Below are 56046 nucleotides of genomic sequence, written 5' to 3' on the forward strand. Positions count from 1 at the left end.
GACCTTGCGCGCGGTCTTCTGGCTGGGCGTGAGCACCAGCATCGGCACGCCGGGGCGTTCGCGCGCCACGCGGCGGGCGGTGGAGCCCGAACCGGTGAACACGATGATGCCCGAGATCGGCAGGGTTTCCGCGATCGAGGCACAGGCCTGGGCCAGCGCATCGGCCGTGGTGGGATCGGGCAGGGTTTCGATGAAGTGGACGCGCGCGGCATAGCCGGGATCGCTTTCCACCTGCACCGCGATGCGGTTCATGATGCTCACCGCTTCTTCCGGCCAGGCGCCGGCGGCGGTTTCGGCCGACAGCATCACGGCGTCGGCGCCATCATAGACAGCGTTGGCCACGTCCGACACTTCGGCGCGGGTGGGCGTGGGCGTCTCGATCATCGATTCGAGCATCTGCGTGGCCACGACCACCGGCTTGCCCTGGCGGCGCGCGCTTTCGACGATGCGCTTCTGCAGCGGCGGCACTTCCTCGGGGTTGAGCTCCACGCCCAGGTCACCGCGGGCGACCATGATGCCGTCGGAGAGTTCGATGATCTCTTCCAGCCGCGAAATCGCCGCCGGCTTTTCGATCTTGGCCATCAGCGCGCCATAGCCGCCCATCAGGCGGCGGGCCTCGGCCACGTCCTCGGGACGCTGCACGAACGAGAGCGCGATCCAGTCCGCACCTTGTTCCACGGCAAAGGCCAGGTCGCGGCGGTCCTTCTCGGTAAGGGCGGGAACCGGCACCACGGCATCGGGCACGTTGACGCCCTTGCGGTCGGAAATCACGCCGCCCACTTCGGCCGAGCAGAGGATTTCGCTGTCGCTGGCGCGAATCACCCGCAGGCGCAGCTTGCCATCGTCGATCAGCAGGCGCTGGCCCTTTTGCAGGATGCCGAACAGTTCGGGATGGGGCAGGCAGACGCGGGTTTCATCGCCCGGTTCGGGGTTGCGATCGAGCGTGAAGTGGCCAGAATGGCGGATGACCGCACGGCCTTCCTTGAACGTGCCAACGCGCAGCTTGGGGCCCTGGAGATCGGCCAGCACCGTGATCGGGCGCTTCACCTTGGCTTCGAGCGCGCGGATATTGGCGATGGTTTCGGCATGGATGGCGTGCTCGCCATGGCTCATGTTGACGCGAAAGGCATCGGCGCCGGCACGAAACAGCTTTTCCAGCATTTCGGGCGAGCGGCTGGCCGGCCCCACCGTGGCGAGGATCTTGACCTTGCGTTCGCGCTTGTCAGGCTTGGCCATGGTGCAACAACTCCTCTTCCTATCAAACCTACGCAGGCTTTCAATCGCGCTGCCCTATGGCCTATGCTGTGGCAAAACCCAAGGGACGATAACCATGGATACGAATTCCCCCGCCGCGCAAAAGCCCCGTTCTGGTGCCGATCCGCTGGATAGCCTTGACGATGCGGTGGCTGCCGCCGCGTTCCGTCGCCTGGTGCGCCACTTGCGCCACCGCCACGACGCGCAGAACATCGAGCTCATGGGCCTTGCCGGCTTTTGCCGCAATTGCCTGGCAGACTGGATCGTCGACGCCGGCGCCCCGCTCGACAAGGCCGCGGCGCGCGAGGCGATCCACGGCCTGCCGGCCGATGAATGGAAAAGCCGCTACCAGACGCCCGCCACGCCCGAGCAACTGGCGCGGATGGAAGAAAGCATGAAACGCAACGCGCCTTCCCCCGCGTGATGATGCTGGCGAGAGCCGGTTCGGATCAATCTTTCCACAGGCACGGCTTTGCCAGGTTGGCCGCAGGCGGCTATTTGCCCGCGGCTGAAGGCCGCACCGGCCGCCCATAACCAGATTCGGAGCTTATCCCATGGCCGACGCCGCCGATGATCGCCTGCGCCTCTTGATCGAGCGCATCGAACGCCTGGAAGAAGAAAAGAAGGGCATCGGCGACGACATCAAGGATGTCTACAGCGAAGCCAAGTCCGCCGGCTATGACGCCAAGATCATGCGCCAGATCGTGCGCCTGCGGAAGATGAAGCCAGACGATCGCCGCGAGATGGAAGCGATCCTCGACGTGTACAAGAACGCGCTGGGCATCGACTGAGGCTTTCCGCCGCTCCCGCCGCATGACGGCGCCGGCCTGCCCGATGGGCGGGCCAAGGCGCCGTCAGCGCAGCAGAAAAGCGGCCGTCACTGCCACCAGATTGCCCAGGGCATGGGTCATCATCGCCGCGGGCAGGCTGATCCGCACGCGCACGAAGCCAAAGACCAGCCCCGCCCACAGTTGCGGCAGCACCATCGGCAGCAGCGCCGGCGTGATGCGCGGATAGTTGCCCAGGTGGAACAGCGCGAAAACCACTGCGTGAACCACGAACAGCGCGGGAAACGCCGCCGTAAACCAGCGCGGCGTTTCCCGCTTGCGCCAAGCGAGCCACAGCCCCCCTGCCCCGATCAAGGCCAGCGCCACGATCGCCCAGCCCAGCGGATGCGGCGCGCCATCGCGCATCGTCCACAGGCTGCCCCCGGCGATCACCAGGCCCGCCAGCAGCGCCAGGGCGCGCGGCCGGCCCGATAGCCAGCCGCGAAACACGCATTCCTCGGCCACCGGGGCCAGCAGCGTGACCATCGGCAGCAATAGCGCGGGCGGCATCTTGCCAAAGGCATCGGCCGTCGGCAGCCCTAGGCTGCGCTGCCACAGCCCGAGCAGCGGCAGCAGCACGACCAGCCCGGCGAGGTAGAGACCGGTCGCGCCCCGCCACAAGGCCCAGCTTTGCGCGGAAGCCAGCCCCATGGGGCGCGACCATCGCGGATGACGCAGGAATTCGAACAACGCCTGGGTGGCGGACAGGGAAAGGCGGACCATGGCACGTGGCTTACCGCAGCAGCGGTTAACACCATGTTTGCTGCGTGCCCCAAGGGCTGATGCCCCGTGCGCCAGGGGCCGGTTTGGCCGGGCAGTGCCAGCCCGCCTCTGCCGGATTGCCGTTTTGCCGCGCTTGGTCTAGGGGCCGTGGCAAACCCGCATTCCCACCATCAGCCGCAAGAAGCAGATCCATGGCAGGCCATTCCAAATTCAAGAACATCATGCATCGCAAGGGCGCGCAGGACAAGAAGCGCTCGGCAATGTTCTCCAAGCTCAGCCGCGAAATCACCGTCGCTGCCAAGATGGGCATGCCCGACCCGGACATGAACCCGCGCCTGCGCGCCGCGATCAACGCCGCCAAGGCGCAATCGATGCCTAAGGACAACATCCAGCGCGCGGTCGATAAGGCCAGCAAGGGCGATGGCGAGAACTATGAAGAAGTGCGCTACGAAGGCTATGGCCCGGGCGGCGTGGCGATCATCGTCGAAGCGCTGACCGACAACCGCAACCGCACCGCCACCAACGTGCGCACCGCCTTTGCCAAGAATGGCGGCAACCTGGGCGCTTCGGGCGCGGTGAGCCACGGCTTCGAGCGCCTGGGCCTGATCGAATATCCCGCCAGCGTGGGTGACGAGGAAAAGGTGCTGGAAGCGGCGATCGAAGCCGGCGCCGACGACGTGGAATCGGATGAAGACACGCACCAGATCTGGACCGCGATCGACAACCTCCACCCCGTTTCGCGCGAGCTGGAAAAGGCGCTCGGCGAAGCCGAAGCGGTGAAGCTGGCGTGGAAGCCCAATCTCAAGACCACGGTTTCGGCCGATGACGCCGCCACGCTGCTCAAGCTGATCGACGTGCTGGACGACGACGATGACGTGCAGACCGTGTGGGGCAACTATGAAATCCCCGACGACGTGATGGAAAAGCTGGGCTGATCGGGAAGCCTCTCCCTCGCAAGCGGGAGGCGCATCCTAAACTCCCCTCCCGCTTGCGGGAGGGGTTGGGGGAGGGCATGTTAGGTCCGCTCCGATTTCCGAGCAACAGCGGGACCCCGGATCAAGTCCGGGGTGACGAGAAAAGAAGCCCTCTCTTGACCATCGCTTCATGATCATTCTGGGCATCGATCCCGGCCTCACCTGCACCGGATGGGGCGTGGTGGCCAAGGCGGGAAGCCGGTTGAGCCATGTTGCCAACGGCCAGATCCGCACCGATGCCAAGGCCACCATGGCCCAGCGCCTGGTGGAACTTGATGCGGCGCTCACCGACGTGATCCTCACCCACCGTCCCGACGAAGGCGCGGTGGAGGAAGTCTTCGTCAACGTGAACCCGCAGTCCACGCTCAAGCTGGGCCAGGCGCGCGGCGTGGCCATGCTGAGCCTGGCGCGTTCGGGCATGCATGTGGCCGAATATCCCACCAAGGTGATCAAGAAGGCGCTGGTCGGCACCGGCGGCGCCGAAAAGCAGCAGATCCAGCACATGCTGAAAATCCTGCTGCCCGGCGTCAAGCTGGCGGGGGAAGACGCATCCGACGCGCTGGCCGTGGCAATCACCCACGCCAACATGCTGGGCAGCCACCGCTGAACCTTCCGGCTGGCGGGAACACGTGCCCGCCCGCCGCGTAGCAAGTTCATGAACATTGCCGCCACAGACGACGCCTGGATGGCCCGCGCCATTGCTCTTGCCATCCGCGAAAAGGGTGACGACCCGGCCAACACGCCGATCGCCGCTCTCGTGGTGCGCGCGGGCAAGCTGGTGGGCGCGGGCGTGAACCGCACGACGGAACATTGCGACGCCACGGCCCATGCCGAAGTGGAAGCGCTGCGCGCCGCCGGGCAGGAAGTGGGCGACATGAAAGTGGATGGCGCCACGCTTTATACCACGCTCCAGCCCTGCGGCATGTGCACGATGGCGGCCATCTGGGCGGGCATCAGCCGGATCGTCTATGGCGCGGGGCGCAGCCAGGTCCACGCCATGTATTTCGAAGACCGCCACCTATCGACGTTCGACTACATCCGCGATGCGTTCAAGGATGACCTGACGCTGGACGGGGGCGTGGCGGCCGAGGCTTGCGCCCGGCTCTATTACGGACCGCACGACGACGTGCCCGAGGATCAACAGGCCAATACCTGAACCCCGGTTGCGCGGCAAAAGGTTCCCTGCCATAGGGAACAAACCATGATCGCCAAATTGACCGGCATTCTCGACGACACCGGCCCGGATTGGGCCATCATCGACGTCAATGGCGTCGGGTACCTGGTACATTGCTCGGCCAAGACGCTCAGCCACCTGGGCGTGCGCGGCGATGGAATCGTGCTCCACACCGAAATGCAGGTGAGCGAAACCGACCAGCGCCTGATCGGCTTTGCCAGCGCGGGCGAGCGCGCGTGGTTCCGCCTGCTCACCGCGGTGCAGGGCGTGGGCTCGAAAGTGGCGCTGGCGATCCTTTCGGCGCTGTCGGTGGACGAATTGCAGCGCGCCTGTGCCGGGGGCGATGCCGCGATGGTGGCGCGCGCCAATGGCGTGGGGCCCAAGCTGGCCAGCCGCATCGTCAACGAATTGAAGGACAAGGCCGGGGGCCTGGCCGGTCTATCGGGCGGGCTGGGCGTGGCGGCAGAGGCCGATGTGCCCGTGCCCGCCGGTTCGGCCAGCGCCGACGCGATTTCCGCCTTGCAGAACCTGGGCTTCAAGCCCGCCGTGGCATCGAGCGCGGTGGCCTTTGCGATTCTGGACCTGGGCGAGGACGCAAGGCTGAACGACCTGGTGCGCGTGGCGCTCAAGCGGGCGACGGGGTGATGCCGGCCCTGCCCCGCCCCTTGCCCTCCCCGCTGTCAACGGCCCTCGCATGACCGACAACCCCCTGCTTTCCGCCCAGGCCCAGGCCGAAGACCTTGATGCTGCGCTGCGGCCCAAGACCCTGGCCGAATTCGTTGGCCAGGAAGCCGCGCGCGAGAATCTCAAGATCTTCATCGAAAGCGCCAAGCAGCGGCGCGAGGCGATGGACCATGTGCTGTTCTTCGGCCCGCCGGGCCTGGGCAAGACCACGCTGGCGCAAATCATCGCCCGCGAACTGGGGGTGAATTTCCGCGCCACGTCGGGCCCGGTGATTGCCAAGTCGGGCGATCTGGCCGCGCTGCTGACGAATCTGGAATCGGGCGATGTGCTGTTCATCGACGAAATCCACCGCCTCAATCCCGTGGTGGAGGAAGTGCTCTATCCCGCGATGGAAGACCGCGCGCTCGACCTGATCATCGGCGAAGGGCCCTCGGCCCGCTCCGTGCGGATCGACCTGCCGCCTTTCACCCTGATCGGCGCCACCACCCGCCAGGGCCTGTTGCAGACGCCGCTGCGCGATCGCTTCGGCATTCCGGTGCGCCTGCAGTTCTATACCGTGGCCGAACTGGAGCGGGTGGTGACACGCGGCGCCACGCTGATGGGCGTGGGCATCGATGCCCAGGGCGCGCGCGAGATTGCCCAGCGCGCGCGCGGCACCCCGCGCGTGGCCGGCCGCCTGCTGCGCCGGGTGCGCGATTTTGCGCAAGTGATGGGCGATGGCACGATCACCCGCACCCTGGCCGACGAGGCGCTGACCCGGCTGGAAGTCGATTCGCTGGGGCTCGACCTGCAGGATCGCCGCTACCTGATGATGATCGCCGATATCTACAAGGGCGGCCCGGTAGGCGTGGAAACGCTCGCTGCCGGCCTTTCGGAGCCGCGCGACACCATCGAGGAAGTGATCGAACCCTACCTAATCCAATTGGGCCTGGTGGCGCGCACCGCGCGCGGCCGCTGCCTGAACGACCGGGCCTGGCAGCATCTGGGAATCACCCCCCCGAGCGCGCAGATGCCAGCGCCGCTGCCAGGTGCCTTGCCCGGCCTGTTCGACGCCGACGGCGGCAAATAGCCCGGCAAGGCTGTCGGAATCGGCAACACTAGCGCGGCCAAAAGTTCCAGTTTGGGACAGAGTTAACGCCGAGACCCGAAATGCGACGAAATATGGCCACGATCCATGTCGATTTCAGGTTAACGCGATGGACGCTGCGGCTATGATCTGCGTTGTTCATGGGAGGGAAAGCCTGGCAGCACCCTGTTAAGCCGTTTCTGCTAGGCCGCCCTGGGGTTCAAGCGAAAGCAACAATCATGTCGGTTCGGATGGCATTGGCAAAACTGGCGGCCTGCGCAGCAGGTGGCGCGGTGCTGGGCGGCGGGGCGGTACACGTTTCCGAGGCGCCCTCTTCCGGTGAGATCCATCACGTCAAGCCGATCAAGATCAAGCAGGCCAAGCCGCGCCGCGTGGTGCACCGCGCCGCGCCCCGCGTGGTCCATCGCCAGCGCAAGATCGTGACCACCGCCACGACCAAGTCGTGCATTCCCGCCCAGCAATATGCCATGGCCCCGGTGCCCTACATGGCCCCCTTGCCGCCGCAGGCGCAAGGCGGCGGTGGCGGCGGCGTGCCGGTGGTGATCGGCGGCGGGCCGGTGGGCGGCTTTGGCGGCGGCTTCTTTGGCGGATTCTTCGGCGGCAGCGGCGGGGGCGGCGGCAGCGTGGTGGTTTCTTCCACCAGCACCGGTTCCTCCTCCACCTCGGGCGGCAGCACGTCCACCTCGGGCGGTTCGACCTCCACGTCTGGCGGGTCCACCTCGACTTCCAGCGGCAGCGTTTCCACCTCGAGCGGCAACGTCTCCACGTCGAGCGGTAGCGTCTCGACCTCGTCGGGCAACGTGAGCACGTCCTCGGGCAGCGTCAGCACCTCGTCCGGCAACGTTTCCACCAGTTCGTCGACATCCTCGGGCAACGTCTCCACCTCGTCCGGCAATGTCTCGACCAGTTCGTCCACGTCGACTTCCTCGGGGAACGTGTCGACCAGCTCGTCCACGTCCACCAGCAGCAGCACCTCGTCTTCGACGTCGAGCTCGACCAGTTCGTCCACCTCCTCCAGCACGTCGAGCAGCACGTCCTCCTCGTCGAGCGGGACGACATCGACCAGCAGCGGCACCACCAATGGCGGCACCGACGTGCCCGAGCCTTCGATGGTCCTGCTGTTTGGCACCGCCGCAGCGGCACTGGTGGCACGCCAGCGCTGGGGCCGGAGCCGCCGCAGGCCGGCTTGAGCATCCACGGTCAAGCCCGGTCCTGACGGGCTCCACGGAAGGGGCGGTCTTCGGGGGGAGGCCGCCCCTTTTCGTGGGCTGCTTCGGCACAGACGCCCCTCCGTCAGCCGCTGCGCGCCGCGCAGCGATGGGGTGGTAGGGGCCGATCCCCCTTCCCCGCACAAGAAAAAGGGCGGCTCCGGAGGGAGCCGCCCTTCTTGCGTTTGGCGATAAAGCCGCTGGCGGATCAGGCCGCCAGCTTGCGCAGCACGTAGTGCAGAATGCCGCCGTTGTTGAAGTATTCCAGCTCGTTGGCGGTATCGATGCGGCACAGCGCATCGAACGTGAACGTGCTGCCATCGGCGCGCGTGACCTTCACGGTCACGGTCTGGCGCGGCTGGAGATTGGCGACGCCTTCGATGGTGAACGCATCGTCGCCGGTCAGGCCCAGGGTCTGGCGGGTCTGGCCTTCCAGGAACTGGAGCGGCAGCACGCCCATGCCGACCAGGTTCGAACGGTGGATACGCTCGAAGCTTTCGACGATCACGGCGCGCACGCCGAGCAGGTTGGTGCCCTTGGCCGCCCAATCGCGCGAGGAGCCGGTGCCGTATTCCTTGCCGGCGATGACCACCATCGGCGTGCCATCGGCCTTGTACTTCTGCGCCACGTCATAGACCGCGCCCACTTCGTCGCCATAGCGCGAGAAGCCGCCTTCGGTGCCGGGGACCATTTCGTTCTTGATGCGGATATTGGCAAAAGTGCCGCGCATCATCACTTCGTGGTGGCCACGGCGCGCGCCGTAGGAGTTGAAGTCTGCCTTGGCGACCTGGTGTTCCTGCAGCCACTTGCCCGCCGGGCTGTCGGCCTTGATCGAGCCGGCCGGCGAGATGTGGTCGGTGGTGATCGAATCGCCCAGGATCAGCAGCGGCTTGGCGCCGACGATGTCGGACACCGGGGCCGGCGTCATGCTCATGCCTTCGAAGTACGGCGGATTGGCGACATAGGTCGATCCGGCGCGCCACGAATAGGTTTCCGAACCCGTGACGTTGATCGCCTGCCAGTGCTGGTCGCCCTTGTAGACGTCAGCATAGCGGGCCTGGAACATCTGGCGGTTCATCGCGCCGGCCATGACCGAAGCGACTTCGGCGTTGGTCGGCCAGATGTCCTTGAGATAGACCGCCGCGCCGTCCTTGCTCGTGCCGATCGGGGTGGTGGTGAAATCCTCGATCACCGTGCCCTTGAGCGCATAGGCGACAACCAGCGGCGGCGAAGCCAGGAAGTTGGCGCGCACGTCGGGGCTGACGCGGCCTTCGAAGTTGCGGTTGCCCGAGATCACCGAGGCGGCGACGATGCCATTCTCGTTGATCGCCTTGCTGATCGGCTCGGCCAGCGGGCCGGAGTTGCCGATGCAGGTGGTGCAGCCGTAACCCACCAGGTTGAACCCGATGTTGTCGAGGTGCGATTGCAGGCCGGCCTTGATCAGGTAATCGGTGACGACCTGCGAGCCGGGTGCCAGCGAGGTCTTGACCCAGGGCTTGGGCTTGAGGCCCAGTTCGTCGGCCTTCTTGGCGACGAGGCCGGCGGCGATCAGCACGCCGGGGTTCGACGTGTTGGTGCAGCTGGTGATGGCGGCGATCACCACGTCACCGTCGCCGATGTCATGGTCCTTGCCGTCGACGGCCACGCGCGACTGGGTCTTCTTGTAAAGGTCGCCGAGGTCCTTGTTGAACACGTCGTCCACGTCGGGAAGGTTGACCTTGTCCTGCGGGCGCTTGGGGCCGGCGAGCGAAGGCACGACGGTCGACAGGTCGAGTTCGAGGGTCGAGGTGAACACCGGCTCGACCGAGGGGTCGATCCAGAAGCCCTGCTCCTTGGCATAGGCTTCGACCAGGGCGATCTGGTCTTCCTCGCGCCCGGTCAGGCGCATGTAGTCCAGCGTCTTTTCGTCGATGCCGAAGAAGCCGCAGGTGGCGCCATATTCCGGCGCCATGTTGGCCAGCGTGGCGCGGTCGGCCAGGGTCAGGCCGGCAAGGCCGGGGCCGAAGTATTCCACGAAGCGGCCGACCACGCCATGCTTGCGCAGCATGTTGGTGGCGGTCAGCACGAGATCGGTGGCGGTCACGCCTTCCTGCAGCTGGCCGGTGAACTTGAAGCCCACCACTTCGGGGATGAGCATCGAGACCGGCTGGCCGAGCATGGCCGCTTCGGCTTCGATGCCGCCCACGCCCCAGCCCAGCACGCCCAGGCCGTTGACCATGGTGGTGTGGCTGTCAGTGCCGACGCAAGTGTCAGGGTAAGCCACCAGGTTGCCGTCCTGGTCTTCCGCGGTCCACACCGTCTGGGCGATGTGTTCCAGGTTCACCTGGTGGCAGATGCCGGTGCCCGGCGGCACGGCGTGGAAGTTCGACAGCGACTTGGAACCCCACTTGAGGAAGTCGTAGCGTTCGCCGTTGCGATAATATTCGATCTCGACGTTCTGTTCGAACGCCTTGGGGTGGCCGAATTCATCGACCATGACCGAGTGGTCGATCACCAGGTGCACGGGCACCAGCGGGTTGATCTTGCTGGTATCGCCGCCAAGCTTGGCAATGGCGTCGCGCATCGCGGCCAGATCGACCACGCAGGGCACGCCGGTGAAATCCTGGAGCAGCACGCGCGCGGGGCGGTACTGGATTTCGGCGCTGCTCGACGGGTTCTTCTGCCAATCGACCAGGGCCTTGACGTCGTCGGTCGAGACCGTGAAGCCGCCGTCTTCGAAACGGAGAAGGTTTTCCAGCAGCACCTTCATCGAGAAGGGCAACCGCGAGACATCGCCGAACTTTTCGGCGGCCTTCTTGAGGGAGTAATAGGCGACGTTCTTGCCGCCTACGGTAAGCGTGCTGCGCGTGCCGAGCGAGTCCTGTCCGACCTGGGTCATGGCTAAGCGAAATCCTCCTGCCGTTGGCGAGGGACCGCAGGGGCAAAGAACCGGTGCCTTTGCCGGGGGCCACGCCCATGTCCGGGGGCACCGATGGCCGAGCGGGCCTCTCGTGAACGGCGCCGCGATGCGCTGTATGGGCCGCCTCGTCAAGGGCGGGAAATCGCTAAATTTGCGCGATTTCGCTTATTGCGACGCAATAGCAGAAGTATTGTCTCACGCTGGGTGCAGTTGGTCGATTTGGGGTGGGTGTGGGTAAAGCGCGCCGCGAATCGGACGCCCGCGCTCGGATCGGGCGCGTTCCTGGAACTTGTTGAAGCGATACTTGAGCGCGGTCCAAGGCCGTGTAAACGCGGGCCAAGCCAAAAGATGATAACAAGCGCATTTTCGCCGTAGCCCTGTCACCGTAACGCCAAGTGCACTGTCACTGACACCCAACTTGCGGTGGGGAGTTGCAGTCCGGCGCCTTCCGCTACAGAATCACCGGCATGTTCAATTACTATCTGATCTCACCAAGTGAGCGGCCACAATCCGCCTCTGTCGCACGCCACCTCTGGGGTAACGACTGCGACTTCGATTCAGATGGAAATGATGATGATGCCCCCGTCGGTGGTTGGACGGAACTGACCGTTGCACTCCGCCCGCAATGTGAAGAGCGCGTCGATGTCGATCCGATCGACGACAACGAGCCGCTTGTGCTCGTAAGAATGGGCCGATCTTGCGAAGAAAGCCGCGCTGTTTCTCCAGCTACATTCCGGCGGAGAACTCAGCGAACAGGCGCCTCGCTAACCCGGCTTATTCATGAGCCCGCTGCACTGGGGCGTGCCGGGTTTGATGTGTCGGTGGCCGCGTGATCCGGGCGCGCGGTTTCGGCGGCGTTTTTCGCCGCAGCAAAACCGATGGCTTTTCGAGGTTGATGGGCGATGGCTCGGGCTTTGTGCGGCACAGCCGCGCTGGCTATGTCGGCGCTGGCCGGAGACTGGTGGCGATGGCTTTGAACACGCCGGCGTCGGGGCATGCTGACGCGAAGGCGACACGGATGCGCGAGGCGGTCTCGATGACGCGGGCGGCGACCTTGAGCAGCCGCAGGCGCAGCGTTGCGAACTCGGCAGTGGCCAGAGAGGTGGCCTTGGGGATGGCCTGCTGGACGCGCCACATCAGCCAGTAGGCGGCGGTATGCAGGATGAGGCGCATCTGGTTGGCATTGGCCGAGCGGCACGAGGTGCGATCGCTGGCCAACTGGGTCTTGTGGCGCTTGATCAGGTTTTCGGCTTGGCCGCGCGCGCAATAGAGCGTGTCGTAAATGTGCTCGGGCGAGCCTTCTGTCAGCGAGGTGACGACATAGCGGATGTCCATGCCCAGCGTGCTGGCCTCAATCCGGGCGACGACGCGGCGTTGGCTCTTCCAGCTTTTGGCGCCGTAGCGGGTCTCGACATAGTTGCGCAGGACCGGATGTTGGGCCTGGGCCCGCTTGACCGCGCAGGCATCGGCGACGGCAACGATGGCCGGATCGGCCCGCAGCGCGGCGTTGGTCGGCAAGCCGAACACGTAATCGACCCCGGCCGCCTCGCAGAACGCCATGATCTCGGGACGGGCGTAGTGCCCATCGCCGCGGATGGTGATGTGGGTATCGGGCCAGTGCTGGCGGATATGACGCACCAGGCGCCGGATGTGGCCGGCACCTTCGGCACCCGACGGCGTCTTGCCAGTGCGCAGCAGCATCGCCACCGGCCGCCCGCTCGCGGTATCGTACACATGGATCGGCAGGAAGCAGCGCTCACCGTGATGTCCGTTCCAGAACGAGAGCTGCTGATAGCCGTGCACGACATCACACGTGTCATCGATATCCAGCGTCACCGCCGCCGGTGGGGCCGGATAGCTGGCACAGTAAACGCCGATCATCGCGACCATCATCCGGGCCAGTTCACGCGTGGTCGGTGCATTCTCCCAGCGGCTCATCGTCGGTTGGCTGGCCAGCCCCGCGCCCGATCCCGGCAACTTGCCCAGCGCCAGGCGGAAGCCCGGATCGTCGCGCAGGGCATCGAGATCATCGGCGTCCTCATAGCCACACGTGATCGCGAACACACGGGCACGCAGAATGTCATCGAGGCGATGGATCACCCGCGTCGGGTCACGCGGATCGGCGATGCACGCAGCAAGCTGCCGGCAGATCCCCATCGCGCGCTCGGCCTGCGCCAGCAGCAGAACGCCGCCGTCAGAGGTCAGCCGGCCACCGTCGAACGCGGTTGTGACCTTCTTGCCGCCAACCGCTGGAAACGAAAATCCCGGTGCGCTATCATCGCTCCCGGCGGGTGTGGTCCGTGGCATAAATTGCCTCGCTGAAGGACTGGTCTAGACACCCATTTTCCTACTGCAAAGCAATCGCTTACGCCACTCCCGCCAACCCTCTCACCCGCCGCGGTGAATAAGACAGGCTAAAACTATATCGCCCCATAACTTTATGGGTTCACAGCCTAATGAAGTTTACGGGCACCTCTTACACGACCCGACGAAGGACGTGGACCTCATGGGCGAGATGAAGCGAGGGTTATTGGCGGCCTAACCGGTGGAAAGCAGCTTAGGCGAGCGGACGCATGCCAACGATCGCATAAGCACAGCATTGCCTGAACTGACTTCACTCCGTAGTGTTCGAATTACGGTGACAGGTGCGTAAACCCCTAAATCATCTCAGGTGGCGGATCGTCGCGCCGCGTCGCCAGCGCGCAGCCGGCGACGATCAGGGTGACACCCGCGATCGTGCCGCGTGTGACCGGCTCGGCGAAGGCCAGCCAGCCAACGATGGCGGCCCAGATGAAGGCGGTGTATTCCAGCGGGACCAGGACTTGCGCCTGGGCGCGGGCGTAGGCCCAGGCGAGCAGCATCATCGCCAGCGCGGCCAGCACGGCGCCGGCGAGGACCAGGCCCCACTCGCCCGGCGTGGGCCAGGGTGCCCAGACCACGGCCAGGGGCGCGAGCAGCAGGGCGATGACGATGCTTTGGTAGAATGCCACTTCCACCGGCGTGGCCAGTTGCGCCTGGCGTCGTTGCAACACCAGGGTGACGGCATACAGCACCGAGGAAGTGAGGATTTCCACCAGCCCGCGCCAGGCATCGGGGCCGGGGGCGGCGCCGAGCTGGTCGGCCGCGATCACGGCCACGCCGACCAGTGCGAGCAGCGAGCCGGTCACTGCGCGGCGACTGAGCTTTTCGCCCAGCGTCACTGCCGCCAGGTAAAGCGCGATGAGCGGCGCCACGAACGACAGGGCCATGCCTTGCGCCAGTGGCATTCGCACGACGCCATCGAAGAAAAGGATGGCCATGCCGGCCGACACCACCCCGCGCAGCACGTGCACTTTCAGGCTGGCGGCGGGCGGCAGGCGTCCGCCACGCAGCACCATCGTTTCGCGCAGCCACAAGGGCGCCATGACAAGCGCGCCGGCGGTGCTGCGCCAGAAGATCGCCGCAAAGGCGCCCAGCGCGAGCGAGGCGGCTTTCATCACCCCGTCCATCATGCTGAAACTGGCAAGGCCTGCCAGGGCGACAAGGATGGGCAGCAGCGGGCGCGGGGCAGGCACGTCTGAACCAGGCATGGCTGGGCCATAGCGCCGCCCTGCCGCACTGGCCATTGCAGATCGGGGCAAAATGCCGGAAACGATGCGGCGCCCCTTTCGTTTTCAATGAAAAGCGCCTTTGCCCATGTGCGGATTCAGCTTGGCGAAAGCCTCGCTGCTTGATTGGCAGGTAGGCATGGGGCAGTAGATGAACCGTGCACCACGTGCGTGCAACCGAATGGCAACAGGGAATTTCGAACCGATGACCCCCCGCAAGACCTGGCCGCAGCGCGGTTTCCGTGCGCGCCTTTCCGGCGCGACGACGCTGGCCATGGCTTCCATCGTTTCTGGCCTTGTTGCCGGATCAACGCTTGCCACCCCGGCCCTGGCCCGCACGCAGGACAGCAAGGGACCGGTGGACCTGACCGCCCAGGCCCAGCCCGCCACGCCGCAGACACCGCAGGCGCGCGCCAACTCCGGCCGGCCGGCAACGCCCGCCCAGGTGCCCCCTGCCCCCGCCACCAGCCCCGCCGTGCCCCCCGCACCGGGCGCTGCTGTCGCCGTGCCAACTCCGCCCCCGGCACTGCCCGAAGTGGAAGCGCCGCCGCCCGTGGCGGTGTGGACGCTGCAGGATGCCAAGGACCTGCTTTCGGCCATTCGCGGCATCGGCACCGAAGGGCTGTTCGCCCGCGATTACCAGCCCGCCGCCCTGGCCGCCGCGATTGCCAAGGGCGAAGGCGACGATCTGAACCAGCTCGCGAGCCGGCTGTTCGTGTGGCTGGCCGAAGACTTGCGCGACGGGCGCACGCCGATGACCGCGCGCGAGCAGTGGTTCGCGGTGGACCCGGACCAGGACCTGCACCCCAATTCCGCGCTGCTGGCCCAGGCCACCGAAAGCCACGACGTGAAAGGCACGCTGCGCGGCCTCTTGCCCACGCACCCCGATTACGCGCTGCTGCGCCAGTTGCTGCAGACCACCAAGGACCCGGCCAAGCTTGCCCTGGTGCGCGCCAACATGGACCGCTGGCGCTGGCTGGCGCGCGACCTTGGCCTGCAATACCTGATGATCAACGTGCCCGAGCAGATGCTGCGGCTGACGGTGAACAACCAGATCATCACCACCTATCGTGCCATCGTGGGCAAGCCGGGCAAGACCGCCACGCCGCAGCTGGCCGAAATGGTTGAGAACGTGGTGTTCAACCCCACGTGGACGGTGCCGCAGTCGATCGTGAAGGGCGAAGGCCTGGGCGCGGACCTGCTGGCTCACCCGGCCAAGGCCAAGCGCATGAACTATGCCGTCAAGCAGTTGTCCGACGGCACGATCCAGGTGGTGCAGCAGCCGGGCGAGAACAATTCGCTGGGCCGCGTGAAGCTCGACATGCCCAACGAGTTCGCCATCTATATCCACGACACGCCCAACCGGAACCTGTTCGCGCAGGAAAACCGCGCGCTGTCGCACGGTTGCATCCGCGCCGAACGCGCCACCGAACTGGCGATGACCATGGCCATCCTGGGCGCCGACCTGCCCAAGGAAACGGCGGTGGAATACAACCTTTCCGGCAAGTACACCAAGGTGCCGATGACCAAGCCGTTTCCGGTCTACATCACCTATTTCACCGTGGCGCGTGACGTGAACGGCACCATGCGCAGCTTTACCGATATCTATGGCCGCGATCCCAAGGTGCTCGCCAGCTTTGCCCAGCCGCGCCAGCTGCACACCACGCAGCGCAAGAGCAACGAAGCGGTGATCAAGCTGGACAACCCGCTGTAAGCCGCGAGCACGAAGACAGGGATTTCGAAGGGGCATGGCCCCCTTCACCGCATGACTCCGGCTGGGCGCGCAGGTTCGCGTGTGGCGATCAGGCGCGATCGTTTTTCGCAACGACCGCCAGCCTCACGGCAATCCGGTCGCCCAAGTCGATCCCCGTCGCCTTGCGCACTGCAACCTTGAGCGGCAGCAGATAACCTCCCTCCCGCGGGAACAGCGAGGTGGTGAAGGCAACATCCCCCACCCACACCGCGACCGGCACGACGCCCCAACCATAGCTCGCCTCCCGCGCCGCCACGCGCACCGGCATGACCGTCTCGTCCGGCAGGGCAACGAACACATAAGGCGCTGGCCCGCGCCAGGCGATCACTTCGCCGGTGAAGGTGATTTCGGCAAGCGGTGGGGATGGCGGTGGCATGGCGGCATTGACGCATGGGAAGGGCGATTTGGCAACGGGGTTCCCGCTCCTGCCGCCGTGCGCCGCCACCCACGACAGGCGGTTAGCAAAACTTTGGTGTGAAGGACCTAGCCCGGCTTATTCATGAGCCCGCTGCACTGGGGCGTGCCGGGTTTGATGTGTCGGTGGCCGCGTGATCCGGGCGCGCGGTTTCGGCGGCGTTTTTCGCCGCAGCAAAACCGATGGCTTTTCGAGGTTGATGGGCGATGGCTCGGGCTTTGTGCGGCACAGCCGCGCTGGCTATGTCGGCGCTGGCCGGAGACTGGTGGCGATGGCTTTGAACACGCCGGCGTCGGGGCATGCTGACGCGAAGGCGACACGGATGCGCGAGGCGGTCTCGATGACGCGGGCGGCGACCTTGAGCAGCCGCAGGCGCAGCGTTGCGAACTCGGCAGTGGCCAGAGAGGTGGCCTTGGGGATGGCCTGCTGGACGCGCCACATCAGCCAGTAGGCGGCGGTATGCAGGATGAGGCGCATCTGGTTGGCATTGGCCGAGCGGCACGAGGTGCGATCGCTGGCCAACTGGGTCTTGTGGCGCTTGATCAGGTTTTCGGCTTGGCCGCGCGCGCAATAGAGCGTGTCGTAAATGTGCTCGGGCGAGCCTTCTGTCAGCGAGGTGACGACATAGCGGATGTCCATGCCCAGCGTGCTGGCCTCAATCCGGGCGACGACGCGGCGTTGGCTCTTCCAGCTTTTGGCGCCGTAGCGGGTCTCGACATAGTTGCGCAGGACCGGATGTTGGGCCTGGGCCCGCTTGACCGCGCAGGCATCGGCGACGGCAACGATGGCCGGATCGGCCCGCAGCGCGGCGTTGGTCGGCAAGCCGAACACGTAATCGACCCCGGCCGCCTCGCAGAACGCCATGATCTCGGGACGGGCGTAGTGCCCATCGCCGCGGATGGTGATGTGGGTATCGGGCCAGTGCTGGCGGATATGACGCACCAGGCGCCGGATGTGGCCGGCACCTTCGGCACCCGACGGCGTCTTGCCAGTGCGCAGCAGCATCGCCACCGGCCGCCCGCTCGCGGTATCGTACACATGGATCGGCAGGAAGCAGCGCTCACCGTGATGTCCGTTCCAGAACGAGAGCTGCTGATAGCCGTGCACGACATCACACGTGTCATCGATATCCAGCGTCACCGCCGCCGGTGGGGCCGGATAGCTGGCACAGTAAACGCCGATCATCGCGACCATCATCCGGGCCAGTTCACGCGTGGTCGGTGCATTCTCCCAGCGGCTCATCGTCGGTTGGCTGGCCAGCCCCGCGCCCGATCCCGGCAACTTGCCCAGCGCCAGGCGGAAGCCCGGATCGTCGCGCAGGGCATCGAGATCATCGGCGTCCTCATAGCCACACGTGATCGCGAACACACGGGCACGCAGAATGTCATCGAGGCGATGGATCACCCGCGTCGGGTCACGCGGATCGGCGATGCACGCAGCAAGCTGCCGGCAGATCCCCATCGCGCGCTCGGCCTGCGCCAGCAGCAGAACGCCGCCGTCAGAGGTCAGCCGGCCACCGTCGAACGCGGTTGTGACCTTCTTGCCGCCAACCGCTGGAAACGAAAATCCCGGTGCGCTATCATCGCTCCCGGCGGGTGTGGTCCGTGGCATAAATTGCCTCGCTGAAGGACTGGTCTAGACACCCATTTTCCTACTGCAAAGCAATCGCTTACGCCACTCCCGCCAACCCTCTCACCCGCCGCGGTGAATAAGACAGGCTAGATTGGGACTTATCTGGTTTACTATTTGACGCGTCGACGGAAGAGATTTGCAGCAGCAGACGTCCAGTGCTTTCCCAACCGGCAATCCGAGTGCGACTGAAAATGGGCCGAAGCCGGTCTGGCGGCTTCTGAAAGGCTGTGCCGTTAAAGTAGGCGTTGACTTAGCAGGTTAGGCAGGATCCGATTTTGACCTAGCGGAGTGGCAATTTTCGAACAGAGCGTCTCAAATTTCAGCGCCGCATGATCGAGACCACATTAGTTGAATCCGATCCTGACCCTTCCGGCAAACCAAGACCTGCAACGCTTTCGAACATGTCGTCCTCAAAGCCGGCGTCGGCAGCGATCCGACGCACGGCGCCGGGATAGGCGTGCTCCAGCGCTGCTATCGCCGACGATAGCAGCTCGGGCTCCTCTGCCACGATAACATCGTCATACCGTTCGAACTTGCGCTGGCCAGTCTTGCTCAGGTGAATGTAGCCGGTCCGATACTGATCCGCGGTCAATATCTTCAGATCATAAGCACGCCGAAGGATCGCTGATGCCGACACTTTCCAGCGAAGTTTCATTTCGAAGATAGCGGTCCAGTTCAGCATGCGGCTGTGGGGGAATTCGTGGATGAACGCCGAACGAGGCAGGAGAAAAGCGCTGGCAAAGCGATTGGCTTGATCTTCGGTGACCTTGTCACCAGTCACTATACCCTTGTGCATCACCAAGTGCCCGCACTCGTGGGCCAGATCGAAGCGCAGTCGGCATGCGGCTGGCTTGGCCTCGCTCCGAATGATCATGGGCCGCGGCCGATCAATGGATAGCGCGTCAACACGCTCCGACACTCCGCCGAAGAAGCTCACCACGGCCCCGGCATTTTCGACAACGCGCATCATATTAGATATCGGGCCAGTACCCAACATCCACTGCTCGCGCGCTTGTTCGGCAGCGTCTTCGATATCGGCCGTGGACTTCACCGGAATGTCGGGGAATGACACTTTAGGCAGTTCCAACGCTCGGTCCAGACGGTCGACGAATCCATCGAGGAGCGTCCCACGCGCCAGTACCTGACTGACAACAGATACCGGCGTCGTTCTTTGCTTTCGGAAATGACACTGCTCGGCAGAGACCCCGCCCCGCGCCGACAACGTGAAGAAACGGACCGTCACTCCCAAGGCGGCCGCAAGCGCCTCCACCATCTCCTCGGTCGGCAGTTTTATACCCTGCTCAAGCTGGTTGAGATATTGCCGCGTCGCGCTGACACGGTTGCCCAGCTCGTCGAGCGTGAACCCCTTTGCCACGCGCGCGAGTCGCAGGCGCTCGCCATCGAAGACTTGCGTTCCGACCATGGATCTCTTCCGATCAACCGTTCCAGCGTCAGACGCCCGCGCTGTCTTCCGCGATGTCGTCGTCGGTACGCAGACCAACGCTCGGGGGCGCGAGCTCGACACTCTCCGTCGCCGCACGACCGACCGATCCGACGAAGCCAGACAAGCCATCTAGCGGCACATCCCAAATCAGCACGGCAGACTCGCCACGCAGGCCGACAAACTTCACCGCGAGCACGCTACCGTCTATGTCGGTCTCAACCGCAAACCGGTATGCCAAGTCGCGGCCCTCATCATGCTCGTGGAACAGGATTTCGAGTTGGCGCCGTTCGCCGAAACTCTGCTTCAGCGTCCGATCAGTCGGCTCCTCGGCATCGCCCCTGTAAATCCGCACGGGCACGTCGCCGATCTTGAAGATTAGTTGGAGCGTCCGATCAATCGCGGTCAGCCAGACAAGCTCGCCGCTGTCGATCGCCTGTAGCACACGATGCCGACAAAACTGGAAGGCACGGCACCCATGAGTCCAGCCATTGTCCCCGGCCTCTTCATCGTATCGCTCGAGCGCGGCGTGACGACCATCGACCAGCATCGCAGCGACAATCTTAAGCCGCTCCTCGGTGAGGTCCGGGTGATACTCCCACGGATAAATCTTTGCCACTAACGTACCCCATCCTGCTCGCGCTGGCGGCACAATGGGCTTTTTTTTATTTTTGTCAACCGTTGGGTTTTTTGTAAACCAGATCATAGGCACGGTTACGACCGTCACATCAGGAGGGCCATGTGCTTCATCTGCATAGCGATGACCGCGTTTGTTGTCGCGCGAGATCACGCTGAATGACAGGGATTGGGGCGTCTTTTTGACGACCCGCTACAGGGCATTCCATTGGCAGCTTCCGTCAGGAGCTGACGTTCGAGTTGGCCGATCTGAACGACCGGCTCTGCTCGGGAGCCTCCATCACCATCTCCAGTATGGGATGACTGCCACCTAAAGGCGGAAGCCCTGACGCCGCAAGTGCGTTAGCTGCGAAGTCACGGCAGAACAGCGCGCCGCCGTTAAGCGCAGCGCTCTATCTCGCACCACCCCCAACCCCTTCCTCTAAAGAGGAGGGGGCCTTTTGCTTTTATACCATGGCGTTGGCGCTGGAGCCCAGTTCGGCGAAGTAGCGGGCCATGGCGTCGGCGGCTTTGTCAGTGAGGGTGATGAAAGCGCGGCGGCGGTCGGTTTCGTCGTCCACGCGCTGGAGCAGGCCGGCGTCGGTCATCTGGCCGATCCAGCGCAGGGCCGTCGTGGGCGGTACGCCCGAGGCGATGCACAGCGAGGTGACCGAGACGCGCACGTGTTCGACGCGGGCGGCGGTGAGATCAAGCAGCATGTCCCACGCCGGATCGGCGAACAGATCGCCTTCGAAGAAGCGGGCGCGCAGCTGGCGCTGGCGGATGATCTTGCGCACCAGGCGCGGATCGGGAAGCGGCGGGCGCGCGGTGCGCACCAGGCGATCGGTGCCTTCGTCGAGCTTGGCCGGGCCGGCTTCGCCACTTTCACCGTTGAAGCGGAACGCCGAGGCGCTTTCTGCATCGACATTGTTGCCCGACGAAAGCTGTTCCAGGCGCGCGGCGATATTGGTGACCTGCTCGGTCAGGCGCAGCAGGGTGAGGCGGTCTTCCTCCCCCAGTTCGCGCACGCGGTTGCCGGTGCGGGCCAGCACGCGGCCCATGGCGATCACCCGTTCGGCCCGGCTGGGCGTGACGAGAATCTGCGCTTCGGACTGGTCGAGACAGCCATAGACATCGTCGAGCGAGCCGATGCTGGTGGATACCACCAGTTGCGAGCCGCTTTGCGCGGCGCGGCTGTCCAGGCGCGAAAGCGCCGCCAGTTCCAGCCCGTCGATCACCGGGCAATCGACCAGCACGACATCGCCCAGCGCAGGCGAGGCGGCATCGGCCACCAGCCGTTCCAGATCGCTGGTCTGCGCCACCCGCAGGCCGGCAGCGGCGGCATCCTCTGCCATTTCGGCGCGCAGATAGCCGCGATCGGCGAAGATCGAAACCGCCAAGGGATTGATCCCGCGCCCTTCCTGGCCCCAACCGAGCGGGCGTTCCTGCACCCGGTCGTTTGCTGCCCCGCCATCGCCAGGAAGCCCATAATCGAAACGCGCTGCCGATTGCCCCATGTTTGCCCCCACTCCGTAAAACCGCGTATACGAACATCTGCGGAACAAAGCGGGATCAGGTCAACGCCAGATACCTCGGTTTTGGATCAAGCTGCGCGCCTCACGGCAGCACGTCGATGGGTGTTCCGTCGCCCACGCGCTGCCAGATTTCCTCGATTTCGGAGTTGGTGAGCGCGATACAGCCTTCGGTCCAGTCCCCCGGTGCCCGCGCCGGCCCCATGAAATTGGGCTGGCCATGGAGGAAAATGTCGCCGCCCGGCGGCTTTCCCGCCGCCTGGGCAAAGGCCCGATCCGCCGCGTCGGGATAGGAGATGTGCAGCGAGAGGTGATAGGCGCTGTTCGGATTGCCGCGATCGATGGTGTAATGGCCTTCGGGCGTGCGGCCATCGCCCTGGAAATGCTTGGGCCCGATCGGGTTGGGGCCAAGCTGGATGCCGGTGAACACGCGCAAGGGCTGGTCGTTTTCATCGAGCAGGACCAGGCGCCGGGCCGCCTTTTCCACGCGCACCCGCGCCACCTCCCCCGCATCCTGGGCGCGGGCCGGCGCGCGAAACAACAGCGGCGGCAAGGCCCACAGGCCTGCCGCCGCCAACAATCCGATCAGCAGGACAAGAGGGCGGCGCATGGGCGCCATCCTATCGCCGCGTTTCGGGCGATCAATCCACGAAGGGATCGCGCACGAGGATGGTGTCTTCACGCTCGGGCGACGTGCTGACCAGCGCAACGGGCGTTTCGATCAGTTCCTGCACGCGCTGGATGTACTTGATCGCCTGGGCGGGCAGATCGGCCCACGAGCGCGCACCGGCGGTGGTGCCGTGCCAGCCGTCCATTTCCTCGTAGATCGGCTCGACATTGGCCTGGTCGGCAGCATGGCTGGGGAAATAGTCCAGCACTTTGCCGTTGAGGCGATAGCCGATGCAGATCTTCACCTTGTCGAAGCCATCGAGCACGTCGAGCTTGGTCAGCGCGATGCCGGTAACGCCGGAAATGGCGCAGGACTGGCGGGTGAGCACGGCGTCGAACCAGCCACAGCGGCGCTTGCGGCCAGTGACGGTGCCGAATTCATGGCCGCGTTCGCCCAGGCGCTGGCCCACGTCATCGGCCAGTTCGGTGGGGAACGGGCCGGAGCCGACGCGGGTGGTATAGGCCTTGACGATACCCAGCACGAAGCCGGTGGCCGCCGGGCCGAGGCCCGAACCCGAAGCCGCCGTGCCCGACACGGTGTTGGACGAAGTGACGAACGGATACGTGCCGTGGTCCACATCGAGCAGCACGCCCTGCGCGCCTTCGAACAGGATGCGCGCGCCGGCCTTGCGCACGGCATTCAGGCGCTTCCACACCGGCTGGGCGAATTGCAGCACATAGGGCGCGATCGCCTTGAGCTCTTCGAGCAGGGCGGCGCGATCGACCGGCGGCTGGCCAAAGCCGGCGCGCAGGGCATCGTGATGGGCGCAGAGCCGGTCGAGCTGCGCATCGAGCGCGTCGAGGTGCGCCAGGTCGCACACGCGGATGGCGCGGCGGCCGACCTTGTCTTCATAGGCCGGGCCGATGCCGCGCCCGGTGGTGCCGATCTTGCCGGCGCCGGCCGCCGCCTCACGCAAGCCATCGAGATCGCGGTGCAGCGGCAGGATCAGCGGGCAATTGTCGGCAATGGCGAAATTGTCGGCGTTGATTTCCACGCCCTGCGCGGTCAGCTTTTCGATCTCGGCCTTGAGCGCCCAGGGATCGAGCACCACACCATTGCCGATGATCGACAGCGTGCCGGTGACGATGCCCGAGGGCAGCAGCGAAAGCTTGTAGACCTGTTCACCCACCACCAGCGTGTGGCCGGCGTTGTGCCCGCCCTGGAAGCGCACGACGGCGTCAGCCCGGCTGGCCAGCCAATCGACGATCTTGCCTTTGCCTTCATCGCCCCATTGGGCGCCGATCACGGTTACATTTGCCACAGATACACTCCTCCACCTGCCAGGTGGACCCGAACAGCGCCCTTCGACAGGACTCGGCGCAGCGGGTGGGTTGGGCGCGTAGACGCGCAAGGATGTGTGCGGGTGGCGCCCTAGTGGCACCGCCCCGCGCGAGTCAAGAGCAGGGCAGCCGCTTTACAGCGCCTGGGGCCCTTGCGAGCCAAGCACATGGGTACAGCCAAGCGACACCGCCTCGTCCGCCTCGCTCAACGCCGCCACCGTGCGCCAGCCGATGGCGCGCAGCCGGTCGGCGGCAGCGCGATCGTGGCCCAGCGGCAGGAACAGCTTGTCGGCCGGGGGTTCGGCACTGGCGATCAGGTCGATCAGGGCATCGGGATAGAGCGAGAAGCCGGTGGCCACTTCCCCTTCCCCCCCATCCGGCGCGGCGATGCGATACGTGCCGCCCCGGCCCAACGCGCCGCGCACGCCATCGGCATAGAGCACGAAACCGAACCACGACTGATATTCGAAGCCATGCCGTTCCGAGGGATCGAGCGTGAGGCGCGCGCGACCATCCAGGCGCAGGGCAATTTCGCGCAGGGCGGCGATGCGCCCGGCCAGCGCCCCACCGGCATCGATGGCAGCCAGTTTCTCGATCGCAGTGTCGAAATCGCCGGTTGCGTAGAGTAGCGGCACATAGGCCTCGCCACCCGCCTCCACCAGGCCGCCGGCATCCTTGGTATCGAGTTCACGGCGCACGGCGTCGATCTGACCGGGCCCGAGCGGCAGGGCCTTTTCCGCCAGGGTATCGACCAGGTCGGGCAGGGTGAAATCGACGCTGACACCCTTGGCCCCGGCCGCCTGGAGCGCCTCGATCGCCACGGCAACCACTTCGGCGGCGGCGGCGACATTGTCGGCCCCGATCAGTTCGGCGCCGCACTGCAGCTTTTCGCGCGCGGGATCGAGCCCGGCGCCCTTGATCGTCACCACCTGCCCGGCATAGCACAGGCGCAACGGACGCGGCGCGGCGGCCAGGCGCGTGCCGGCGATGCGGCCGATCTGGGGCGTGATGTCGCTGCGCAGGGCCATCATCCGCAAGCTTTGCGGATCGACGAAACGGAACATGCGGCGCGAACTGATCCCGGCCATGCGGCTGGCCAGCGAGCGCTCGAACTCGATCATCGGGGGAAGCACACGGTCATAGCCGTGGCCTTCCATCACGCCGTGGATGGTGCGCATCACGCGCGTGGCGGCCGCCGCGCCACGCGGCAGGCGGTCTTCGAGGCCTTCTGGCAGGAGATCGGGATCGCTGGTGTCCATGGCCCGCGCCTTTAGCGGCATTGGCCCTTGGCGGGTAGGGAAAAAGCCACGCGCAAATCCACGGCGATGCCGGCCGCCGTTGCCCCGGCGCCACATGACATTCGAAATACCGGCACATGACAAATTTCAAATTGTCGTTGCCCCGATGGCGACCCTAGAGCGCCATTGACGCTGACCAAGGCCGCCAAAGAACGGAAAGATCAGCGCAAATTGTTCGTCACGGGGTTTTGCATGACTATTACCAATCGTTACGTCTTCCTGGCTGGTGCTGCGCTGGCCCTGCCGCTTGCCGCGGTACAGCCGGCCTTTGCCGCCGATGAAGGCCCAGCCGCAGAACAGGCCGCCGAGCAACCCGACGCGCAGATCGTGGTGACCGGCACCCGCGCGCAGAACCGCACCAAGCTGGACACCGTCGCCCCGGTCGACGTGCTGACCGCCGAAGCCTTGACTCGCCAGGGCACCACCGAACTGGGCGCCGCGATTGCCAATATCGCCCCCTCGATCGATTTCCCCCGCTCCTCGGCGGTTGACGGTACCGACTCGATCCGTCCCGCGACGCTGCGTGGTCTTTCGCCCGACCAGACCCTGGTGCTGATCAACGGCGTGCGCGCCCATGCCTCGGCGCTGGTCAACCTGGGCGGCTCGATCGGTCGTGGCTCGGCCGCGGTCGATCTCAACACCATTCCCACGCTCGCGCTGGGCTCGGTCGAAGTGCTGCGCGATGGCGCATCGGCGCAATATGGGTCCGACGCGATTGCCGGCGTGGTCAACATGCGCCTGCGCGAAGCCGATCACGGCGGCGGCGCGGTGGTCAGCTATGGCCTTTATGACACGCAGTTCAACGGCGCGCGTTCCTCGCGCCACATCACCGATGGCGATACGCTGAACGTGAGCGCATGGCAGGGCATGAAGCTGGGCAACAACGGCGGTTTCCTGACCGTGACGGGCGAATACCTCAACCGCCTGGCCACCAACCGTTCCGACCTCGACACCCGCGACACGCCCAACAAGGTGCGCTCGCGCCTGGGCGATCCCAAGGTGCAGCAGGGCACCGGCTATATCAACTCCTCGCTGCCGCTGGGCGACAGCGGGTGGAGCGCGTTCCTGTTCGGCGGCTACCAGTTCCGCGACAGCACCAGCGCCGCCTTTGCCCGCAACCCGTCGAACGTGAACAACGTGACCTCGGTCTATCCCGATGGATTCCTGCCGCTGATCAACGTGCGGTCCAAGGACCTGACCGCGACCACCGGCCTCAAGGGCAAGTGGGGCGAATGGGATGCCACGATCAAGCTGTCCTATGGCCGCAACCGCCTGGACTTCCGCACGCTCAATTCGATCAATTCCACGCTGGGCGCCGCTTCGCCGACCAATTTCTATGACGGCGCGCTGATCTATGACCAGTGGGTGGGGGGCATCGATGCGAGCCGCGCCTATGACCTGGGTGGCACCAGCCTGAACGTGGCGTGGGGCGTGGAAGGCCGCCGCGAAGGCTATCGCATCAATGCCGGCGAGGAAGCCTCTTACATCCGCGCCGATGGCGCCTCGACCGCGCTGACCGGTGGCGCGCAGGGCTTCCCCGGCTTCCAGCCGGGCAATGCGCTGCGGGTGAGCCGGGTAAGCAATGCCGCCTACCTGGACCTTGAAGCCAAGCTGCCCAAGGTGCTGACCCTGGGCGCGGCGGTGCGCGGCGAACACTATTCCGACTTTGGCGACATCGCCACGGGCAAGGTTTCGGCCCGCGCCGATTTCACCCGCTGGTTCGCGCTACGCGGCGCGGTGTCCACCGGGTTCCGCGCGCCTTCGCTGCAACAGCAGTATTTCACCTCCACCTCTTCGGTGCTGGTGGGCAGCAACATCGTCGAAACTGGCACCTTCCCGTCGACCAGCGCGGTGGCCAAGTCGCTGGGCGGCCAGGCGCTGCGCCCGGAAAAGTCGGTCAACTTCTCGGCCGGCGCGGTGGTGCGCGTGGGCGGGTTCGACCTGACGGTGGACGGCTACCTGATCAAGGTGCGCGATGGGCTGGGCCTTTCGGAAAACCTCAACCTGAGCGCGGCCGACCAGTTGCGGTATGACGTTTCCGCCGCGCGCTTCTTCGTCAACGGCATCCACACCACCGCGCAGGGGATCGACGCCGTGGCGCACTACCGCCATCGCACGGCTGCCATTGGCACGTTCGATTTCACCGTGGCCGGGAACATCAACAAGGTGACGGTGGACAGCGTGCCCGCCAACACGGTGGGCACCACGGCGCTGTTCGCACGCCAGCGCATTATCACCATCACCAACGGCACGCCGGGTGAAAAGGTGGTCGGCACGCTGGACTGGACGCTGGGCAAGCTGGGCGCCACCGCGCGCGTCAGCTATTACGGCAACATCATCGAACCGGCGAGCACGGCCGCGAGCGACCTGTTCACGGGCCAGCGCGCGATTGCCGACCTGGAACTGCGCTACAAGCTGCTGGACAAGGCGACGATCAGCCTGGGCGCCAACAACCTGTTCGACATCTACCCCGACAAGGTGCCTGCCAGCATCCTGGCCACCAATGGCGGGGTGGCGTTCCCGTTCTTCTCCCCGTTCGGGTTCGGCGGGCGCTATCTTTATGCGCGCCTGGGCGTGAACTGGTAAGCCGTCAATCATCGGCAAATCCAACGAGGGCGGCCCGGCCAGGGCCGCCCTTTTTCGTGGCCGTCCTGCCCCAAAGACAGTGGGCCACGCAAACGCGGCTTTAACGCGAATCGTGCCACCAATCTGGCGACAACGATCAACGGGGGCCGCCCATGCGCCATGCTTTCGCGCAGGAATTCGATTTTGCCAGGCCCACGGTGGCCACAACTTCGCTCAGCGAAATCCTGGGGGCATTCTCCTATGCCCTCGACCTGACCGAAGGCCAGCCGGCAGGCCATTCGCTGCGCGCCTGCTGGATCGCCAGCCAGGTGGCAATCGCCTTGGGCCTCGCCCCGGCGGAGCGGCGCACGATCTATTATGCCACCTTGCTCAAGGACCTGGGCTGTTCCAGCAATGCCGCGCGCATTGCCGAACTCTACCTGGCCGACGATCGCACGTTCAAACAGGAATTCAAGCTGATCGGCCAGGGGCTTGGCCCCACGCTCGGGTTTGTCTTCCGGCGCACGGGCGCCGGTGAGCCCCTATCGGCCCGGATGCGCGCGATCGCCACGATCCTGCGCGACGGCAGCCGCATCGCCACCGACCTGATCCAGACCCGCTGCACGCGCGGCGCGACGATCGCCCGGCAATTGCGCTTTCCCGAAAGCGTCGCCGCCGCCATCGCCGCTCTGGATGAACACTGGGACGGCGGCGGCAAGCCGCTGGGCGTGGCCGGGCAAGCCATTCCCCTGGCGGCCCGCCTGGCCTTGCTTGGCCAGATTGCCGACGTGTTCCAGAAGGCTGCCGGGCCCGAGGCGGCCGAGGCCGAAGTGCGCGCACGGCGGGGCACCTGGCTCGATCCCGAACTGGTCGACGCGTTCCTGAAAGTGAGCACGCGGCCTGGCTTCTGGAGCCATTGCAACGACCCGGCACTGGAATTGCACGTCCGCGCGCTGGAACCCGAAGAGGCCCGCGTGGCGGTGGACGAGGACTACCTCGACGATATTGCCGATGCCTTTGGCGCCGTGATCGATGCCAAGAGCCCATATACCGGCGGGCATTCCTGCCGCGTGGGCCGCTATGCCACGGCGCTGGGCCGGGCGATGGGCGTACGCGAGACGGACTTGCGGGCGCTGCGCCGGGCAGCCGTGCTGCACGACGTGGGAAAGCTCGCCGTGTCCAGCCGCGTGCTGGAAAAACCGGGCAAGCTCGACGATACCGAATGGATGGAAATGCGCAGCCATGCCAGCCACACCACGGAAATCCTCTCGCGCATCGGCCCCTTGCGCGACATGGCGGCCGTGGCAGGCGCGCACCACGAACGGCTCGACGGCAAGGGCTATCCGCTCGGGCTGGACCACAGCCTCATCGCCACCGAAGCGCGGATCATCAGTGTGGCCGATTTCTATGACGCGCTGACCGCCGATCGGCCCTATCGCGCCGCCATGCCAGTGGAACGCGCGCTCGACATCATGTCCGGTGAAGTGGGCAAGGCGATCGATGGCCCGTGCTTCGAAGCCTTGCGCGCGATGGTCGGCTGACCCTTTCGGCTCAGCGGCGGTTCATCGCTGCGGGGGCATCGCACCGGCCATGGTTGCGATCGGTTGTCTTGCCCTGCTGCTGTTTCCCATCCTGGGCCTGATCGCGGGCGGCCTGCTTGCCGGGCGCGCGGGTGCGGAATGGGGGGCAGCCATCGGCCTTGCCCTCGCGCTCGCCTTGAGCGGCGCGATGGGGTGGGCCTTGGTCAAAGTGGCGCGAAAGCCTTAGACCGGGCCCAGCCGCCGCAAGTTGGCGCGCACCTTGCGGCGATAGGTCTGTACCGCCCGACGCGCCTCGCCATGCGCGGTTGGCATCGCCTTGCCGCCTAGCAGCGCGCGCGACGGGGCCAAGGCCATGTCCCACCAGACTTTCGCCAGGGTTTCCACCTTTTCGGCCACCATTCGCTGGCTTTCGGCCGCGGCGCGCGGATCGGCGAGCGCCACCAGCCACATCCGCCGGGCAATGACCATGGCGGCCTCGCTGCCCAGCAGCATCTGCTGGTTCCACAGCGGGATCATCGGGGCCAGCCAGCCAGCGGGCGAAGTGGGGACATTGGTGGTCATGCGGTTTCCTTGATCGGGGTGTGGCGTCAACGGACCACGGGGCATAAAGGTCCGGCCATCACAGGCTGTCCAGATAGGCGCGAACCGCCGTCTGCACATGGCGAAAGCGATCGCCGCCCAGATGCTTGCCACCGTACCATCGCGTGACGATGACGAGATGGTCTTGCAATCCCGCGCGTTCCAGCATGCGTACGATCACCATGCCTGCGCCGCTTTCGCCGTCGTCGTGCTTGATCGGCCCCTGGGCGCAGAGCAGGCCCCAGGTATTGTGCGTGGCCTTGGCAAACTTCTTGATCGTCTTGAGCTGGTCGAGCAGCGTGCGCGCTTCTTCGGCAGAGTGGCACGGCGCGCCGGACACCGCGTATTTCGAGCCGCGATCGGAAAGGATGTTGTCCAGCGTGCGCATGGCCGCAGCGCGTGGCGCGGAAGGACGGGCAATGCAAGCGGTCAACGCGGCTGGCCCGCGCACGCCGCCCGCCACGCCGGCAGGTCGGCCGGGCGCAGCGGGCCGCGCCATGGCTGGCAGGCGCTTCCCGATGCCACCGCAGCTGGCAGGCCGAAACCCACGCCCAGCCGGCGCTCGGCGAGTTCGCGCGCGGCGGCCGGCGGCATCGTGTCCACCTGGCCTTGCAGGCCCGGTGGCGCCGCGATCGGGCGATCGATCCAGGCCAGCACGATGCGATCGGGCGCGGCTGCCCGCACCAGCGCAGGCAGGTTGGCATATTCGGCCATGCACGGCGCACACCATCGCGCCCCCAAAAGCACGATGCGGTTGGGCGCCTGCTCTGCAGGAGCCGGCGCCGCGCCCGCGCCGGGGGCAGACAGGCACCCGCCGGCAAGCAAGGCAAAGACAAGCCGCCCACAGGGCACCCCGAAGCGGGCAATGGACGTGGACAGGTGTGTCATCAGTTCATAGTATTTGACGGCAATATTCATGTAAATGCCACGGGAGAACTGTGTTGCGCTATCGATCGACGTGGCTGTTGAGTGCCTTTGCCCCCGCCGCTGCGGCGCTTGCGCAACCGGCGCCGCAAAACACGCTGCAGCAGCGCTTTGACGCGGCAACCGCCGCCTATGACAAGGACGACTGCGCAACGGCACTGCCCCTGCTCGACGCGCTGGCCGCCGATCCACACGTGAAGCCGGGCAGCCTGCCAGCCGTGGTGATTGCCGCACGGCGCGGCGCCTGCCAGGTCCGCACCGGCCATGCCGAACAGGGCGAGTCCCTGCTCCTGGCCGCGCTTGCCGCGATGCGCCCGCATGCCGACCAGCTGCCGATCGATATTGCCCAGGCAGAAATCATGCTGGGCACTCTGGCAGCCAGCCGCTGGGACCATGATGGGGCGCTCGCGCATTTTGATGCCGCGCTTGCCTTGCAACAGGACGGCGCGCGCAGCGTCGCGCTGCAGCGCATTGCCCTGCTGACGGCATTCGACAGCGATAACCGATCGATCGACGCGGCCAACGAAGGGCTGCGGCTGGAGACGGCCAAGCCGGCGCCCGACAAGATCATGCTGGCGCAATGGCACCTCCTGCTCGGCCGCACCTGGCTCAATCGCGGCCAGGTCAAGACGGGCAAGGCCGAACTTGAAACCGCGCTGAAGCTGGCCGGCGGCCTTCACGACCATATCAGCGCGTTCGACGCCGGCCTGCGCCAGGACTTGGCCCAAGCCGCCTTGCTCGACAACCAGATCGAAGACGCACGCCGCTACATGGCCTACTCCGGAGCCGGGCACGCCGGCAGTGCGAGCTTTGGCAGCGCGGCGGATATGGATTCGCCCGATTGCGGGCCGGAAACCGGCCTCGAACCCGACGACATGGCCATCGTGCAATTGATGATCAGCGAGAGCGGCGACGTTCTGGGCAGCCAGACTCTCTACAGCACGGGCAGCTATGCCAAGGCCCAGGCCTTTGCCCGCGCCGCAGCCAGTTGGCGCTGGAAGCCCGAAGATGCGGCCAAGATGCCCGCCTTCTTTCGTTCCACGGCACGCGTGGAATTGCGCTGCAGCCGGGGCGGTGGCGGCCTTTCGCCAGCGGCACCGCTGAACGAGGCGATCACCGCATGGGCACGCCAGGCTGCCCTGGCGCTGCCGATGAACCGCCAGACTTGGCCCGCATGGCTGGCCGCAACCGATGCCGCGCGGCAAAGCGGCGACAAGGCCAGCGAACTGGTGGCCCGGGTGGCCATGGCCGATATGGACCTGCGCACCGATGCCGACAGGCTCGCCTCGATCGATCGCGGCCTGGTGCTGGCCCAAGACGCGGCATTGCCGCAGGCCTTGCGCAACCAGGCGCGGGTGCTGTTGACGTGGCAGCGCGAGAGGATCGTGCAACCCGAAAACCGGGTGATCACGCGAAGCGGGCGGGGCTATCCCGCGCTGCAGACGCTGGCGGAGGAACCGGCGATCGCCGCCGATCCCTTGGCACGAAACGCCAGCCTGCTCCTTGCCTTGCCGATGCGCCCCGTGGCCGCCGACCGGGCCAACGCCACGGCCGTGCTGCAACGCGTAGCCGGCGATACCGGCCTGCCCCCACGCCATCCGTTGCGGCAGTTCGCGCTGTTGCGTCTGGCCAATGACGCCGCCAGCAAAGGTCGCTTGGACGAGGCGCAGCGCCTGTTTGCCGACACCGGCCTGAGCGAGGAACAATGCGCACTGATCGGACCCAAGCCTGCGCTGACGGCCATCAACACCAGCGCCGGCGCTTTTCCCGCCGATGCGGCACGCTGGGGCTTTGAAGGCTGGGTGCGCAGTGAATACGATATCCAGGCCGATGGCCGCACGGCGGCCTTGCGGGCGGTGGCGTCTTATCCGCCATTCGTATTCGACAAGGCCGCGCAAACGATCCTGGGCAGGGCCCGCTATCAGGCGAGCTATCGTCCGGAAAACGGCGCGGCGTGCAGCGCCAACCGCGAAACGATCCGCTTCAACATTCCTGGCAACCTGATGGTCGCCAAGGAAATCAAGAAGAAGTCGTGATATTCCAGAAAGACCGCCGCACCACCATGGCGCGCAGCAAAAAGGGCGGCGCCGCAAGGCACCGCCCTTTCCTGCCTTTCAGGCCCGGCCTGAAGTGATGTGAACGGCCGAGCCGATCAGAACTTGAGCGCCTTGATCACCCGCACGCCCTGGATTTCGCGCGCGGCGGCGAGCACGGCTTCGTTCACCGGGCTGTCCACCGAAAGCAGCAGCACCGCTTCACCACCGGCTTCGCGGCGGCCCAGGTGGAACGTGCCGATGTTGATGCCAGACTGGCCCAGCAGCGTACCGATCGAACCGATGAAGCCCGGCGCGTCGGTGTTGACGATGTAGAGCATGTCGCCATCGAGATCGGCTTCGATGCCGATGCCGAAGATTTCCACCAGGCGCGGCTGGCCGTTGCCGAACAGCGTGCCGGCCACCGAACGGTCGCCCTGGCTGGTCGAGACGGTGACGCGCACCAGGGTGCGGTATTCGCCTTCGCGATCGTGGCGCACTTCGCGCACGTCGAGCCCGCGTTCCTTGGCCAGGAACGGCGCGTTGACCATGTTCACGGTGTCGGAATACTGCTTCATCACGCCGGTCAGCACCGCCGCCGTGATCGGCTTCTGGTTGAGCTGGGCTGCTGCGCCTTCCACTTCGATGGCGATCTTGGCGAGGTTGTCGTGCGCCAGCTGGCCCACCAGCGTGCCGAGCTTTTCGGCAAGCGCCATGTAGGGCTTGAGCTTGGGCGCTTCTTCGGCCGAGAGCGAGGGCATGTTGAGCGCGTTGGTCACGCCGCCGGTCACCAGGAAATCGGCCATCTGTTCGGCCACCTGCAGCGCCACGTTGACCTGGGCTTCGGTGGTCGAAGCGCCCAGGTGCGGGGTGCAGATGAAGTTGGGGGTGCCGAACAGCGGGCTGTCCTTGGCCGGTTCGGTTTCGAACACGTCGAGCGCGGCGCCGGCGATGTGGCCGGAATCGAGCAGGTCCTTCAGCGCCTTTTCATCGACCAGGCCACCACGCGCGCAGTTGACGATGCGCACGCCCTTCTTGGTCTTGGCCAGGTTTTCGGCCGAGAGGATATTACGCGTCTGGTCGGTCAGCGGGGTGTGCAGGGTGATGAAGTCCGCCTTGGCCAGCAGGGTTTCCAGGTCAGCCTTCTCCACGCCCATTTCGACTGCGCGTTCCGGAGTGAGGAACGGGTCGAACGCCACGACCTTCATCTTGAGGCCCAGTGCGCGGCTGGCAACGATCGAGCCGATGTTGCCCGCGCCGATCAGGCCCAGCGTCTTGCCGGTCACTTCCACGCCCATGAAGCGGTTCTTTTCCCACTTGCCGGCCTGGGTCGAAAGGTCGGCCTCGGGCAGCTGGCGGGCGAGCGCGAAGATCAGCGCGATGGCGTGTTCGGCGGTGGTGATCGAGTTGCCGAACGGGGTGTTCATCACCACCACGCCCTTGGCCGATGCGGCCGGAATGTCGACGTTGTCCACGCCGATGCCGGCGCGGCCGACAACCTTGAGGTTGGTGGCGGCTTCGAGGATTTCCTTGGTCACCTTGGTGGACGAGCGGATCGCCAGGCCATCGTACTGGCCGATGATTGCCTTCAATTCTTCCGGCGTCTTGCCGGTGATCACGTCCACGTCGCAGCCGCGCTCCTGGAAAATGCGGGCGGCGTTGGGGTCCATCTTGTCGGAAATGAGAACCTTGGGCTTGGTCATGGTCTTTGCTCCATGGGTGCACGGCACGATAGCCGCGCGGCCGGGTGTGCCGGCTGGAAATCGGGAATGTGCGCCCCCTGCCCCGTCACCCCGGATTTGACCGGGTGCGACGGGTGGCGGGAAGGGCGCTAAATGCGGATCAGGCTTCGGCGGGCGTGGTCAGCTGGGCATAGGCCCAGTCGAGCCAGGGGCCGAGCGCGGCGATATCGGCCGTATCGACCGTGGCGCCACACCAGATGCGCAGGCCCGCCGGGGCATCGCGATAACCCGCGATGTCAAACGCGGCGCCTTCCTTTTCGAGCAGGCCGGCAAACTTCTTGATGAAGTCGGCGTCCGCCCCTTCGACGGTGAGGCACACCGAGGTGCGCGAGCGGATGCCGCTGTCGACCGCCAGGTGGCCCAGCCACGAACGCTCGGCCACGATCTTGTCGAGCGCGTGGGCATTGGCGGTGCAACGCGCCTTGAGCCCTTCGAGCCCGCCGACCGACTTGGCCCATTCGAGCGCGAAGATCGCGTCTTCCACGGCCAGCATCGAAGGGGTGTTGATGGTTTCGCCCTTGAACACGCCTTCGGCCAGCTTGCCCTTGGACACCAGGCGGAACACCTTGGGCAGCGGCCAGGCCGGCGTATAGGTTTCCAGGCGCTCGACCGCGCGGGGGCCGAGGATCAGGACGCCATGCGCGCCTTCGCCGCCCAGCACCTTCTGCCACGAGAAGGTGGCAACGTCGATCTTGTCCCACGGAATGTCATAGGCGAACACGGCGCTGGTCGCGTCAGCAAAGGTCAGGCCTTCGCGGTCGTCGGGGATCCATTCGCCATCGGGCACGCGCACGCCGCTGGTGGTGCCGTTCCAGGTGAACAGCACGTCGTCGGCAAAATCCACCTTGGAAAGGTCGGGCAGCTGGCCGTAATCGGCGCGGAGCACGGTGGGCTCCAGCTTCAATTGCTTGACCGCGTCGGTAACCCAGCCTTCGCCAAAGCTTTCCCAGGCCAGCGTGGTCACGCCGCGGGCGCCCAGCATCGTCCACATCGCCATCTCGAACGCGCCGGTATCCGAACCGGGCACGATGCCGATGCGGTGCGTGGCGGGCAGCTGCAGCACGTCGCGCATCAGGTCGATGGCGAGTTGCAGGCGCGCCTTGCCGATCTTGGCACGGTGCGAGCGGCCCAGCGATTCGGTTTGCAGCTTGTCGAGAGAATACCCCGGCGGCTTGGCGCACGGACCCGAGGAAAAGAAAGGACGCGCCGGCTTTGCGGCGGGAATACCAACAGTCATGTAGACTCTCCTCACAGAGAGCACGCGCGGCGTTGGGACCGCGTGGCCCGGAGCCGCTCATAAGGGCGTGGGCGGGCGTGTCAATCGACCTTCCGGCCAGGAGGGCAAAAAATGCTGCGCAGCGGTTCGTCGCAAAAACACCCCCCAAGTGCATCTGCGGGCTTTCCATTTACCCTGGAGTAACCAAGACTGCGCCAGGCTTAAGTTTATGGCACGACGCATTCTTCTTGCCTGGGCCATGCTGCCGGTGATTGCCCTTGCCGGCTGTGTCGATGCTCCACGCGGCCCGCGCCGCCCGGCGCGCATGGTCTCGCGCCCGGTGGTGCAGCCCGTGCCCAATTCGGCGGCGACGCGCGCCTGCATGGTTTCGCTGCGCCAGAATGCCATCGGCTATGTGCCGGTGCCCGATCAGTATTACGGCGCGGGGTGCAGCACGATCGGCAGCGTGCGCCTGGCCTATCTGCGCAGCGACAGCGCGCAACTGGGCCTGGCCAATGCCGGCCCGGTGACCTGCCAACTGGCCAATGCCCTGCAAGGCTGGGCACGGTTCGGCGTGGACCGCGCCGCGCAGCAGATCCTGGGCAGCCCGCTGGTCAAGCTGGAGACGATGGGCAGCTACAACTGCCGCAACGTGGCCGGCACCGCGCGGCGTTCGGCCCACGCCACGGCCAATGCCATCGACATTTCCGGCTTCCTCCTGGCCGACGGCCGCCGCGTGACCGTGCTGCGCGACTGGAACGACCAGGACCCACAAATCCGCGCCTTCCTTCGGGCGGTGCACACCAGCGCCTGCAAGCGCTTTGGCACCGTGCTGAGCCCGGATTACAACGCCGCGCACCGCGATCACCTGCATTTGGAGGTGGGGAGCGGGCGACCGCTGTGCGGGTGAGATTGCGGGTTGGGCTTGGTGCTGTTCGGACGGGGCGGCTTTGGGGCGCTTTGGGAAGAATGCTGCTGTTCTGGACGTGGTGCGGTTGCGGTCGTTTCTAACGCTGCTATCCAGTTCAGATGAAGCAGGCGATCTGGCTCTGGATAAAGCGTGGCGTCTTTACAATTGCGGCGCTTTTTGCGCTTATCGCGATCAGTTCAGCTCTATTCCTCTTGTGGGAAAAGCATCGGCTCGCCCAATTCAACCGAACCCACCAGCGGCCGTTATTAGTTGATGCACGCGATCCGGTGTTGGCCAATGCTCACGCCTTGCTGGCGCAATTGCCTAATCCCAAAGCAGCAGACAGTCTTCAGTTTACTGCTATGCCATCGTTTGGCGAGAGATGGTTCGCAATATCGCTTTCCGAGACCGGCACACGAAGCATGGGAGAAGTGATCGTCACAACCCCAGCGGGTCAGGTTTTGCGGCGAGATACATTCGTCGTACCCAGAGACGATTTGGCTTTGTTCCTGCAGCGATGGGATGAAATCACTGATGGGTATTCAGGCGAAGGACGAAGTCTTACCGATGGAAATCCATTAGCATTCGAGCGGCGGCGCGCTGGGGCAATAACCTCAGGAGAAGGAAACTCACCTTGCCATTACGACGTCTTAGGCGACTTGGCTGCTCAGGCTTTAGGCCGATATGTGCCAGAGCTTGCCGATCTGCGCGATCCGACTCTTCCGGCGAAACTGCGAAGCAGCCTCTGTAACCGTTCCATTTTCGCGTTGCGCTGACGTCCGCTCCCCCTTCATTTCCTGACCCTCCGAGGCTCACGCATTAGACCTCGGGTGCAGCCAATTCAGACAAAATGATTGATTTCGCGCAGAGGCGCAGAGATTCTGCTCTTTCTCTACGCCTCTGCGCCTCTGCGCGAACAAACCTTTTTCTTTTATTCTGCTCATTGCCTGACGGCACATGATCCCGCAGCGCGGGGCAATCTCCTTGCTCTCCGCGTGCAAAATGACTCACGCGGAGACGCGGAGTATTTGGGGGCGGGATTGGTGCGGGTTGACCGTTGCGGGCGAGAGTGGACGAACATGCCCCCTCCGTCAGCCCTTCGGGCTGCCACCTCCCCCACAGTGTGGGGGAGGATCTTGGTGCCGGAATGCAGAAAGGCGGGAGGATCCCGCCTCCCGCCTTCCTGAAGGCCTCCCCCCAATGGCCGATGTCGTGTGTCGGTGGTGGCGTCAGGCCACTTCGCCCAGGCCCGTTGCCTCGATGCGCAGGCGCACGGCTTCGGCGGCGTGGCGGGCGCCCAGCTTGCCCATCATTTTCATGCGGTGGATTTCCACGGTGCGCGGGCTGATATCGAGGTCACGGGCGATGGCCTTGTTGCTGCACCCTTCGGCCAGGCGATCGAGCACTTCGCGTTCGCGCAGCGAGAGGCGGGCGATGCGCTGGCGCGCTTCGGCGGCGCGGGCGCGTTGCACGCGGTGGGTTTCGGCTTCGTGCGCGGCGCGGGCGATGGCTTCGTTGAGCGGGGCGATCTGGCTGGGAATGGCCAGGTAATCCAGCGCCCCCGCCTTGATCGTGCGCACCACCGCCCAAGTATCGGGCGCATCGCCGATGGCGATCACCGGCAGCCAGTGCCCCGCCCGCATCATCGCGCCGATCAGCGCGGGCACCGCCTCTCCCGGCGGATCGTCATGCGCGAGCAGCAGACCCGTGCTGGGCGCGTGGGCCAACAGCTCGTCGGTGCTGCCGTATATCTCGGCATGATGCCCGGCGGCAAAAGCGAGGCGAGCGAGCTGTGCCCGGCGGGCAGAGTCGCTATCGAGGATGTGGAGTGTGACACGTTCGACCATGGGGCCGAAGTAACCACCCTCGGGCGTGTTCGCGCCATGCGCGAATGCTTCGTTCTGAACGCTTCCCTTAGGACTGGGGAGGATTACCGTCCCATATTCCTTAGGGATTTCGGCTCCGAAGCGGAGCCGATTATTCAGTCGAAGTTCATCAATATGTGTCGATTCCTGTCCCATGCCGACAATTTGCCGCAAGCACATGAGTCAAGTCTTGCGAAGCATGCCTGCCGGCCTTTGATCGACACATACGCGATCTCTCATAGTAAATCTGCTACGTATATTTACTATGAGCGCTATTTCGCCCTCAATCGAAACGATAATCGGGCAACTGGTGAAACGCGTTGCGCAGCGCCTCGCTCCAGCTTGAGGAGATCGCGTTGAAATAGGGATCGTCGGCGCGGATGCGGCGCTGGTGCAGCGGCTCGAAGCGATCGCGCTCGATCACGGTCAGGTCGAACGGCAGGCCCACCGACAGATTGGCCGCGATCGTGGAATCGAACGAAACCATCAACAGCTTGACCGCCTGTTCGAAATCCATGCCCTTGTCATAGCCGCGCAGCAGGATCGGCCGGCCATACTTGGTTTCACCGATCTGGAAAAACGGCGTGTCGAAATTGGCCTCGATGAAATTGCCTTCGGGGTAGACCATGAACAGGCGTGGTTCCATGTCCTTGATCTGGCCCGCCACGATCATCGTGGCGGTGAACCGCGCGCCCTCGCCCTGCACCGGGCCGGACTGGCGCCCTTCGATCACCTTGCGCAGCAGATTGCCAACGTGGGTGGCAACCTGGAACATCGTCGGCTCTTCCAGGATGGAAGGACGGCGCTCGCTGGGTGCCTTGTTGCGCTCTTCCAACTGGCTGATCACCGACTGGGTGGTCGCCAGGTTTCCCGCGGTCATGATCGTGATGACCCGTTCGCCCGGCACCGACCAGGTGAAGCTCTTGCGGAACACCGAAATGTTGTCCACGCCCGAGTTGGTGCGGGTGTCGCTCATCAGGACAAGCCCCTTGTCGAGCATCATCCCCACGCAATAGGTCATTGTCCGTCCCCGTCCGGCCGGGCATGTGCCAGGCCGGTTCCCCTTTGCCATACGCCAACGATCCTTGCCGCCGGCCCAACACGGGGCCTGCGGCGAATCCGGGCGCTTCTTATTGTTCCATACGCTGCTGTTCAACGGCAAGGCTGACGTGCATCGCCTCGTCGCGCGCGCCATAGCGAATGCCGGTGATCGGCGCGCATGCGGTATAATCGGCCCCGGTGGCCAGATGCACATATCTCGCATCGGGGCAGATCGCATTGGCCACGTCAAAGCCCACCCAGCCCAGCCCCGGCACATGGGCCTGCGCCCAGGCATGGCCGGCATCCTGCTCCACCCGATCGTCCATCATCAGGTAGCCGCTGGCATAGCGGGCCGGAATACCCAGCAGCCGCGCCGCACCAATGAAGACGTGGGCCTGATCCTGGCACACGCCCCGCCCGGCGGCGAGCACTTGTTCGGCGGTGGTGGCAACGTCCGTGTGGCCCGGTTCATAGGCCACTGCCTCGCGCACCAGAGCGCAGAGCGCGTGGAGACGGGCCAATGTATCTTCCGATTCCACCGGCAAGGCATCGACCAGCGCTTGAAGCCGCGCGCCACCGCGGGTCAGCGCGGTATGTTCGGTAAAGTGCCATAAGGGCAGATAGCCCGGCTGCTTGCCCAGAACGCCCGCCGTGTCAGACGTCTGGACCACGCCCTGGCTGCGGATGACCACTTCGCGCGCGCCCGGCACGAACGAGATCAGGGTAACGCGGTTGCCGTTCTCGTCGTCATAGCTGACTTCGGGCTGCGCGCCCTCAAGCTCGATCTCCCAGAATTCGGTAGTTTGCCCCCGGCAGGCCAGCGGGGTGAGGCGCAGGCGCTGCAGCCCGTGGGCGACCGGCGTGGAAAAGGTGTAGCGCGTGGTGTGGCTGATCGCGAGGCGCATGGGCTGGCCTTTCCCCTTTCCTTATTCGGTGAAGCGGTAATCGCGCTGGATCTGCTGCGCGAGGTGGTTGTTGGCGGCGATGAACTGGCCGATCACCTGGTGCAGGCCCTGTTCGAACACCGCGTCGATGGTCTGGTGCTTGAGCTGCTGGTGGGTGCGCGCGACGATCTCGTGCGTTTCCAGCCGATCGCCATATTCATCGGAGAGCCGATCGAGATAGTCGCGCAACTGGGCATAGCAGAACGCCAGGCTGCGCGGGAAACGCCCGTCGAGCATCAGGAATTCGGCAATGCCCCGTGCCTCCATCCGCCCGGCATTCAGCCAGCGATAGGCGCGATCCCCGGCCACGGCGCGCAGCACGTTGTCCCACTGCACGTTGTCCAGGCTGGACCCCACATACGAAACCGAGGGCAGCAGCACGTAATACTTCACATCGAGCAGGCGGGCGGTGTTGTCGGCCCGTTCGATGAAACTGCCGGCGCGGGCGAAGTAATAGATGTCGTTGCGCAACATCGTGCCTTCCATCGCCCCGCGCACCAGGGTGGACTGGCGGCGGACCAGGTCGAGCACGCCGCCCAGCCGGGTTTCGGTCACGGTGCGGGCCAGTTCCTCTTTCAGGACCATCCAGCTTTCGTTGACCGCTTCCCACACCTCGCGGGTGATGCCGGTGCGGACCATGCGCGCATTATGACGCGCCTGTTCCACCATGCTCAGCACATTGCCGGGATTATCGCGATCGCGCAGGATAAAGTTGAACACATTGCTGCCGGCATAGTCGCTGCCGAACTTGGCCTGGTAGGCGCCCTGCAGCCCCAGCGTGACGACGACCGAGCGCCATTCGTCGCTGGCATCGGCGGCATCGCGGGTGAGCGCCATGCGAAAGCCGGCTTCCACCAGCCGCGCGGTGTTTTCCGCGCGTTCGAGATAGCGGAACAGCCAGAAGATACCATTGGCGGAACGTCCAAGCATTTTATCGTTTTCCCTTCCGCCTCAATCGTCCAGCACCCAGCTGTCCTTGGTGCCGCCCCCTTGCGACGAATTGACCACCAGCGATCCCTTCTTGAGCGCCACGCGGGTGAGCCCGCCGGGCGTGATGTCGATCCCCTGGGGCGAAACCAGCACGAAGGGGCGCAAGTCCACATGGCGCGGGGCCAGCCCCGCCTTGGTGAAGATCGGCACGGTGGAGAGCGAAAGCGTGGGTTGCGCGATGTAATTTTCGGGGTTGGCGCGCAGCTTTTCGGCGAACATCGCGATTTCCCGCCGCGACGAGGTAGGCCCGATCAGCATGCCATAGCCGCCCGAGCCATGGACTTCCTTGACCACCAGATCGGCCAGGTTGTCCATCACATAGGCCAGCGAATCGCTTTCGGCGCAGCGCCAGGTCGGCACGTTGGCCAGGATCGGCTTTTCACCGGTGTAGAATTCGACGATCTCGGGCATGAAGCTGTAGATCGCCTTGTCATCGGCAATGCCGGTGCCCGGCGCGTTGGCGATCGTGATGCCGCCGGCGCGATAGACGTCCATGATGCCCGAAACGCCCAGCACGCTTTCTGGCTTGAAGGTCAGCGGATCGAGGTAATCGTCGTCCACCCGGCGATAGAGCACGTCGATCGCTTCCCAGCCGCGCGTGGTGCGCATGGCGACGCGGCCGTTTTCCACTTTCAGGTCGCTGCCTTCGACCAGTTCGGCGCCCATCTGGTCGGCCAGGAATGCGTGCTCGTAATAGGCGCTGTTGAACGTGCCGGGGGTGAGCACCGCCACCACCGGCTTGTGCCCGTTGGCGGCCGGCGGGGCGCAGGCGGCCAGGCTGCGCGCCAGGCGGCGGGGATAGTCCGAAACCTCGCGCACCCGCACCTTGGTGAACAGTTCGGGGAACATGGCCATCATGGTTTCGCGGTTTTCGAGCATGTACGATACGCCCGATGGCGTGCGTGCATTGTCTTCGAGCACCATGAAATCGTCTTCGCCCGTGCGCACCAGGTCGATGCCGACGATGTGGGTGTAAACGCCGCCAGGCGGCGTGAACCCGGCCATCTGCGGCAGGAAGGCCTTGTTGGCCTTGAGCACGCGTTCGGGCAGGCGGCCAGCCCGAACGATTTCCTGGCGGTGATAGAGATCGTGCAGGAAGGCGTTGAGCGCGCGGACCCGCTGCTCGATCCCGCGCGACAGGCGCCGCCATTGCGCGGCGTTGATGATGCGGGGAACCATGTCGAAAGGGATGAGGCGCTCTTCGGCGTCCTCGTTGCCATATACGTTGAAAGTGATCCCGGTCTTGCGGAAAAAGGCTTCGGCTTCGCCCGATTTCCGCCGCAGCAATTCTGGTGGCTGTTGTTTCAGCCACTCGCAGTACCCGGCATAGGCAGGGCGCGTGAAGCCGTCGGCGTCAAGCATCTCGTCATAGGACGAGAGCGAGGAATTGGTCATGCAGAACCTCCCGTCTGACACATTGCTTGCACACGATTCGCACCGCCGCAAGCGCCGATGCTGCGCGTGCGAAACAATTGATTCGATCGTGGCGCAGGGCCTTGCACCGGGCGATTTGGCGTGGCAGCATCCGCGCCGCGCTGGTTCGCGTCAGTTTTCGTCCGTTTACTGGCAGGAAAACCCCGCGCCACCCGGTCAGTGGCGCGCGACGAGGTCGACGAGCGTGCGTGCGACTTGCGGATGGGCGGCAAAACCCAGGTGGGTGACTCGCAGCGGCACGGCTAGGTCACGCTCGCCCGGCCATCCGGCCGCGCTGCGCGGCGCCACGATGCCATCGCGCGGGCTCCACAACGCGATCGTGGGCACTGGGGGCTTGGTCGCCAGGTCTTGCGCCATCGGCGCTTCATCCACACTGTGCCCCGCCACGACCTGATATGCGCGCCAGGCATTGTTGGCACGCCGATCACCCGAAAAGGGCGTGCCCATCGTGATCACCAGGGCAACGTCATCCGGGCAGGTCTTGGCCAGCTGACGGGCAAACAGCCCGCCCAGGCTCCATCCCACCAGAACGAGGGGCTCGCCTTCGCGGCGGGCCATGGTTTCCACGCGCTCTGCCAAGCGGGCAAACCGATCTTCGCTGGATCCGAAATTGAACCCCAGGCCCCAGTCGCTTACCCGGTGCCCGGCGCTTTCCAGCGCGGCGGCCAAAGGCTTCATCCGCACCGGGTGGGTGCCGAAGCCGGGCAACAGCATGACCGGGCGCGAATGCGGCGCGGGCGGCGGCGGCGTAGCCAAATCGGCGCGGGCGGCCTGCCAGTGATCGATCGGCGTTGCCAGTTCACCCAGCAGGCGCGGCCAGGCCGGCCCGCGCACCCCTTGCGGCCGCGGCGCAAAGGCCAGCGCGCGCCGACGCGCCAGGGCAGCCCCGAGCGTCTCGAGCGTTTCCCAGGCAGTGCGGGGCGTGGAAGAAGGATGCGAAGCCATATGTGTCACCGGCCAAGAGCTATCTCATGCCGGAGATGAACGCCACAAAGACGGGATTGTTTCAAATTCATGTCACAAACCGCACTCTGCCGCATTCATCGGCCGATGCGGCGAGGCCGATCGTCAGCCGGCCGCCAGGCCGTGCATCACCACTGCAAGGGCCTGGCGCAGATCTTGGCGCGAGAGGGCCCCGCCGCGATCGAGTTGCAGCATCGCCAGCCCGTGGACCAGCGCCCAACAGGCAAGCGCCGCACCAGGCGCCGGCCGGGGCAGCAGCGCGGTGATCCGCGCGGTCAGCACGCCATAGGCGTGGTCGCGCGATGCCGCGCCACCATCGCGCCCGGCCAGCCCGAACATCAGGCGGAACAGGCCCGGCTGGGCCATGGCGAAATCCACATAGGCCAGACCCTGGGCCATCAGCGCCTCGGCACCCGGCGCGGATTGGTCCGCCGCGCGCAACGCGGTCTCCAGCCGGGCAAAGCCTTCTGCCACCACGGCGCCAAGCAGGGCGGCCTTGCTGGGGAAATGGCGATAGGACGCCATGGCCGAAACGCCGAGTTGGCGTGCCAGCGCGCGCAGGCTGGGTTCGCCTCCGCCATGGTCGAGCGCAGCGATCGCTTCGTCCAGCAGCCGTTGGCGCAGTCCCTGGGGTTCATTCACGCTTGTTTACACCGCCTTGCCGCCTCGCTATGTTTACAGTGTAAACTGCATGGATACGGCAGGCAAGGGGCGGCCGACAGCCGTCCCGCCAATTGCCCAAGGAGGCGTCATGATCATCGTCCACCATCTCAACAATTCCCGCTCGCAACGCGTGCTATGGCTGCTGGAAGAGCTGGGCCTGCCCTATGCGCTGCGTCGCTACGAGCGTGACGCCAAGACCATGTTCGCCCCGCCCGAGCTGCGCGCGGTGCATCCGCTGGGCAAATCGCCGGTGATGGAGGACGAGGGCCGCGTGCTGGCCGAAAGCGGCGCCATCGTGGAATACCTGGTGGCCAAGGCGGGCGGCTGGCTCGGTGCGCCTGAAGACGAGGACGACGCGCTGCGTTACACCATGTTCCTGCACTATGCCGAGGGGTCGATGATGCCGCCGCTGCTGCTCAAGCTGGTGCTGTCGCGCGTGCCGATCATGGGCAAGATCGCGCTCAAGAAAATCCAGCCGCTGATCGACGTGCATCTCGATTTCGTCGAACGCGAACTCGCCAGCCGGCCGTGGTTCGCGGGCGAGCGCATGACCGCGGCCGACGTGATGATGAGCTTCCCCCTGGAAGCCGCCCGCGCCCGCGCCGGCCTGGACCGCACCCGGCCCCATACGATCGCCTGGCTGGACAAGATCCAGGCCCTACCCGCCTATCGCCGCGCGATCGAGGTGGGCGGGCCTTATGCCTATGATTGAGCGCCCGGCGCAGCGAGGCGAACCTGGCTCCGGTCGAGCGCCAGGGTGAACAGGCCACTGGCGGCCGCCGTCACACCCGCGGGTACGATTTCCAGCACCATGGCATCGGGCGTGTCACCGGCGCTGGGGTGTTCGTCGATCACCTTGTAACGGCGCTGGGCCGACAGCATGTAGCAGCGCGGGCCATCCCCATCGACGGTATCGAGATAGGACCGCATCTTGGTGGTGCGTCCGCTCTGGCGCAACGCGATGACCGCGTGCAGGTCCTCCTGCTCGCGACAGGCGATCCCCGCCTGGGGAAACGTCACCACGTTTTCCACGTCCACCCAGGGCTTCGCACGCTCCAGCCGCAGCGGCATCGGACGGCGATCCTCGGGCGAGGCCACGGCGGCCGGAATCAGCCCAAGCACTGTGGCACAGCCAGCCATGAGCAACAATTCAGGACGCTTGCGCCCCGAACGCCTGCGCCTGTGCGGCAATGCGGCAGCTTTGCATATCAAAATCAGCAGGCACACCGCCAGCACCGCATCAACCACGGCAAGAACTTCGCCGATCATGAAGACCCCCGTATTCACAACCCCGGGGCATCATCCCATAAAATACAAGTCATGATCAATGGCATTGTGTCATTTTAAATGGCGCTTGCAGTACAAGTTCAGAAGTAAAGATTTTTACTTCTATTTAACCATAAATAGATAGAATGGCTGTGCCGCCACGGGCTTCGGCCGGGACGGCGGCGCCCCTGGCAGACACCGCCGGATTTAAAACCCACCGCCGTTGACCGCAAACGCGCCTAGATCGCCGCCGCCTTCTCGTCGGCTTCGGCCTGGGCCTTTTCCTGCGGGGTGCATTCGCCCGCGTGGGTGGACTGCGTGGCGACGTGCATGCGCATCTGCTTGCCGGCCGGGCCGGTGCCGGTCATGTCCATGTCCATGGCGAAGTGCTGGGCATCGTACGTGCCCTTGAGGGTGATGGTCTGCGTCGCGCCACCGCGCCCGCAATTGAGCACGCCGTCGATCTTGCCGTCGGCCATGGCAAAGGTCTTGTACCGACAGGTCTTGTCTGCCTGCCCAAAGAAATCGCCATCCGGGCGCGCCGCCTTTTCCTTGGTCAGGCAGGATCGCTCAGCGCGGGCGCGGCCCAGGGCTTCCTTCATCTTGCCGACCATTTCGGGGGGCATGCCGGGCATGTCGATGTCGATCGCCTTGACCTGCGTAGTCCAGGCGCCGGGCTGAAACTTCACGCCGGCCTCGGCCACCTTGGCCGCCACTTCGCCCGCGTCGGCATCCTTGGCCACCACGGTGGGCTCTTTCTTGCAGCCTGGCAGCAACAGCGCCACAACCAGCAGGGCGGGCCCAAGCAAGGCGGATGGGGTCTTGGCAATCATCGTCACTCTCCCGATTGGGCGGGAGACGCTATCACGCCATGTCGGCCAAGGCCATGGCATGATCGGGCGCTTTGCCGCCGATTGCATCTGGCGACCATGTTCCCCATATGTTGCCCATGGCCGAAATCATCATCCGCAGGGGGCTGGAAGAGCCCGACACATCCGGCAACTTCGTGCCGCACAAGCCCCAGCGACCGGAAAAGCTGGAGCCGGGCCGCCCGTTCAAGGTGGTGTCGGACTATAGCCCGGCCGGCGACCAGCCCACTGCGATCGCCGATCTCGTGGCCAGCGCGCGCGAGGGGGAGCGCACGCAAGTGCTGCTGGGCGTCACCGGCTCGGGCAAGACCTTCACCATGGCCAAGGTGATCGAGGAATTGCAGCGCCCCGCCCTGATCCTGGCGCCCAACAAGATCCTCGCGGCGCAGCTCTATGGCGAGATGAAGAGCTTCTTCCCCGAAAACGCGGTGGAATATTTCGTCTCGTACTACGATTATTACCAGCCCGAAGCCTATGTGCCGCGGTCGGACACCTACATCGAGAAGGAAAGCTCGGTGAACGAGGCGATCGACCGCATGCGCCACTCGGCAACGCGCGCGCTGCTCGAACGCGATGACGTGATCATCGTCGCTTCGGTCTCGTGCCTCTATGGCATCGGCTCGGTCGAAACCTATTCGGCCATGGTGTTCGACCTCAAGAAGGGCGAAAGCGTCGACCAGGGCGAGATCGTGCGCAAGCTGGTGGCCTTGCAGTACAAGCGCAACGACCATGCGTTCCAGCGCGGCACGTTCCGCGTGCGGGGCGACAACCTCGAGATCTTCCCCTCGCACTACGAGGACACCGCCTGGCGCATCAGCTTTTTCGGCGACGAAATCGAAGACATTGCCGAATTCGATCCACTGACCGGCAAGGCCGACACGCGGTTGTCGCAAGTGCGCGTTTACGCCAACTCGCACCACGTCACGCCCGGTCCCACGCTGATGCAGGCGCGCGAGGCGATCAAGTTCGAACTGGCAGAGCGGCTCAAGGAGCTTCAGGCCGAGGGCAAGCTGCTGGAAGCGCAGCGGCTGGAGCAGCGCACCCATTTCGACCTGGAAATGATGGCCGCCACCGGATCGTGCGCGGGGATCGAAAACTATTCGCGCTTCCTCACCGGGCGCCTGCCGGGCGAGCCGCCGCCGACCCTGTTCGAATACCTGCCCGACAATGCCCTGCTGTTCGTGGACGAAAGCCACCAGACCGTGCCGCAGATCGGCGCCATGGCGCGGGGCGACCACCGCCGCAAGATGACGCTGGCCGAATATGGCTTCCGCTTGCCCAGTTGCATCGACAACCGTCCGCTGCGCTTCAACGAATGGGACGCGATGCGCCCGCAGACGTTTGCCGTTTCGGCAACGCCAGGCAATTGGGAGATGGAGCAATCGGGTGGCGTCTTTGCCGAACAGGTGATCCGCCCCACCGGCCTGATCGATCCGCCGGTGCTGATCCGCCCGGTCGAAGACCAGGTGCAGGACTGCATCAACGAATGCCGCCTCACCGCACAGAACGGCTATCGCACCCTGGTTACCACGCTGACCAAGCGCATGGCCGAGGACCTGACCGAGTTCATGCACGAAGCGGGCCTGCGCGTGCGCTACATGCACTCCGACGTGGAGACGCTGGAGCGCATCGAACTGATCCGCGACTTGCGCCTGGGCGTCTATGACGTGCTGGTGGGGATCAACCTGCTGCGCGAGGGGCTCGACATTCCCGAATGCGGGCTGGTCTGCATTCTCGACGCGGACAAGGAAGGTTTCCTGCGTTCGGAAACCTCACTGATCCAGACCATCGGCCGAGCCGCGCGCAACGTGGACGGGCGCGTGATCCTCTATGCCGACCGCATGACCGGGTCCATGGAACGCGCGATTGCCGAAACCGATCGCCGCCGTGAAAAGCAGAATGCCTACAACGAGTTGCACGGCATCACCCCGGCCACGATCAAGCGCCAGATTGCCGACATCATCGCCGATACGGCCAGCCGCGACGGCGTGCTGGTGGATCTGGACGACGACACCACCAACAATCTCGTCGGCCACAACCTGCGCAGCCACATCGAAGACCTGGAAAAGCGCATGCGCAATGCCGCCGCCGATCTGGAATTCGAAGAAGCGGGCCGCCTGCGCGACGAGATCCGCCGCCTGGAAGCGACCGAACTCGGCCTGCCCGAAGGCGAGCACAAGGCGCCCATCGTGGGCCGCAGCAACGAAGGCAAGCCCGGCACCCGCAAGACCCGCTACGGCAAGTCTCAAAAGAAGTGGGGGAAGTAAGGAGAGGGTGACATGCCCTCCCCCAACCCTTCTCGCACGCGGGAGAGGCTTTGATCCTCCCTCCGCAACGCGGAGGGAGGTGGCGGCCGCAGGCGGTCGGAGGGGGGACTCACATGGTTGCTTGCCGCGCCGGTCCGCGATAGCACCCAAGCCATGATCTTGCGTCGTCCGGTTTCGCTGCTCGCCCTGCTTGTCCTTGCCGCCTGTTCGCAAAAGGCGCCCGCGCCGCAGGATAGCGGAGCCCCGCTCAATGCCGTGCGCGTGCCGCTGCCCGAAAGCCAACCTTTGCCCGCAGCGCCGGCCGGCAACGAGAAGCCGATCTGGGCCGGTGCACCTGGCGGCGACAGCGTGCACTATGGCGCGCCGGGCGCTGGGCCGGACCTGTCGCTTGCCTGCCGGCAGGGCGTGCTGGTGGTGACGCGGCATGTGCCGGCCGAAGTGGGCGCGCAGGCGCTGTTCGCCCTGCAGGGGCGCAAGCGCATCGTGCGGCTGGCGGTGGATGCCACCGCCGTGCCGGGATCGCAGGGCTATCTCTGGCAGGGCAGCCTGCCCGCGGGCGATCCGGCAGCGGACGTGTTCGAAGGACCGTTCGTGGGCACGCTGCCCGATGCCGGCAAGATCAGCGTGCCTGGCAGCGATCTCGTGCGCGCGCTGATCCGCCGTTGCGGCGCGCGGCCTGCCACGGGGGCGACGCCGGCCGCACCCCAGGCACAGGAATAGCGTTACAGCTTCCCGAACTTGTCTTCATAGGCAGCGGTGTCACCACTGCTCAGCAGCTTGGCCTGTTCCACCCAATTGTCCCGCGTGGGGCGGCCGGCAAAGGCGCCCAATTGCGCGTCGATCCGCGCCACGTCTTCGTCGCTCCATGCCGCGATCTGCTCGAACCGCGTCACGCCAAGGCCAGCCAGCAGCGTCTTGAGCTTGGGGCCAAGGCCCTTGATCCGGGTGAGGTCGTCACCCTCTGCAACTGGTGCGGGCTCCACCGGTGGCGGCGCAGGCGTGACGATCGCGGCCGCAGGCGGCGCATCGATCAGCGCGGTGTTGCGCTGCGCAGGCGCGGCCCCTTCAGACAGCACATCGTTGAATTCGCGGCGCTCGGGCGCCTTGCCGGCGCGGCGCAGCAGCAGGATTGCCACCACCAGCAGCAGCGCCACGGCGCCAGCCACCAACGGCCAATTGGCCTCGATCAGTTGCAGCATTGTCTTTCCAGGTTCCATGTCATCGGAAAAAGCGACTGGAACCGCCATGGCAACAAGCGCGCTGCGGGGCAAGCGGGGCGGCGCGCCAGAACACCCCGCCCCGCCGATCGTTCAGGCAGGTTCTGCCACCAAGGCCGCTGCCTTCTTGCGCCGGCGCCAGGCGTGGAGCAGCGGCTCGGTATAGCCGCTGGGCTGGCTCACACCCTGGAACACCAGATCGCAGGCGGCGCGGAAGGCAAAGCTGGTTTCCCAGTTGCCGGCCATCGGTTCGTAAGCCGGATCGCCGGCATTCTGCGCATCCACCTTGGCGGCCATGCGCTGCAACGCATCCATCACCTGTGCGCGCGTGCACACCCCATGCAGCAGCCAGTTGGCCAGATGTTGGCTGGAAATGCGCAAGGTGGCGCGGTCTTCCATCAGGCCCACGTCATCCAGATCGGGCACCTTGGAACAGCCCACGCCCTGGTCGATCCAGCGCACGACGTAGCCCAGCAGGCCTTGCGCATTGTTGTCCAGCTCGGCGCGGATATCCGCTTCCGACCAGTTCGCCCCATCGGCCAGCGGAATGGCCAGCAGGGCATCGAGCGAGGGCACCGGCCGCGCGGCGATCTCGGGCCTCAGGCCGAACACGTCCACCTGGTGGTAATGGGTGGCGTGAAGCGTGGCCGCGGTGGGCGACGGGACCCAGGCGGTGTTGGCGCCGGTTTGCGGATGGGCGATCTTTTCGGCCACCATCGCACGCATGCGATCGGGCGCGGCCCACATGCCCTTGCCGATCTGCGCCTTGCCCGAAAGCCCGCACGCCAGGCCGATCCCCACGTTGCGCGCTTCATAGGCGGCGATCCAGCCCGATTGCTTCATCGCACCCTTGCGGATCATCGGTCCGGCCTGCATCGAGGTGTGGATTTCATCGCCCGTGCGATCGAGGAAGCCGGTGTTGATGAACACCACGCGGTCCTTCACCGCCGCGATGCACGCGGCCAGGTTGGCGCTGGTGCGACGCTCCTCGTCCATCACGCCCACCTTGATGGTATGGCGCGGCAGGCACAGCAGGTCTTCCACCGCATCGAACAAGTCGTTGGTGAAGGCCACTTCCTCGGGCCCATGCATCTTGGGCTTGACGATGTAGATCGATCCCTCGCGGCTGTTGCGATAGCGGCCCTTCTGCATCACGTCGTGCATGGCGATGGCCGAGGTGATCACCGCGTCCATGATGCCTTCGGGAATCTCGGCACCATCGGCCAACAGGATCGCCGGGTTGGTCATCAGGTGGCCGACATTGCGCACGAACAGCAGGCTGCGCCCGGGCAACGTGAAGGCGGAGCCATCGGGCGCGGTCCAGGTGCGATCGGGCTCGAGCGAGCGGCTCAGCGTCTTGCCGCCCTTGGCGAAATGGGCGGTCAGGTCCCCGCGCATCAGGCCCAGCCAGTGGCGATAGGCCACCAGCTTGTCTTCCGCATCCACCGCCGCGATCGAATCCTCCAGATCGACGATCGTGGTCAGCGCCGCTTCCAGCACGATGTCGGCGAGGCCGGCCTGGTCGGTGGCGCCCACGGGGTGCGCGCGATCAATCACCAGTTCGATGTGCAACCCGTTATGCACGAACAGCAGTCCGCCCGGCTTGTGGCCAACCCACTGCGCCGGATCGGCCAGCGCGGGCACGCCCTGCCCATCCCAATCGCCCCACGATCCGCCCGCCAAGGGCAGCGCGGCATCAAGGAACGCGCGCCCGGCCGCAATCACCGCCGCGCCGCGCGCCGGGTCATAGCCGCCGGGCAGCGCCGGGGCGGCATCGAGCGCATCGGTGCCGTACCACGCATCGTAAAGGCTGCCCCAGCGCGCATTGGCGGCATTGAGCAGGAAGCGATCGTTGAGCACGGGCACGACCAGTTGGGGGCCGGCCATCGTGGCAATCTCGGCATCGACGCCTTGCGTGCCCACGGCAAAGGGCGCCGGCTCGGCCACGATATAGCCGATTTCTTCCAGCAAGGCGCGATAGGCGGCCGGATCATGCTGCTGGCCGGCCCGGGCCAGATGCCAGGCATCAATCGCGGCCTGGATCGTGTCACGCGTGTCGAGCAGCGCGCGATTGACCGGGGCAAACCGGGCCACCAGCGCGGCAAAGCCCGTCCAGAACGCGCCCACGTCAAGCGCCAGGGGCGCCAGCACGTCGCTTTCCAGGAAGGCCGCCAGCGCGGCATCCACATGCAACCCGGCGCGCGTGGTGCGGGGGCGCAAGTCGGCAATTTCGGTAAACTCACCCATGGTCATCTGCCTTTGTCGTCAAAACGGGCACGGCAAGACCGGCTCGTGGCCCCGTATCGAGTCGATACCGAAACCCTGCCGACCTGCCTATTGAACCTGGGGAGGAACGCCCTTGTTTTGCCCGATTCGCCCGCGCTTGGCAACCGGGTTCCATTCGCTGCGGCTTAGGCAGGGGGTTCACCCCGGCCGCGGGAACCGCTAGGCGTGGTTTCCGATGCAACAGTTTTCCGCCCGCGAACTTTCAGGCTCCGAACAGGCCCTGCTTGCCCGGATCGAGGGCGCCGCCCTGCTGTCCCAGGTCCTGGCGTGGAGCGCGATCAACACGGGCACCCGCAACTTGTCCGGGCTGGCCGCGCAGGCCGGCCTCCTGGCCGATGCCTTTGCCGCCCTGCCCGGCACGGTGCAGCTGGAACCGCCGGCCCCGGTGGAAACCGTGGGGCCGGATGGCACCTTGGGCCTTCTGGACCATGGCGCGCATCTGGTGGTGCGCGTGCGGCCAGATGCGCCGCGGCGCTATTTGCTGACGGGGCATATGGACACGGTGTTCCCGGCCAGCGATCCGTTCCAGACGGCCACCTGGCTTGACGAAGTGACGCTCAATGGCCCCGGCGTGGCCGACATGAAAGGTGGCATTGCCGTCATGCTGGCCGCCCTCCTCGCCTTCGAGCGCAGCCCGGCTGCGGCGCAAGTCGGCTACGACGTGATGATCAATGCCGACGAGGAAACCGGCAGCCTGTCCTCCGCCCCGCTGATCGCCCGGCTGGCAGCGGGCAAGGCGGCGGCGCTGACGTATGAACCTTCGGCCCTCCCCGATGGCACGCTGGCCGGCGCGCGGGCGGGCAGCGGCAATTATTCCGCCGTGATCACCGGCACATCGGCCCACGCCGGGCGCAACCCGGACGATGGCCGCAACGCCATCGTGGCCGCGGCAGACCTTGCCCTTCGCCTCAAGGCACTGCACCGCGCCGGGCTTTCGGTGAACCCCGCGCGGATCGACGGGGGCAGCGCCAACAACGTGGTTCCCGACAAGGCCGTGCTGCGCTGGAACATCCGCCCCGCCAGCACCGAGGATGCGCAAGGCTTTGCCGTGGCGCTGGGCCAGGCCGTGACCGAAGTGGAGCGCGTGCACGGCGTTGCCATCCATGTCCACGGCGGGATCAGCCGCCCGCCCAAGCCACTCACCCCGCCAGCCCAGGCCCTGTTCCATCTGGTGCGGACGTGCGGCGCCGCGCTGGGCCAGACCATCGGCTGGAAAGACACCGGCGGCGTGTGCGATGGCAACAACATCGCCGCGCTGGGGGTGCCGGTGGTGGATACGATGGGCGTGCGTGGCGGATCGATCCATTCGCCGCAGGAGTTCCTGATCGTGCCCTCGCTGGCCGAGCGCGCGGCGCTCTCAGCGCTGGTGCTCCATCGTCTCTCGGGCGGGGAATGAACGATGACGTTCCGTATTCGCGCCGCGCGGCCCACCGACCTTGAGGCCATGTATGAAATGGCCAAGCTGGGCGGCAGCGGCTTTACCAACCTGCCCGCCGACCGCGCCTCGCTGCGCGCCAAGCTGGAACGCGCCGCCGCCGCCTTTGCCGAGCCGCGCGAGCGCCTGCCCGATGGGCCAGGCGACGAACTGTTCGTCATGGTGCTGGAAAACGTGGCCACCGGCGATCTGCGCGGCACGGCGCAGATCTTTGCCTGCGTCGGGCGCAGCGGGCCGTTCTATTCCTATCGCCTCACCACGCTGACCCAGCATTCCAAGGAACTGGACCGCACGTTCCGCGCCGAGATGCTCCATCTGGTCACCGACCTGGAAGGATCGAGCGAAGTGGGCGGCCTGTTCCTGCACCCCGGCGAGCGCGCGGGCGGGCTGGGGCTGCTGCTGGCGCGCAGCCGTTATCTGTTCATCGCCATGCACCGCGCCCGCTTTGGCCCGCGCATCCTGGCCGAACTGCGCGGGGTGATCGACGAGCGCGGCGGATCGGCATTCTGGGACGCGGTAGGCGGCAAGTTCTTCGGCATGGGCTTTCAGGATGCCGACCATTTCAATGCCTTGAACGGCAACCAGTTCATTGCCGACCTGATGCCCAAGCATCCCGTCTACGTGGCGATGCTGCCGGAAAGCGCGCGCAGCGTGATCGGCATGCCCCACCCCAACGGCCGCCCCGCCATGCGCATGCTGGAGGCCGAAGGCTTTGCCTATGAAGGCTATGTCGACATTTTCGATGGTGGCCCCACGCTGAGCGCGCGGACCGACCAGGTACGCTCCATCGCCGGCGCGCGCGCTGCCACGCTCGCGCAGGTGGCCGCGCCCGAAGGGCATGGCCCCGCCCGCCAGGCATTGGTCGCCACCGGGCGCCTCGCCGAATTTCGCTGCACCCTGGGGGAAGTGACCGATGGGCCAGAAGGCCTGATCCTCGATCCGGTTGCCGCTGCTGCGCTCGATGTGCGGCCCGGCGACACGGTGTGGCATGTGGACCGCTGAAGGACGGAAACAAACAGATGGCGACGGTGGAAATCAACTTCGACGGCCTGGTCGGCCCCAGCCACAACTATGCCGGGCTGAGCTTGGGCAACCTCGCTTCGGCCAGTCACGCGGGTCAAGTGTCCTACCCGCGCGCGGCGGCACTGCAGGGCCTCGGCAAGATGCGGCACAACCTGGGCCTGGGACTGGCGCAGGGCCTGTTTGTACCCCTGCCCCGCCCCAACCCGGCGTTTCTGGCACAATTGGGCCTGACGGACCGCGAGCCTGCCGACGAGGCCGAGCGCCGGCTGCGCGCCGCCGCCTGGTCGGCCAGCGCAATGTGGACGGCCAACGCCGCCACGGTCAGCCCCGCAGCCGATACCGCCGACGGGCGCTGCCATCTCTCGGCCGCCAACCTCGTCACCATGCCCCACCGCGCGCAGGAATGGCCCGATACCGTGCGCCAGTTGCGCCTGGCCTTTGCCAGCGCCGCCCACTTCGCCGTACACGATGCCGTGCCGCCCTGTTTTGGCGATGAAGGCGCAGCCAACCACATGCGCATGGCCACCAGCCATGATGCGCCGGGCCTGGAAATCTTCGTCTATGGCCGCCCCGGTGGCGCCTTTCCCGCGCGCCAGCACGAGCAGGCCAGCCGCGCCATCGCGCGCGTCCACGGGCTCGATCCGGCCCGTTGCCTGTTTGTGGAACAGGCCCCCGAAGCGATCGCGGCCGGCGCGTTTCACAACGATGTGGTGGCCGTGGCGAACGAGCGCGTGCTGTTTACCCACGAACAGGCCTTTGCCGATCCCGAAGGCACTTATGCCGCGATTCGCGCGCGCCTGCCCGAGGCCGAGATCGTGGTCGTTCCAGCCAGCGCAGTCAGCCTGGCCGACGCGATTCGCTCTTACTTGTTCAACGCCCAGTTGCTCACCCTGCCCAGCGGGGAAATGGCGCTGGTGATTCCGCTGGAAGCCTGGGAAACGCCATCAGTCCGCGGCTGGCTGGATACCATGCTCGCCGGGAATGGACCGATTCGTCAGGTCCTGCCGGTGGACGTGCGCCAGTCCATGGCCAATGGCGGCGGGCCCGCCTGCCTGCGCCTGCGCGTGGTGGCCGATCCGGCCACGGTCGATCCGCGCTTCCTGCTCGATACCGCGCGAATCGAACGGCTGGAGCATGTCGTCGCCACGCACTGGCCCGAGCAGATCGACGCGGCCGATCTGGGCCAGCCGGCACTGGCGGCAACGGTCGTGGCGGCCCGC

General features: G+C 65.7%; 51 protein-coding genes (2 of these 51 running past the window's edge). 22 read left to right on the forward strand and 29 right to left on the reverse strand.

The annotated features are described in order from the left end of the window. Positions 1-1236, reverse strand: the 5' portion of a protein-coding gene (gene pyk / locus R9J51_RS00565) for a pyruvate kinase (protein WP_168556439.1). Its footprint begins 222 nt before the window's first position; 1236 of the gene's 1458 nt are visible here — the first part of the coding sequence; its start codon is at positions 1234-1236; its stop codon lies beyond the left edge, outside the window. A gap of 94 nt (positions 1237-1330) precedes the next feature. Between pyk and R9J51_RS00570 the strand changes: the two genes are divergently transcribed. Together R9J51_RS00570 and R9J51_RS00575 are read left to right on the forward strand one after the other, a co-directional pair. Further along, entirely contained in the window at positions 1331-1678 is a 348-nt protein-coding gene (locus R9J51_RS00570) for a DUF1244 domain-containing protein (RefSeq protein ID WP_168556438.1), read from the forward strand. 130 nt (positions 1679-1808) lie between these two features. Next, on the forward strand, positions 1809-2045 hold the full coding sequence (locus R9J51_RS00575) for a DUF2312 domain-containing protein (protein WP_022675853.1): 237 nt from the start codon (positions 1809-1811) through the stop codon (positions 2043-2045). A gap of 63 nt (positions 2046-2108) precedes the next feature. On the opposite strand, the gene R9J51_RS00580 is transcribed toward R9J51_RS00575, so the two are convergent. Beyond that, positions 2109-2804: a CPBP family glutamic-type intramembrane protease gene (locus tag R9J51_RS00580; protein WP_179505563.1), complete on the reverse strand. Its 696-nt coding sequence runs from the start codon at positions 2802-2804 to the stop codon at positions 2109-2111. Between the two features lie 191 nt (positions 2805-2995). Here R9J51_RS00580 and R9J51_RS00585 point away from each other — a divergent pair, with 191 nt between their 5' ends. The 6 genes from R9J51_RS00585 (at position 2996) to R9J51_RS00610 (ending at position 7913) form a co-directional block, all read left to right on the forward strand. Further along, on the forward strand, positions 2996-3739 hold the full coding sequence (locus tag R9J51_RS00585) for a YebC/PmpR family DNA-binding transcriptional regulator (RefSeq protein WP_168556436.1): 744 nt from the start codon (positions 2996-2998) through the stop codon (positions 3737-3739). Positions 3740-3908: 169 nt separating this feature from the next. Then, positions 3909-4385 (forward strand): crossover junction endodeoxyribonuclease RuvC, encoded by a 477-nt coding sequence (gene ruvC / locus R9J51_RS00590; protein ID WP_168556435.1) that lies wholly within the window; start codon positions 3909-3911, stop codon positions 4383-4385. 48 nt (positions 4386-4433) lie between these two features. Further along, a complete protein-coding gene (locus R9J51_RS00595) occupies positions 4434-4934 on the forward strand; it encodes a nucleoside deaminase (protein ID WP_432787754.1) in 501 nt (166 codons plus the stop codon). Between the two features lie 45 nt (positions 4935-4979). Then, on the forward strand, positions 4980-5597 hold the full coding sequence (gene ruvA, locus R9J51_RS00600; RefSeq protein ID WP_179505564.1) for a Holliday junction branch migration protein RuvA: 618 nt from the start codon (positions 4980-4982) through the stop codon (positions 5595-5597). A gap of 49 nt (positions 5598-5646) precedes the next feature. Then, on the forward strand, positions 5647-6705 hold the full coding sequence (gene ruvB / locus R9J51_RS00605; RefSeq protein ID WP_179505565.1) for a Holliday junction branch migration DNA helicase RuvB: 1059 nt from the start codon (positions 5647-5649) through the stop codon (positions 6703-6705). A 1127-nt stretch (positions 6706-7832) separates the two neighbouring features. Next, on the forward strand, positions 7833-7913 hold the full coding sequence (locus tag R9J51_RS00610; protein WP_246866155.1) for a hypothetical protein: 81 nt from the start codon (positions 7833-7835) through the stop codon (positions 7911-7913). A 226-nt stretch (positions 7914-8139) separates the two neighbouring features. Here R9J51_RS00610 and acnA read toward each other — a convergent pair whose 3' ends face one another. Continuing rightward, positions 8140-10809, reverse strand: a complete 2670-nt coding sequence (gene acnA, locus R9J51_RS00615) for an aconitate hydratase AcnA (protein WP_179505567.1) — start codon at positions 10807-10809, stop codon at positions 8140-8142. A 488-nt stretch (positions 10810-11297) separates the two neighbouring features. Between acnA and R9J51_RS00620 the strand changes: the two genes are divergently transcribed. Then, positions 11298-11663, forward strand: coding sequence for a hypothetical protein (locus R9J51_RS00620; RefSeq protein ID WP_179505568.1), 366 nt, complete (start codon positions 11298-11300; stop codon positions 11661-11663). Positions 11664-11766: 103 nt separating this feature from the next. Here R9J51_RS00620 and R9J51_RS00625 read toward each other — a convergent pair whose 3' ends face one another. Both R9J51_RS00625 and R9J51_RS00630 read right to left on the reverse strand, forming a co-directional pair. Continuing rightward, positions 11767-13137, reverse strand: coding sequence for an IS1380 family transposase (locus tag R9J51_RS00625; RefSeq protein ID WP_066763960.1), 1371 nt, complete (start codon positions 13135-13137; stop codon positions 11767-11769). A 350-nt stretch (positions 13138-13487) separates the two neighbouring features. Beyond that, on the reverse strand, positions 13488-14399 hold the full coding sequence (locus tag R9J51_RS00630) for a DMT family transporter (protein WP_218843518.1): 912 nt from the start codon (positions 14397-14399) through the stop codon (positions 13488-13490). A 223-nt stretch (positions 14400-14622) separates the two neighbouring features. Here R9J51_RS00630 and R9J51_RS00635 point away from each other — a divergent pair, with 223 nt between their 5' ends. After that, on the forward strand, positions 14623-16131 hold the full coding sequence (locus R9J51_RS00635; RefSeq protein WP_432787755.1) for a L,D-transpeptidase family protein: 1509 nt from the start codon (positions 14623-14625) through the stop codon (positions 16129-16131). 88 nt (positions 16132-16219) lie between these two features. Here R9J51_RS00635 and R9J51_RS00640 read toward each other — a convergent pair whose 3' ends face one another. The 8 genes from R9J51_RS00640 to R9J51_RS00675 form a co-directional block, all read right to left on the reverse strand. Further along, positions 16220-16546: a DUF1905 domain-containing protein gene (locus R9J51_RS00640; protein WP_179505569.1), complete on the reverse strand. Its 327-nt coding sequence runs from the start codon at positions 16544-16546 to the stop codon at positions 16220-16222. A 279-nt stretch (positions 16547-16825) separates the two neighbouring features. Continuing rightward, on the reverse strand, positions 16826-18196 hold the full coding sequence (locus R9J51_RS00645) for an IS1380 family transposase (protein WP_066763960.1): 1371 nt from the start codon (positions 18194-18196) through the stop codon (positions 16826-16828). Between the two features lie 340 nt (positions 18197-18536). Beyond that, entirely contained in the window at positions 18537-19640 is a 1104-nt protein-coding gene (locus R9J51_RS00650; RefSeq protein WP_179505570.1) for an XRE family transcriptional regulator, read from the reverse strand. A 28-nt stretch (positions 19641-19668) separates the two neighbouring features. Beyond that, on the reverse strand, positions 19669-20448 hold the full coding sequence (locus R9J51_RS00655) for a hypothetical protein (protein WP_179505571.1): 780 nt from the start codon (positions 20446-20448) through the stop codon (positions 19669-19671). Positions 20449-20740: 292 nt separating this feature from the next. Next, positions 20741-21790: a winged helix DNA-binding protein gene (locus R9J51_RS00660; protein ID WP_179505572.1), complete on the reverse strand. Its 1050-nt coding sequence runs from the start codon at positions 21788-21790 to the stop codon at positions 20741-20743. 100 nt (positions 21791-21890) lie between these two features. Then, a complete protein-coding gene (locus R9J51_RS00665; protein ID WP_179505573.1) occupies positions 21891-22415 on the reverse strand; it encodes a L,D-transpeptidase family protein in 525 nt (174 codons plus the stop codon). 31 nt (positions 22416-22446) lie between these two features. Further along, the gene (locus R9J51_RS00670) at positions 22447-23736 is read right to left on the reverse strand and encodes an adenylosuccinate synthase (RefSeq protein WP_168556425.1); all 1290 of its coding nucleotides are present in this window, start codon (positions 23734-23736) and stop codon (positions 22447-22449) included. 153 nt (positions 23737-23889) lie between these two features. After that, complete coding sequence (locus R9J51_RS00675) at positions 23890-25014, reverse strand: ATP phosphoribosyltransferase regulatory subunit (protein ID WP_169476636.1); 1125 nt, start codon at positions 25012-25014, stop codon at positions 23890-23892. A gap of 231 nt (positions 25015-25245) precedes the next feature. Here R9J51_RS00675 and R9J51_RS00680 point away from each other — a divergent pair, with 231 nt between their 5' ends. The 3 genes from R9J51_RS00680 (at position 25246) to R9J51_RS00690 (ending at position 29385) form a co-directional block, all read left to right on the forward strand. After that, the gene (locus R9J51_RS00680) at positions 25246-27639 is read left to right on the forward strand and encodes a TonB-dependent receptor (RefSeq protein ID WP_179505574.1); all 2394 of its coding nucleotides are present in this window, start codon (positions 25246-25248) and stop codon (positions 27637-27639) included. Between the two features lie 152 nt (positions 27640-27791). After that, the gene (locus R9J51_RS00685) at positions 27792-29159 is read left to right on the forward strand and encodes an HD domain-containing phosphohydrolase (RefSeq protein ID WP_179505575.1); all 1368 of its coding nucleotides are present in this window, start codon (positions 27792-27794) and stop codon (positions 29157-29159) included. Positions 29160-29208: 49 nt separating this feature from the next. Beyond that, positions 29209-29385 (forward strand): hypothetical protein, encoded by a 177-nt coding sequence (locus R9J51_RS00690; RefSeq protein WP_179505576.1) that lies wholly within the window; start codon positions 29209-29211, stop codon positions 29383-29385. On the opposite strand, the gene R9J51_RS00695 is transcribed toward R9J51_RS00690, so the two are convergent. From R9J51_RS00695 to R9J51_RS00705, 3 genes are read right to left on the reverse strand one after another with little or no spacing between them, the layout of a single operon-like run. Continuing rightward, on the reverse strand, positions 29382-29720 hold the full coding sequence (locus R9J51_RS00695; protein WP_218843519.1) for a hypothetical protein: 339 nt from the start codon (positions 29718-29720) through the stop codon (positions 29382-29384). The genes R9J51_RS00690 and R9J51_RS00695 overlap by 4 nt on opposite strands. 58 nt (positions 29721-29778) lie before the next feature. After that, complete coding sequence (locus tag R9J51_RS00700) at positions 29779-30126, reverse strand: YigZ family protein (RefSeq protein WP_168556421.1); 348 nt, start codon at positions 30124-30126, stop codon at positions 29779-29781. 41 nt (positions 30127-30167) lie between these two features. After that, positions 30168-30656 (reverse strand): hypothetical protein, encoded by a 489-nt coding sequence (locus tag R9J51_RS00705; protein ID WP_179505577.1) that lies wholly within the window; start codon positions 30654-30656, stop codon positions 30168-30170. Between the two features lie 23 nt (positions 30657-30679). Here R9J51_RS00705 and R9J51_RS00710 point away from each other — a divergent pair, with 23 nt between their 5' ends. Beyond that, a complete protein-coding gene (locus tag R9J51_RS00710; protein ID WP_179562308.1) occupies positions 30680-32698 on the forward strand; it encodes an energy transducer TonB in 2019 nt (672 codons plus the stop codon). A gap of 116 nt (positions 32699-32814) precedes the next feature. Here the strand turns inward: R9J51_RS00710 and serA are convergent, their stop codons facing one another. Beyond that, positions 32815-34398, reverse strand: coding sequence for a phosphoglycerate dehydrogenase (serA, locus tag R9J51_RS00715; protein ID WP_169476643.1), 1584 nt, complete (start codon positions 34396-34398; stop codon positions 32815-32817). A 139-nt stretch (positions 34399-34537) separates the two neighbouring features. Further along, positions 34538-35674, reverse strand: a complete 1137-nt coding sequence (locus R9J51_RS00720; protein WP_179505579.1) for a phosphoserine transaminase — start codon at positions 35672-35674, stop codon at positions 34538-34540. A gap of 208 nt (positions 35675-35882) precedes the next feature. Here R9J51_RS00720 and R9J51_RS00725 point away from each other — a divergent pair, with 208 nt between their 5' ends. Next, a complete protein-coding gene (locus R9J51_RS00725) occupies positions 35883-36563 on the forward strand; it encodes an extensin family protein (RefSeq protein ID WP_169476645.1) in 681 nt (226 codons plus the stop codon). 119 nt (positions 36564-36682) lie between these two features. Further along, complete coding sequence (locus tag R9J51_RS00730; protein ID WP_179505580.1) at positions 36683-37339, forward strand: hypothetical protein; 657 nt, start codon at positions 36683-36685, stop codon at positions 37337-37339. A 453-nt stretch (positions 37340-37792) separates the two neighbouring features. On the opposite strand, the gene R9J51_RS00735 is transcribed toward R9J51_RS00730, so the two are convergent. From R9J51_RS00735 to R9J51_RS00765, 7 genes are all read right to left on the reverse strand, one after another. Next, a complete protein-coding gene (locus R9J51_RS00735) occupies positions 37793-38410 on the reverse strand; it encodes a response regulator transcription factor (RefSeq protein ID WP_168556415.1) in 618 nt (205 codons plus the stop codon). A gap of 301 nt (positions 38411-38711) precedes the next feature. Then, positions 38712-39449, reverse strand: coding sequence for a proteasome-type protease (locus R9J51_RS00740; protein WP_168556414.1), 738 nt, complete (start codon positions 39447-39449; stop codon positions 38712-38714). Between the two features lie 109 nt (positions 39450-39558). Continuing rightward, positions 39559-40374 (reverse strand): transglutaminase-like domain-containing protein, encoded by an 816-nt coding sequence (locus tag R9J51_RS00745; protein WP_179505581.1) that lies wholly within the window; start codon positions 40372-40374, stop codon positions 39559-39561. Between the two features lie 21 nt (positions 40375-40395). Beyond that, entirely contained in the window at positions 40396-41343 is a 948-nt protein-coding gene (locus tag R9J51_RS00750) for an alpha-E domain-containing protein (protein ID WP_169476647.1), read from the reverse strand. 21 nt (positions 41344-41364) lie between these two features. Then, positions 41365-42798 (reverse strand): circularly permuted type 2 ATP-grasp protein, encoded by a 1434-nt coding sequence (locus R9J51_RS00755; RefSeq protein ID WP_168556411.1) that lies wholly within the window; start codon positions 42796-42798, stop codon positions 41365-41367. 195 nt (positions 42799-42993) lie between these two features. Beyond that, positions 42994-43782: an esterase/lipase family protein gene (locus R9J51_RS00760; protein WP_168556410.1), complete on the reverse strand. Its 789-nt coding sequence runs from the start codon at positions 43780-43782 to the stop codon at positions 42994-42996. 123 nt (positions 43783-43905) lie between these two features. Beyond that, complete coding sequence (locus tag R9J51_RS00765) at positions 43906-44442, reverse strand: TetR/AcrR family transcriptional regulator (RefSeq protein ID WP_179505582.1); 537 nt, start codon at positions 44440-44442, stop codon at positions 43906-43908. Positions 44443-44551: 109 nt separating this feature from the next. Between R9J51_RS00765 and R9J51_RS00770 the strand changes: the two genes are divergently transcribed. Beyond that, a complete protein-coding gene (locus tag R9J51_RS00770; protein WP_179505583.1) occupies positions 44552-45175 on the forward strand; it encodes a glutathione S-transferase in 624 nt (207 codons plus the stop codon). Here the strand turns inward: R9J51_RS00770 and R9J51_RS00775 are convergent. Together R9J51_RS00775 and R9J51_RS00780 are read right to left on the reverse strand one after the other, a co-directional pair. Then, entirely contained in the window at positions 45166-45603 is a 438-nt protein-coding gene (locus R9J51_RS00775; protein ID WP_179505584.1) for a hypothetical protein, read from the reverse strand. The two genes, R9J51_RS00770 and R9J51_RS00775, sit on opposite strands and share 10 nt — an antisense overlap. 365 nt (positions 45604-45968) lie before the next feature. Next, positions 45969-46562 carry a DUF3617 domain-containing protein gene (locus R9J51_RS00780; RefSeq protein ID WP_168556407.1) on the reverse strand — a complete coding sequence of 198 codons (594 nt, stop codon included), beginning with the start codon at positions 46560-46562 and terminating at the stop codon, positions 45969-45971. Positions 46563-46678: 116 nt separating this feature from the next. Here R9J51_RS00780 and uvrB point away from each other — a divergent pair, with 116 nt between their 5' ends. Together uvrB and R9J51_RS00790 are read left to right on the forward strand one after the other, a co-directional pair. Next, complete coding sequence (uvrB, locus tag R9J51_RS00785; protein WP_168556406.1) at positions 46679-48865, forward strand: excinuclease ABC subunit UvrB; 2187 nt, start codon at positions 46679-46681, stop codon at positions 48863-48865. Between the two features lie 153 nt (positions 48866-49018). Next, positions 49019-49585 carry a hypothetical protein gene (locus R9J51_RS00790; RefSeq protein ID WP_179505585.1) on the forward strand — a complete coding sequence of 189 codons (567 nt, stop codon included), beginning with the start codon at positions 49019-49021 and terminating at the stop codon, positions 49583-49585. A 2-nt stretch (positions 49586-49587) separates the two neighbouring features. Here R9J51_RS00790 and R9J51_RS00795 read toward each other — a convergent pair whose 3' ends face one another. Further along, complete coding sequence (locus R9J51_RS00795) at positions 49588-50064, reverse strand: hypothetical protein (RefSeq protein WP_169476847.1); 477 nt, start codon at positions 50062-50064, stop codon at positions 49588-49590. Between the two features lie 111 nt (positions 50065-50175). Beyond that, positions 50176-52329, reverse strand: a complete 2154-nt coding sequence (locus R9J51_RS00800; RefSeq protein ID WP_179505586.1) for a malate synthase G — start codon at positions 52327-52329, stop codon at positions 50176-50178. A gap of 214 nt (positions 52330-52543) precedes the next feature. Between R9J51_RS00800 and R9J51_RS00805 the strand changes: the two genes are divergently transcribed. The 3 genes in view from R9J51_RS00805 to R9J51_RS00815 are tightly spaced (at most 17 nt apart) and all read left to right on the forward strand, a layout consistent with a single transcriptional unit that may run on beyond the window. Beyond that, entirely contained in the window at positions 52544-53764 is a 1221-nt protein-coding gene (locus tag R9J51_RS00805) for a hydrolase (RefSeq protein WP_179505587.1), read from the forward strand. 3 nt (positions 53765-53767) lie between these two features. Beyond that, on the forward strand, positions 53768-54805 hold the full coding sequence (locus R9J51_RS00810; RefSeq protein ID WP_179505588.1) for an arginine N-succinyltransferase: 1038 nt from the start codon (positions 53768-53770) through the stop codon (positions 54803-54805). 17 nt (positions 54806-54822) lie between these two features. Beyond that, on the forward strand, positions 54823-56046 hold the 5' portion of the coding sequence (locus R9J51_RS00815) for an N-succinylarginine dihydrolase (protein WP_179505589.1). The gene runs 42 nt beyond the window's last position; the window shows 1224 of its 1266 coding nt (coding positions 1-1224); it begins with the start codon at positions 54823-54825; its stop codon lies beyond the right edge, outside the window.

Source organism: Novosphingobium rhizosphaerae (genome assembly GCF_050920675.1).
GTDB classification, from domain to species: domain Bacteria; phylum Pseudomonadota; class Alphaproteobacteria; order Sphingomonadales; family Sphingomonadaceae; genus Novosphingobium; species Novosphingobium rhizosphaerae.

Bases quoted from the DNA above. Each gene is read 5' to 3' on its own strand.
- R9J51_RS00570 (WP_168556438.1), top strand. From the start codon at position 1,331: ATGGATACGAATTCCCCCGCCGCGCAAAAGCCCCGTTCTGGTGCCGAT.
- R9J51_RS00575 (WP_022675853.1), top strand. From the start codon at position 1,809: ATGGCCGACGCCGCCGATGATCGCCTGCGCCTCTTGATCGAGCGCATC.
- R9J51_RS00580 (WP_179505563.1), bottom strand. From the start codon at position 2,804: ATGGTCCGCCTTTCCCTGTCCGCCACCCAGGCGTTGTTCGAATTCCTG.
- R9J51_RS00585 (WP_168556436.1), top strand. From the start codon at position 2,996: ATGGCAGGCCATTCCAAATTCAAGAACATCATGCATCGCAAGGGCGCG.
- ruvC (WP_168556435.1), top strand. From the start codon at position 3,909: ATGATCATTCTGGGCATCGATCCCGGCCTCACCTGCACCGGATGGGGC.
- R9J51_RS00595 (WP_432787754.1), top strand. From the start codon at position 4,434: ATGAACATTGCCGCCACAGACGACGCCTGGATGGCCCGCGCCATTGCT.
- ruvA (WP_179505564.1), top strand. From the start codon at position 4,980: ATGATCGCCAAATTGACCGGCATTCTCGACGACACCGGCCCGGATTGG.
- ruvB (WP_179505565.1), top strand. From the start codon at position 5,647: ATGACCGACAACCCCCTGCTTTCCGCCCAGGCCCAGGCCGAAGACCTT.
- R9J51_RS00610 (WP_246866155.1), top strand. From the start codon at position 7,833: ATGGTCCTGCTGTTTGGCACCGCCGCAGCGGCACTGGTGGCACGCCAG.
- acnA (WP_179505567.1), bottom strand. From the start codon at position 10,809: ATGACCCAGGTCGGACAGGACTCGCTCGGCACGCGCAGCACGCTTACC.
- R9J51_RS00620 (WP_179505568.1), top strand. From the start codon at position 11,298: ATGTTCAATTACTATCTGATCTCACCAAGTGAGCGGCCACAATCCGCC.
- R9J51_RS00625 (WP_066763960.1), bottom strand. From the start codon at position 13,137: ATGCCACGGACCACACCCGCCGGGAGCGATGATAGCGCACCGGGATTT.
- R9J51_RS00630 (WP_218843518.1), bottom strand. From the start codon at position 14,399: ATGCCTGGTTCAGACGTGCCTGCCCCGCGCCCGCTGCTGCCCATCCTT.
- R9J51_RS00635 (WP_432787755.1), top strand. From the start codon at position 14,623: ATGACCCCCCGCAAGACCTGGCCGCAGCGCGGTTTCCGTGCGCGCCTT.
- R9J51_RS00640 (WP_179505569.1), bottom strand. From the start codon at position 16,546: ATGCCACCGCCATCCCCACCGCTTGCCGAAATCACCTTCACCGGCGAA.
- R9J51_RS00645 (WP_066763960.1), bottom strand. From the start codon at position 18,196: ATGCCACGGACCACACCCGCCGGGAGCGATGATAGCGCACCGGGATTT.
- R9J51_RS00650 (WP_179505570.1), bottom strand. From the start codon at position 19,640: ATGGTCGGAACGCAAGTCTTCGATGGCGAGCGCCTGCGACTCGCGCGC.
- R9J51_RS00660 (WP_179505572.1), bottom strand. From the start codon at position 21,790: ATGGGGCAATCGGCAGCGCGTTTCGATTATGGGCTTCCTGGCGATGGC.
- R9J51_RS00665 (WP_179505573.1), bottom strand. From the start codon at position 22,415: ATGCGCCGCCCTCTTGTCCTGCTGATCGGATTGTTGGCGGCGGCAGGC.
- R9J51_RS00675 (WP_169476636.1), bottom strand. From the start codon at position 25,014: ATGGACACCAGCGATCCCGATCTCCTGCCAGAAGGCCTCGAAGACCGC.
- R9J51_RS00680 (WP_179505574.1), top strand. From the start codon at position 25,246: ATGACTATTACCAATCGTTACGTCTTCCTGGCTGGTGCTGCGCTGGCC.
- R9J51_RS00685 (WP_179505575.1), top strand. From the start codon at position 27,792: ATGCGCCATGCTTTCGCGCAGGAATTCGATTTTGCCAGGCCCACGGTG.
- R9J51_RS00690 (WP_179505576.1), top strand. From the start codon at position 29,209: ATGGTTGCGATCGGTTGTCTTGCCCTGCTGCTGTTTCCCATCCTGGGC.
- R9J51_RS00695 (WP_218843519.1), bottom strand. From the start codon at position 29,720: ATGACCACCAATGTCCCCACTTCGCCCGCTGGCTGGCTGGCCCCGATG.
- R9J51_RS00700 (WP_168556421.1), bottom strand. From the start codon at position 30,126: ATGCGCACGCTGGACAACATCCTTTCCGATCGCGGCTCGAAATACGCG.
- R9J51_RS00705 (WP_179505577.1), bottom strand. From the start codon at position 30,656: ATGAATATTGCCGTCAAATACTATGAACTGATGACACACCTGTCCACG.
- serA (WP_169476643.1), bottom strand. From the start codon at position 34,398: ATGACCAAGCCCAAGGTTCTCATTTCCGACAAGATGGACCCCAACGCC.
- R9J51_RS00720 (WP_179505579.1), bottom strand. From the start codon at position 35,674: ATGACTGTTGGTATTCCCGCCGCAAAGCCGGCGCGTCCTTTCTTTTCC.
- R9J51_RS00725 (WP_169476645.1), top strand. From the start codon at position 35,883: ATGGCACGACGCATTCTTCTTGCCTGGGCCATGCTGCCGGTGATTGCC.
- R9J51_RS00730 (WP_179505580.1), top strand. From the start codon at position 36,683: ATGAAGCAGGCGATCTGGCTCTGGATAAAGCGTGGCGTCTTTACAATT.
- R9J51_RS00735 (WP_168556415.1), bottom strand. From the start codon at position 38,410: ATGGTCGAACGTGTCACACTCCACATCCTCGATAGCGACTCTGCCCGC.
- R9J51_RS00740 (WP_168556414.1), bottom strand. From the start codon at position 39,449: ATGACCTATTGCGTGGGGATGATGCTCGACAAGGGGCTTGTCCTGATG.
- R9J51_RS00745 (WP_179505581.1), bottom strand. From the start codon at position 40,374: ATGCGCCTCGCGATCAGCCACACCACGCGCTACACCTTTTCCACGCCG.
- R9J51_RS00750 (WP_169476647.1), bottom strand. From the start codon at position 41,343: ATGCTTGGACGTTCCGCCAATGGTATCTTCTGGCTGTTCCGCTATCTC.
- R9J51_RS00755 (WP_168556411.1), bottom strand. From the start codon at position 42,798: ATGACCAATTCCTCGCTCTCGTCCTATGACGAGATGCTTGACGCCGAC.
- R9J51_RS00760 (WP_168556410.1), bottom strand. From the start codon at position 43,782: ATGGCTTCGCATCCTTCTTCCACGCCCCGCACTGCCTGGGAAACGCTC.
- R9J51_RS00770 (WP_179505583.1), top strand. From the start codon at position 44,552: ATGATCATCGTCCACCATCTCAACAATTCCCGCTCGCAACGCGTGCTA.
- R9J51_RS00775 (WP_179505584.1), bottom strand. From the start codon at position 45,603: ATGGCTGGCTGTGCCACAGTGCTTGGGCTGATTCCGGCCGCCGTGGCC.
- R9J51_RS00780 (WP_168556407.1), bottom strand. From the start codon at position 46,562: ATGATTGCCAAGACCCCATCCGCCTTGCTTGGGCCCGCCCTGCTGGTT.
- uvrB (WP_168556406.1), top strand. From the start codon at position 46,679: ATGGCCGAAATCATCATCCGCAGGGGGCTGGAAGAGCCCGACACATCC.
- R9J51_RS00790 (WP_179505585.1), top strand. From the start codon at position 49,019: ATGATCTTGCGTCGTCCGGTTTCGCTGCTCGCCCTGCTTGTCCTTGCC.
- R9J51_RS00795 (WP_169476847.1), bottom strand. From the start codon at position 50,064: ATGCTGCAACTGATCGAGGCCAATTGGCCGTTGGTGGCTGGCGCCGTG.
- R9J51_RS00800 (WP_179505586.1), bottom strand. From the start codon at position 52,329: ATGGGTGAGTTTACCGAAATTGCCGACTTGCGCCCCCGCACCACGCGC.
- R9J51_RS00805 (WP_179505587.1), top strand. From the start codon at position 52,544: ATGCAACAGTTTTCCGCCCGCGAACTTTCAGGCTCCGAACAGGCCCTG.
- R9J51_RS00810 (WP_179505588.1), top strand. From the start codon at position 53,768: ATGACGTTCCGTATTCGCGCCGCGCGGCCCACCGACCTTGAGGCCATG.